Genomic DNA, 56916 nt, shown 5'->3' with positions numbered 1-56916 from the left:
GTCCGCTGGCCGACGCCGAGATCATCACGCGGTGCGGCCCAAGCGACAAGACATGGCGTGAGCACATGCCACCTTCCGGGGACAAGGCCGGACCGATCAACAGCAAGTGGAGCGTTCCGCTCAAGACCGGCATGGGTGACGGGTTCCAGGCCGTCATCCTCTCCCCCGATCGCACGATCGCCGTAACGTGCCAGCTGAAGGGCAAGTCCCCCAGCGGAGGCGACGACAGCTACCGGCGGACGACGCTGGCGAGCCAGCCTTCGCTGCCCCCGGCCCCGGAGGCCGACACCAAGAGCCGCAAGATCTCGATGACCTGGAGCAGGGTGCCCGAGTCGGTGGTCCGGGTGGTCGGCAGGCCGGTGACCGGCAGCCCGAGGGAGGCCCTCGTCACCCCCGGCTTCGCCACCTGGGGCATCGAGAAGCAACCCGGCGGGCTACCGGTGTCAGGCAAGGTCACGGGTTACGACGCCGCCGGCAAGATCGTCTTCGAGGACACCGGGGGCGCCGTTCCGGTGGGCTAACCGAAGATCTCGCGGTAGACCTTGGCCAGTTTGTCCGGGGCGTGATGCAGGTGGCGCTCGTCGTCGGCGATGTCGGCGACGATCAGCTCCGCGCCGAGCGATTCCGCCGTACGGGCCAAGGATCCGGGGTCGGGCACGTGCTCCTCGTCGGCCAGCACCACGTCGATCCGGAGGTCCGGAGCATGGGCGGCCAGTACCTCGAGATGCGTCTCTGGGGAGAAGCCGTCGGTCTCGCCCTTCTGCTCGCCGAGGTTGAGGGTGAGCAGCCGGCGGGCGCTCGTGTCCTGGAGACCGCGCGACAGAGCCGGGACGAGCAAGTTCGGGATGACCGAGGTGAACCAGGAACCGGGGCCGACGACGACCCAGTCGGCCTCGGCGATGGCAACCAGGGCTTCTGGGCAAGCGGGCGGGTCGGCCGGGTCCAGCGCCACGTCGACGACATGGCCCGGGGTGGTGGCGACCTCGGCCTGGCCACGGATCTCGGTGATCGCCTCGGGGTGGGCGGGGTCCAGTCCGATCACCCGGGCGGTGATGTCCAGCGGTACGGCGGACATCGGCAGCACCCGGCCCTGGGCGCCGAGCAGTCTCGCCACCCAGTCCAGGCCGTCGACCGCCTCGCCGAGGAGCTCCCACAACGCGACGATCAGCAGGTTGCCGACCGCGTGGTCGTGCAGCTCGCCGTCGCTACGGAATCGATGCTGCAGGACGTCGGCCCACGTGCGGCCCCACTCGTCGTCGCGGCACAGCGCGGCCAGCGCCATCCGCAGGTCACCGGGTGGCAGTACGCCGAGCTCCTTGCGCAGCCGGCCCGACGAACCGCCGTTGTCGGCGACCGTGACAACGGCGGTGAGCTGGTCGGTGACCTGACGCAGTGCGGACAGCGAGGCGGCGAGCCCGTGCCCGCCACCCAATGCGACTACCCGTGGAGCTCGCGTCACTCCCGCCCCAGATCCCGGTGCACTACCAACGTCGGTGAGCCCTTCTCGCGCAGCCGTTTGCCGATCTCCTCGGCCATCGCGACGCTCCGGTGCTTGCCGCCGGTGCAGCCGATCGCGACCGTGACGAATCGCTTGCCCTCGTTCAGATAACCGGTCCGCAGCGTGTCCAGCACGTCCACATAGTTCTGCAGGAACTGCTGGGCCAGCGGATGACCGAGCACGAAGTCTGACACAGGCTTGTCCTGGCCCGTCATCGGGCGCAGGTCGGGCTGCCAGTACGGGTTCGGGATGAACCGCATGTCGGCCACCACGTCGGCGTCGACCGGGATCCCGTACTTGAAGCCGAACGACACCACGGTGGCCCGCAGCTCGGCGTTGTCCTCGTCGCCGAAGGCGTTCACGATCTTCGCGGCGAGCTGGTGGATGTTCAGGTTCGAGGTGTCGATCACCATGTCGGCGCCGGCCCGGATGTCGCCGAGCAGCTCGCGCTCGCGCTGGATCCCGGTCAGCAGCCGGCCCTCACCCTGCAGCGGGTGCGGCCGCCGGACGCTCTCCTGCCGGCGCACGATCACGTCGTCGGAGGCCTCCAGGAACAGCGTCACCGGCCGGTAGCCCTTGGTCCGCAGGTCCTGGATCGCCGAGCCCAGCTCGTCGAAGAACATCCCGGTCCGCACATCCACCACGATCGCCAGCCGCGGCGAGGCGCCGGTGCCGACGATCTGCTCGACGATCGTGGTCAGGAACATCGGTGGCAGGTTGTCGACCACGAACCAGCCGAGGTCCTCCAGCACGTCCGCGACCGAGCTCCGTCCCGCGCCGGACATTCCGGACACGATGATGAGATTGCCGCTCGACTCGTCCATCAGTTCTCAGTTCTCCCCGTTCGGGTCCCCGTGGCGCAGGCCGGTGAGCTCCGGCCCGTCGTCGTCCAGTATCTCGCCCGTCGCGGTGTTGACCGACGGTGCCCGGGAAGTGTCGGCCTTCGTTGCCGCGGAGTTCACTGCCAGTACCACCGACTCGGCCGTCCGGCGCCCGAAACCGGGCAGTTCGGCGACCTCGTCGACGGTGGCCTGGCGCAACTTCTTCAGCGACCCGAAATGCTTGAGCAACGTCTTGCGCCGTACTTCGCCCAGCCCGGTGACCTCGTCGAGCACGCTCTCGACCATCGACTTGGACCGGCGATTGCGGTGATGGGTGATCGCGAACCGGTGCGCCTCGTCGCGCAGCCGCTGCAACAGGTACAGGCCTTCGGACGTACGGGAGAAGATGACCGGGTCCTCGTCGTCGGGCAGCCAGACCTCCTCGAGCCGCTTGGCCAGGCCGCAGACCGGGATGTCGCCGAGGCCGAGCTCGTCCATCGCCTGCCGGGCGGCCGCGACCTGCGGCGGGCCGCCGTCGACGACCACCAGGCTCGGCGTGTAGGCGAACTTCTTCGCCCTTCCGGTGTCCGGGTCGATCAGGTACGCCGTCGGGTCCTCCCCCTCGGGGATCCCGGCCCGGTCCTCCAGCATCCGCTTGAACCGCCGCGTCAGCACCTCGGCGATCGAGGCGACGTCGTTCTGGCCGTCGACGCCCTTGATCACGAACCGGCGGTACTCGCTCTTGCGCGGCAGCCCGTCCTCGAAGACCACCATCGAGGCGACCACCTCGGTGCCCTGCAGGTTGGAGACGTCGTAGCACTCCATCCGCAGCGGGACCTCGGGCAGGTCGAGCGCGGCCTGGATCTCCTCCAGCGCGAGGTTGCGGGTGGTCAGATCGCTGGCCCGCTTGGTCTTGTGCATCGCGAGCGTCTGCTGCGCGTTGCGCTCGACGGTCGCCATCAGGTCCTTCTTGTCACCGCGTTGTGGCACCCGGATCGCCACCCGCGAGCCACGGAACTCCGACAGCCACTCGACCAGGGCCTCCTCCCCCGCGGGCTCCGTCGGCACCAGGATCTCGCGCGGGATCGCGTCGGCGTTGTCACCGGCGTACAGCTGCTGGATGAACCGCTCGACCAGGTCGGCGGTCGTCGCGTCGCCGTCGGCCTTGTCCGCGATCCAGCCGCGCTGACCGCGGATCCGGCCGCCACGGACATAGAAGATCTGCACCGCGACCTCCAGCGGGTCCTCCGACAGCGCGATCACGTCCGTGTCCGTGCCGTCGCCGAGGACGACCGCGTTCTTGGCCAGCGCCTTGTCGAGAGCGCTCAGGTCGTCGCGGATCTTGGCGGCGCGCTCGTACTCCAGCTCGGCCGCCGCCGCCTTCATCTCCTTCTCCAGCCGGCGCACGTACGTCGCGGTCTGACCGGAGAGGAACGCGGAGAAGTCCTCGACGATCTTGCGGTGCTCCTCCTGGCTGACCTGGCCGGTGCAGGGTGCCGCGCACTTGCCGATGTAGCCGAGCAGGCAGGGCCGCCCCATCTGGCGGTGCCGGTTGAAGACGCCCTTGCTGCAAGAGCGCATCGGGAACACCCGGAGCAGCAGGTCGACGGTCTCGCGGATCGCCCAGGCGTGGCTGTACGGACCGAAGTACCGGACGCCTTTCTTCTTCGGGCCGCGGCCGACCATCACCCGCGGGTACTCCTCGTTGAGGGTGATGGCGAGCCACGGGTACGACTTGTCGTCGCGGTACTTCACGTTGAAGCGCGGGTCGTACTCCTTGATCCAGGAGTACTCCAGCTGCAGCGATTCGACCTCGTTGGCCACCACGGTCCAGTCGACCTTCGCCGCGGACGTCACCATCGACTGGGTCCGCGGGTGCAGGTTGACCAGGTCCTGGAAGTACGACGACAGCCGGGAGCGCAGGTTCTTCGCCTTGCCGACGTAGATCACCCGCCCGCCGGCGTCGCTGAAGCGGTACACACCAGGCGAGTCGGGAATCGACCCCGGGGCGGGACGGTAGGAGGAGGGATCAGCCACCGACCCAGCCTAGTTCGCTGCGCCGACAGATCACGCCGCACCTTGCGATCGGGCGACGGTCGTGTTGCGGGTTGTCTCATAGCGGTCGTTTGATCCGCGGTTGGGATGGGCGCGGTCCGTAGCTTGTCACTCAGGGTTGACGTGCAGGATCCGTGCGTGAGGCAACCGGGCCCGCGCTGACTCGAGGGAGTTCCGCCCATGTCCCCAGTGACAACACCGCGCTGGTCTTCGCGTCGAACCCGGCCTTGGCCTCGGTTCAGGGCCACTGCTGGTACGACGGCAGCCGTCGCGCTCGCCATGGCCGGCCTGCTCGCCACCGCGCCCAGCAGCCAGGCCGGCGTGATCCCCCTGGACGACCCCTCGCCCACTCCACCGCCCCGGTCGACCGCAGCGGACCAGCCGGCGTCGGCGACTGCGGCGGGCCGCTCGACCTCAGCCGTCCGCGGGGCTGACAGCACGACCGCCGTTCCGGGCAGCTACATCGTCGTGCTGTCCGGGGCGCGCTCGGCCGCGGAGACCCGGGTGACCACGCAGAACCTCGCGACGTCGTACGACGCGAAGGTCCGCCGGCAGTTCAGCGCCTCGATCAAGGGCTTCTCGGCGAGCATGTCGCCGGAGCAGGCGCAGAAGATGGCCCGCGACTCGCGGGTCGCGTTCGTCCAGCAGAACCAGCGGTTCAGCGCGAACCAGGACAACCCGCCGTGGGGTCTGGACCGCAGCGACCAGCGCGACCTGCCGCTGGACCAGAAGTACGAGCCCTCGGCAACGGCCGACAACGTCAGCGTGTACGTGATCGACACCGGCATCTACGCCGCCCACCAGGACTTCGGCGGCCGCGCCGCGGTCGGCACCGACACCGTCGGCGACGGGCAGAAGGGCGTCGACTGCATGGGCCACGGCAGTCACGTGTCCGGCACCATCGCCGGTACGAACTTCGGGCTGGCCAAGGGCGCGAAGGTCTACGGCGTCCGCGTGCTCGACTGCAACGGCTCCGGCACCACCGAGACCGTCGTGGCCGGGATCGAGTGGGTGACGGCGAACGCGAAGAAGCCCGCGGTCGCGAACATGAGCCTCGGCGGCAACGCCGACGCCGCCCTGGACGCGGCCCTCAAGGCGTCGATCGACTCCGGCGTCACCTATGCCGTTGCTGCTGGCAACGACTCCTCGGACGCCTGCAACAACTCGCCGGCCGACGCGCCGGCGGCGATCACGGTCGGCGCCACCGACGACAAGGACGCGAAGGCGAACTTCTCCAACTGGGGCAAGTGCGTCGACCTCTTCGCCCCCGGCGTCGACATCGAGTCGGTCGGCATCACCTCACCCGACGCCACCGCCAAGATGAGCGGCACGTCGATGGCGACCCCCCACGTCACCGGCGCCATCGCCCTCTACCTGAGCGCGCACCCCGACGCCAAGCCCGCCGACGTCGCCACCGCTCTCCTCAGCGCCACCACCCCCAACAAACTCCCCGACCCCGGCACCGGCTCCCCCAACAAACTCCTGTACGCCGGTCCCCCCGACCCAGCCACCCACCAACCAGCCGCCGTCAACACCTTCCCGCGACCGTGAACACCATCCGGCGGGCTTGAACACCATCCGGCGTGTTTGGACATCGCACAGCATGTCCTAGGTCACCGTCAGGTGTCCGAGCCCGCATCTGGCGGGTTTGGCCAGCTTCCGGCGGGCTTGAACACCATCCGGCGGGCCCGGACACCGCACAGCATGTCCCAGGTCACCGTCAGGTGTCCGAGCCCGCATCTGGCGGGTTTGGCCAGCTTCCGGTGGGCTTGAACACCATCCGGCGGGTTTGGACATCGCACAGCATGTCCTAGGTCACCGTCAGGTGTCCGAGCCCGCATCTGGCGGGTTTGGCCAGCTTCCGGTGGGCTTGAACACCTTCTGGGGGGTTTGGACATTGCACGGCATGTCCTAGGTCGCCATTGGGTGTTCAAGCTCAGCGGGTGTGGGTCTCTTTCGCCGGGATGGTCAGGCGGGGCCGAGGATGTTGCCGCCTTGGACGGTGACCTGGACCGCCGCGAGCGGTGCCGGGGCCGGGCCGCCCTGGACGCTGCCGTCTTCGGCGGAGTACTTGCTGCCGTGGCAGGGGCAGTTGATGGTGTTGTTCTCGACGGTGCGGACCAGACAGCCGGCGTGCGTGCAGACCGCGGTGAACGCCTTGAACTCACCGGCCTTCGGCTGGGTCACCACGATCTTGTCGAACACCTTGCCTCCCCCCACCGGCACATCGCTGGTCGGGCCGAGGACCGATCCCCCGCCGCCGCTGGACGGCGTACCGGAGGAAGGAGCCGAGGTCGGTGCGCTGGTCGGCGCTGACGTGGTGCCGCCGCCGGACGGCGTACCCGCGTCGTCGCTGCCACCGCACGCGGCGAGCAACGGCACGCTGACACCGGCGAGACCGGCCACCGCAGCGCCGCGGAGCACCGCCCGCCGGTCACGCAACGTGTCGATCGCCCGGGCGAGTTCTGCCGTTCTGTCGTCGCTCATGAATCTGGACCTCCAAGAGCCTGCTGGCAAAGTAGTTGAACGCTTGCTTACTTGCTGTTGTAGCCGACCGCACCAAATCCGGGTGACGGCCGTCGTCGATACCTTCGCTACACGGATCAGTCGCCAAGATGGTTCAACCACCCACCCGGCCTTTACCGATAACGCACAGAACCCCCGCCCGGGCAGCCCGGATGCGGGGGTTCTGAACGTACTAGTCAGGCCCCAGCGCGTCAGCCGACGCGCTGGGCTGCCAGCACCTTCTCAGGCGCGCTTGCGGGCCGCCACCTTCTTGGCCGGCGCGGCCTTCTTCGTTGCCGTGCTCTTCACCGGAGCCGTCTTCGCCGCAGCGGTCCTCGCCGTCGACTTCACCGCAGTCTTCTTCGCCACGGACTTCTTGGCCGTGGCCGTCTTCTTCACCGCCGTGCTCTTCGGGGCCGGGGCGGGCGCCGCCTTCTTAGCGCTCGGCTTGGCCGCGCGACCGTGCAGGATCTCGGCCAGGAACTCCCCGGTGTACGACGCCGGGTTGGCCGCGACCTCTTCCGGCGTACCCTCCGCCACCAGCGTGCCGCCGCGGCGACCGCCGTCCGGGCCGAGGTCGACGATCCAGTCAGCCGTCTTGATGACGTCGAGGTTGTGCTCGATGACGAGCACCGAGTTGCCCTTGTCCACCAAGCTGCCCAGCACGCCGAGCAGCTTGCGGATGTCCTCGAAGTGCAGACCCGTCGTCGGCTCGTCCAGTACGTAGACGGTCCGCCCGGTCGAACGCTTCTGCAGCTCCGACGCCAGCTTGACCCGTTGCGCCTCACCACCGGACAGCGTCGGCGCCGGCTGACCGAGCCGGACGTACCCGAGACCGACCTCGTTCAGCGTGGTCAGGTGCCGGGCGATCGCCGGGATCGCGGCGAAGAAGTCCGCGGCCTCCTCGATCGGCATGTCCAGGATGTCCGCGACCGTCTTGCCCTTGTAGTGCACCTCGAGCGTCTCCCGGTTGTACCGGGCGCCGTGACAGACCTCGCACGGCACGTAGACGTCCGGCAGGAAGTTCATCTCGATCTTCAGCGTGCCGTCACCCGAGCAGGCCTCGCAGCGGCCGCCCTTGACGTTGAACGAGAACCGGCCCTGCTGGTACCCGCGGACCTTCGCCTCCGGCGTCTCCGCGAACAGCTTGCGGACGTGGTCCCAGACGCCCGTGTACGTCGCCGGGTTGGACCGCGGCGTCCGCCCGATCGGCGACTGGTCGACGTGGATCACCTTGTCGACCAGCTCGAGCCCGGAGATCTTGGTGTGCCGGCCCGGGATCGTCTTGGCGCCGTAGATCTGCCGCGCCAGCGACGTGTAGAGGATGTCGTTGACCAGCGTGGACTTGCCCGAGCCGGACACCCCGGTGACCGCTACGAAGACCCCGAGCGGGATCGCCACGTCGATGTCCTTGAGGTTGTGCTCACGCGCGCCGAACACCTTCAGCTCGCGCCCCTCGGTCAGCGGCCGCCGGACAGCCGGGATCGGGATCTCCCGGCGCCCGGAGATGTACGCGCCGGTGATCGAGTCCGGGTGGTTGCGCAGGTCCTCGACCGTGCCGGACACGACGACCTGGCCACCGTGCTCACCGGCGCCCGGGCCGATGTCGACCACCCAGTCGGCGTGGTCGATGGTGTCCTCGTCGTGCTCGACGACGATCAGCGTGTTGCCCAGGTTCTTCAGCCGGACCAGGGTCTCGATCAGCCGCCGGTTGTCGCGCTGGTGCAGACCGATCGACGGCTCGTCGAGCACGTACAGCACGCCGACCAGGCCGGAGCCGATCTGGGTCGCGAGCCGGATCCGCTGCGCCTCGCCACCGGACAGCGAGCCGGCCGGCCGGTTCAGCGCCAGGTAGTCCAGGCCGACGTCGAGCAGGAACTGCAGCCGCTCGCCGATCTCCTTCACCACCCGCTCGGCGATCTGCATCTCCCGCGGCGACAGCACCATGCCGGCCAGGAAGTCGTGCACCTCGTCGATCGACATCGCGCCGATCTCGGCGATGTTCTTGCCACCCATCGTCACCGCGAGCGAGATCGGCTTCAGCCGGGCGCCGTTGCAGGCCAGGCAGGGCACCTCGCGCATGTAGCCCTCGAACCGGTCCCGGCTGGTGTCGCTGGACGCCTCCGCGTGCCGGCGCTCGACGTACGGGATCACGCCCTCGAAGGTCGTGTTGTACGACCGCTCGCGGCCGTAGCGGTTCTTGTACGAGACGTGGACCTGGGTCTCGTGGCCGGTCAGCAGCGACTTCTTCGCCTTGGCGGGCAGCTCGGCGAACGGGGTGCTGGTCTTGATGCCGAGGTCCTTGGCCAGGGCGCTCAGCAGGCGCTCGAAGTACTGCGTGACGTTGGCGCCGGCCCAGGGCTGGATTGCGCCCTCGTCGAGTGACTTCGACGGGTCCGGGACGAGCAGCTCGGGATCGACCTCCATCCGGGTGCCGAGTCCGGAGCAGACCGGGCAGGCGCCGTACGGGGAGTTGAAGGAGAAGGAGCGGGGCTCCAGTTCGTCGATCGCGAGGGGGTGATCGTTGGGGCAGGCGAGCTTCTCGGAGAACCGGCGCTCCCGGCCCGGGTCCTTCTCCGGCAGGTCGACGAAGTCGAGCGTGACGATGCCGCCGGACAGCCCGAGCGCGGTCTCCACCGAGTCGGTCAGCCGCTGCTTCGCGCTGCCCTTGACCGCGAGCCGGTCGACCACGACGTCGATCGTGTGCTTCTTCTGCTTGTCCAGCTTCGGCGGCTCGGTCAGCTGGATCGTCTCGCCGTCGACCCGGGCCCGGGAGAAGCCCTGGCCGGTGAGCTGGCGGAAGAGGTCGAGGTACTCCCCCTTGCGGCCGCGGATCACCGGTGCGAGCACCTGGAACCGGGTGCCCTCGTCCAGCTCCAGCACCCGGTCGACGATCTGCTGCGGGGTCTGCTTGGCGATCGGCTCGCCGCACTCGGGGCAGTGCGGGCGGCCGGCCCGGGCGAACAGCAGCCGGAGGTAGTCGTACACCTCGGTGATCGTGCCGACGGTCGAGCGCGGGTTCTTCGAGGTCGACTTCTGGTCGATCGAGACGGCCGGCGACAGGCCCTCGATGAAGTCGACGTCGGGTTTGTCCATCTGGCCGAGGAACTGCCGGGCATAGGCGGACAGCGACTCGACGTAGCGCCGCTGGCCCTCGGCGAAGATCGTGTCGAAGGCCAGGCTGGACTTGCCGGACCCGGACAGCCCGGTGAAGACGATCATGGCGTCGCGCGGCAGGTCGAGCGAGACGTCCTTCAGGTTGTGCTCACGCGCTCCACGCACGATCAGACGGTCAGACACAAGCTCTACTCTCAGCCGTTCTCGAGGGATTTCCAGGGGCGTCCGTGATGCTAACCGGGCCCACCGACAAAAACTTCCGCGCCGGTTCCGCAGGCGCTTTCGAAAGCATATTCGATAGAGTCCCCACATGGTCGCACCGGAGCCAACGAGCCGCCTGATCGCCGAGTTACCGTCCGCGAGCCGGCGCCTGCTCGACACCGTTACCCAACTACCGGACGACGCAGTACTGCGGCCGTCGTTGCTGCCCGGCTGGACCATCGGGCACGTACTGAGCCATGTGGCCCGCAACGCCGACGCGCTCGTGAACTTGTGCGACTGGGCCCGTACCGGCGTCCGTAAACCAATGTACGTGTCGGTGGAAGCGCGCGAGTCGGACATCGCTGACGGGGCCGCCCGGCCGGTGCGGGAGCAGGCCCAGGACATCGCCGACACGCAGGCGCGGCTGCTGGAGCGCTTCGAGGATCTCCCGGCGGCGGCATGGACGGCAGAGGTGACGTGGCCGAGTGGAGCGGTCCGTGCTGCGACGCAGGTAGTGACGGCACGGCTGTGCGAGCTGGAGGTGCATCACGTCGACCTGGGGCTGGGGTACACGTTCGAAGACGTACCGGTCGGGTCCCGCGACGTGCTGCTCACTTACACGACCAGCAGGTGGCCTAGTGAGTTCGCTGTGGCGTTGCGGAGTACGGACTCACCCTGGGTGTCGCCTGAGCCCCCGGCCGGTGCAAGGATCCTCACTGGTGGCAGCGCCGCTCTGCTGAGCTGGGTGCTCGGCCGGAGCGACGGTAGTGAGCTGGGTGGCGACGTGCCGCAGGCACCGCCCTGGGGATGAACCGAGGAGAGCGCATGACGGAGTATCACGGCAACGTCCACGTCGGTGGGCCGGCGCAGACGCACGAGCTGGCCAAGCTGATGATCACCAAGGTCGCCGTGGGTCCGGGCAACAACAACGCCTACCTGCTGCGCAGCCGGCTCACCGACGAGCAGGTGCTGATCGACGCCGCCGACGAGGCCGAGACCCTGCTCAAGGTGATCGGCGAGGGCGGCATCAGCCGTGTCATCACCACCCACCAGCACGGCGACCACTGGCAGGCGCTGGCCGAGGTGGTGGCCCGTACGAACGCCACCACCGTCGCCGGCCGAGACGACGCCGAAGGCATCCCGGTCCCCACCGACGAGCCCGTCACCGACGGCGACCGCATCCACTTCGGCGAACTCACCCTCGAGGTGATCACGCTGGTCGGCCACACCCCCGGCTCGATCGCCCTCCTCTACGACGACCCCACCGGTCCCCCGCACCTCTTCACCGGCGACTCCCTCTTCCCCGGCGGCGTAGGCAACACCAGAGGCGTCAAAGCCAACTTCGACTCCCTCCTCCACGACGTCGAGACCAAACTCTTCGCCCGCCTCCCCGACGAAACCTGGGTCTACCCCGGCCACGGCGCCGACACCACCCTCGGCACCGAACGCCCCCACCTCGGCGAATGGCGCGCTCGCGGCTGGTGATTCCTCGCTAGCCGCGGTGACGGGCGAGAAACTCGCGGGTCGGATTGGTCGGCAGGTAGAAGGCCCAGGCGCCGTTCGAGAGCTCGCCGGCTGCGAAGAAGATCGATGGATTCTGGCCGGCGAGCTTGTAGACGGACAGGTTGTGTAGTTGTCCCGGGTACGACGGGTGCTCGACGGTGATGTTGCCGACTGTTACCGAGACCCAGTCGGCGCTCCATGGGTTGGCGCCTGCCAGGTCGACTGGGGCGCCTTCTTGGACGATTGCCTCGAATGTCCAGCCGTCGGTGAGGTCCATGGGGCTGAGTCTGCCTCAGAGGGTGACGTCGGGGATCTCGAAGGTCTGGATGGTGTTCGCTTCGAAGTAGGACCAGAAGCGGGTGCCGTGCATGGTGGTGTCCTGGTGGAACTGGTACCGCTCTGAGCCACCCGTGATGGTGGACCAGCGTGGGATGGCGGCGCCGTCGGTGGAGGGCTTGGTGAACTTGGCCAGGTCGAAGTCGAGGTACTGGGCGGTGCCGTAGTTGGTGGCGACGATGACGAGTTTGCGGGCGGAGGGGTCGTACGCCGCGATGGTGTTGCCGTTGCCGCCGTCGATGATGCGCATGCCGGGGCGGATGTGGCGGGCGTACTGGGCCAGGACGTAGTACTTCGGGTTGGCCTCGCCCGTGACTCCCCCACCGAGGTCATCGATCAGGCCCCAGCCCCCGCCGTCCACCACTTGCCAGTACACCCAAGCGGACGGGTGCAGCCAGCGGAAGTCGAGGTTGAGGTTGCTGGCCAGGCTCATCCCGGTGGCGTCGCTCTCGCCGTACTCCGAGTTCCACACCTTGCGGCCGGCGGCCTTCGCAGCGGAGTACAGGAGGTCCCGGCGGCCACCGCCCTGCTGGTAGCCGTGCACGTTGATGCGGCCGACGTTGCCGCGGGTAGTGCTGTCGAAGCTGTTCCAAGTGGACAGGGCCGAGTCATAGCCCCAGGAGTCGGACGCTGCGATCGGCATCCAGCCCAGGTCGCGGGAGTTCAGCTCTGCGCGCAGGTAGTTGATCACTGGGCGCTGGGTGGCCGGTTCGAAGTGGCAGCCCTCCTGGGAGCCGTCAGCCTTCCACCAGTTGCCGTCCGGCTCGTTGAAGGGCTCTACCGAGGTGAAGTCGACACCCCAGTGGTCGTGGGCGTAGCGGGCGACAGTGGCGAGGTACACGGCGTGCTGCTGGTGGTTCCAGCTCTGCAGGTTGTCGCCGCCGTTGGCCGCACCGGAGGGGTTGTGGTTCTGGCACATCCACCACATCGGTGAGTTGGAGAACAGCTCGATCCGGTTGACGCCACGGTCGCGCGCCTTCCACATCAGGTTGCGCTGGGCGCTGTCGACGTACCAGTTCCAGCTCGCCGACGACGGGTCCGCGCTGAACCAGTCGAGCCAGTAACCGTCGATCTGCCGGGGGTCGCCGATGTTGGGCGAGCGGACCATCGACTCGCCGTTGATCGGCTTGGTCGAGCAGGCGCCGGCGTTGTAGCGGGCGATGTTCAGCCCGAGCCCCGGCAACTGGGTCCCTTGGTAGTTCACGGTGTTCCGGGTGAAGAACACGTCGGCCAGGTCGTCGCGGTTGCCGTGCGCCTTGCCCCACCAGCACAGCGACGTCCCCCAGCCCTCCCACGCTCCCCAGTCGACGCGCGGATCGATACTGCTCGCGGCCGCGGCGGCCGGCGTTGTCTGACCGAGCACCGCCGCCCCCAACGGAGCGGCAACGATCGAGCCCAGCAAGGTACGACGACGCATGGCAGCCTCCAGGGGGCGGTCCGGGTAGCTAACTGCCCGCGACACTACTCCCACTGAAAGTAGTTGCCCATCTCCGCAACGGCCCTCGATCGCCCTGCGACCTAGGCTCTGCATTCATGAACGGATTCGCGCCCTACGACCCCGACTCGACCCGCCGAGCGGCAGCGAGCGCGATCTCGGTCCGGCCGGCCGTCGCCGCGGATCTCGCCGTCTGCGCCGAACTGATCGTCAGCCGGACCGGCGGGCCGGTGGAGAAGCGCCGGCTGATGTTGCTCGACGATCTCGAGCGAGAGGACCGGTACGTCGCGGTCGCCTGCGCGGGCTCTGAGGTGGTCGCCTACGGCGGCGTCTTCCACCACAACCTCACGCCTGAGCATCCGGCGGCGCCGACCGGCTACTACCTGGTCGGCCTGATCGTCGCGCCGGCCTGGCGGCGGTACGGGATCGGAGAGCTGCTCACACTCGACCGGATGCGATGGACGGCCGGGCGCGCCAGGGAGATCTACTACTTCGCGAATATCGGCAACGGCGCAACCCTCGACCTCCACGAGAGGTTGGGGTTCGTCGAGGTGACCCGTGACTTCACCTTTCCCAAGGCGCCGATGGCGCCCGGGGCCGGCGTACTGCTGAAGGCCTCGCTCAGTCGCTGAGCTCGGCCGGCTCGGCGACGACGTCGACCAGGGCGCCGTTGCGGACCGCGGTGATCTCGGTACGCCGGCCGATCGCGTCGGCGAAGAGTTGCCGCTGGAGGGACTGGGCGTCCCGCAGCGGAGTGCCGTCGACGGCGAGCACCAGATCGCCTTGCCTCAACCCCGCGTCGGCAGCTGGGCTGCCGGAGATGACCTCGACCACTCGCAACGCGTTCCGCTGACCGAAGCGCTCGGCCAACTGCGGGCGCAGCGGGGCCGGGGTGGTGACCAGCCCGAGGTACGCCCGGCGAACCCGGCCGTCGTGCAGCAGCGAGTAGATGATCCGCCGGGTCGTCGGATTCATCGGCACGGCCAGCCCGAGACCGATGCCCGCGACCGCCGTGTTGATCCCGATCACCCGGCCGTTGCCGTCGGCAAGCGCTCCCCCGGAGTTGCCCGGGTTGAGTGCCGCGTCGGTCTGGATCACGTCCTCGATGATCCGGCTCGCCGTCCCCGACCGGACCGGCAGCGATCGCCCGAGTGCACTCACCACTCCAGCCGTCACGCTGCCCGCCAGCCCGAGTGGATTGCCCACAGCCACCACGAGATTGCCGACCTTCACCTTGTCGGCGTCCCCGTACTCCGGCGGATCGGGGATCTCGCGATCAGCGCGCAACACCGCCAGGTCCGACAACCGATCCACCCCGATCACTTGCGCCTGCGCCGCCGTACCATCGGCGAACTCCGCCGTCGCGCTACTCCCGTCGCCAACCACATGCGCGTTGGTCAGCAGATGCCCGTCCCCCGTCAACACCACCGCCGATCCCGACGACTCCCCACGCCGGCCCTTCACCCGCAAACTGGCCACCCGCGGAATCAGCAACTCCGCCACTCCCGACACCACCCGCGAGTACGCGTCCAGCACGTCGTCATCCATCACCTCGCCACCTCCTGATTACATCATTACCCCGCAATCAAGCCGGCGGCGTCACCCACCCGATAGGGCAGGTAGGAATCGACGTAGATCCCGGTTCGCCCGGCCAGCACAGAGCTCGGGATCACGTAGATGCTGCCGTCGCCCAGAACGATGAAGAACAGGTCGAGAGAGTCGGGATCGTAAGGCATCTTCGAGGCTGATTTGTCGAGCGTGTACGGCCGCCGCCCGATCCCGACGCTCCACCGCCCCTTGCCGTTCGGCCGTACAGAGGTCTTGATCTGAACCCGCTGCACACCCGCCGCCGTGGTCACCAGGAGGTCATACACCTGCGGCTCCACCGGCAACGCAACCGCACACCCTCGCATCGCGAACCACGCCATCGCGATACCGGGCGCCGCGGCACTGAGCAGCTCGGGCCGCACCGGCAGATCGAACACCTCACCCGCCATCGACGCCCGATGCGGCGTCTTCAGGTGGCTGCAGTCCAGCTCGAGCCGCACGGCGTGACCTTTGATCCGCACCCGGTCCTGACCGCTGTCGGAGATCCCGAGGCTGACGAAGACCTCGCTCCAGCAGGTCGATCCCAGCAACGCTTGCCGAAGCTGACCGTCGGTCCACCGGCGTTGTCCGGTGAAGTGTCCGGTCTCCAGCTCGAGTCTGACGGCATGCCGCTTGATCGTGCGGATCACGCCTGCCGAAGTGTCCTTCAGTCCGAGGGCACGGGCGACCGCGCGCCAGGAAGTGTTGTCCTCAACCGCCTTCCGCAGTTGGGCATCGCCCCAGCCGCGCTTGTCCCCGATGGTGTTCATGGGGAGACAGTAAAGAGGGGCACCGACAGAATCGGTGCCCCACTTTTCGGTCGGGCTGACAGGATTTGAACCTGCGACCCTCTGGCCCCCAGCCAGATGCGCTACCAAACTGCGCTACAGCCCGAATTCGCCTGCCCAACAGGAGCAAGCGGGTAAACCTTACCCCATTCGGAGACCAGGTTTGACCAGGGGTCCTAGCGTTTCGGCTTCTTCACGCGGGGGCGGATCTGGACGTGGACGGGGCTGCCGACGAAGCCGAAGTCTTCGCGGAGGCGGCGTTCGATGAAGCGCTGGTACGACGGCTCGAAAGCGCCCGACGTGAAGACCGCGAAGGTCGGCGGCATCGTGGTCGCCTGGGTGCCGAAGAGGATCTTCGGCTGCTTGCCACTGCGGACCGGGTGCGGATGCGCGGCGACGAGACGACCGAGGAACGCGTTGAGCTGACCGGTCGGAACGCGGGTCTGCCAACCCTCGAGAGCCGCCTCGATGGCCGGGACGAGCTTCTCCATGTGGCGCCCGGTCATCGCGCTGATGTTCACCCGGGGAGCCCAGCGGAACTGCACCAGGTCGCGGTCGATCTCGCGCTCCAGGTAGTACCGGCGGTCCTCGTCGACCAGGTCCCACTTGTTGTAGGCGATCACGAGCGCCTTGCCGGCTTCCTCGACGGTGTTCATGATCCGCAGGTCCTGCTCGGTCATCGGCTCGGACGCGTCGATCACCACGACGACGACCTCGGCCCGCTCGATCGCGCTGTTGGTGCGCAGGCTGGCGTAGTACTCGTGCCCCTGCACGTTCTTCACCTTGCGGCGGATACCGGCGGTGTCGATGAAGCGCCACTGCTTGCCGCCGAGGACGATCTCCTCGTCGACCGGGTCGACCGTCGTACCGGAGACCTCGCTGACGACGACGCGGTCCTCCTTGGCGACCTTGTTCAGCAGCGACGACTTGCCCACGTTCGGCTTGCCGACGATCGCGACCCGCCGCGGCCCGCCCAGTTGAGCGTCCCGCTCGGCAGGTGCCTCCGGCAACGCGGCCAGTACGGCGTCCAGCATGTCGCCGGTACCACGTCCGTGCATCGCCGAGATCGGGAACGGCTCCCCGATGCCCAGGCTCCACAGGTTCATCGCCTCGGCCTCGACGCGCGCGTCGTCGACCTTGTTGGCGGCCAGTACGACGGGCTTGCCGGCCTTCCGCAGGACGCGAACCACTGCCTCGTCGGAGTCGGTGATCCCGACCGTAGCGTCGACCACGAATAGCACCGCGTCGGCAGCGTTGATCGCGACCTCGGCTTGCGCCGCCACCAAAGCAGCCATGCCGACCGCGTCCGGGTCCCAGCCGCCGGTGTCGACCAGCGTGAAGCCACGGCCGGCCCAGTTGGCGTCGTAGGAGACCCGGTCGCGAGTGACGCCCGGGGTGTCCTCGACCACGGCCTCGCGGCGGCCGATGATCCGGTTCACCAGCGTCGACTTGCCCACGTTCGGCCGGCCGACGATCGCCACCACCGGCAGCGGGCCGGTGTCTTCGCGGTCGTGGGTCGGCTCCGCGTCGAACTCGTAGCCGGTGGGCAGGTCACTCATCAGGATCCTTCTGGTCTGGCGCGCCCGGGAGCGGGTGGCCGGTGGCTTCGACGGCCGCCTGCACATGGGCCCGCAACACGTCGCCGATCTGGTCGGCAACCGCGCGTACGTCGACCTGCCTCCTGGGAAAGGATACGCGGTCAACCGTGAAGCTCTCGCCATATACCACGTCGACCCGGCTGCCGCGGGGCGGGAAGTGCTCGATATTGCCCCCTGGCTGCCGCGTCCCGAGCAGTGCCACGGGGAGGATCGGCGCTCCGGTGACCATCGCGAGGTAGGCCACTCCCCCGCGGATCCGGCGGAAATCGCCCGGGCCGCGGTTCCCCTCGGGATACACGCTCAGCGCCCGGCCTTCGCGCAGGATCTGGATCGCCCGGCGGATCGCCAGTACGTCGTACTGCGAGCGATCGATCGAGATCTGGCCGGCACGGTGCAGCAGGAAGCCCTGCACGCCCTGGAACGCCTCGACCTTTCCGAGCTGGTGCAGCATCCGCGGCGCGACCGCGCCGAGCAACGGACCGTCGAGCAGGCTGAGGTGGTTCGGCGCGATCAGTACCGGGCCGACGGCGGGGAAGTGCTCCTCATGGTGGATCGTCAGGTCGTAGCGCCGCCGCATGTAGGGCCGGACGATGTGACGCAGGACACTGCCCAGCCGATGCGGGATGGCCGGCAGATCGTCGGTCCGGGGCAGGTCTCGGTGCCCGGTCAGCTCGTCAGCAGTCATGAGTCCCGGTCGCGTGACGCGGCCTCAGCCTCCTTCGCCAGTCGGCAGATGACGTCGATGACCTCTTCCAACGTCAGACGGGTCGAATCGATTTCCACCGCGCCGTCGGAGGCCACCTGGAACTGCGAGACGGTCGAGTCGTCGGCGTCCCGGCGGACGATCTGGTCCCGCAACTGGTCGGCGGTGACCGCACCCTCGGCCAGCTCCGCCTTACGCCGAGCCATCCGGGCCTCTTGGTCGGCGGTGAGCAGCAGCTTCAACTCGGCGTGCGGCCACACCACAGTGGCGATGTCACGCCCCTCGACCACCGCTCCACCGGTCGGCTGGGATGCCTCGATCAGTTCCCGCTGACGCCGGATCAACTCGGCCCGTACGTCGAGGTTGGTCGCGATCTTGCTGACACTGGAGCTGATCCGGGGATCCCGGATCGCCTCGGTGACATCGACTCCGTCCGCCGCGAACTGCGCCCGCTGTGGATCGGTACTGATCGACAGCTGTACCGCGCGGGCCCGCTCCGCCACCGCCGCCAGGTCGTCCAGGTCGAGCCCGTGCTCCAGCGCCGACCAGGTCACCGCCCGGTACATCGCCCCCGTGTCCAGGTACTGCAGACCGAGCCTGGTCGCGACTCCGCGGGCCGTGCTCGACTTACCGGACCCGCTCGGGCCGTCAACAGCGATGATCATGGGCCGAAGATTACCGGTGCACGGACCAGCCACGCTCGGTCAGTACCTCCACCAGCTGATCGACCGACGCCGGCTTGACCGACAGCTCGACCTCACCGACCGGGCGGCCGGGGCTGTGGTCGATCCGCAGGTCCTCGACGTTGGCGCCGGACTCGGCCGCATCCGCGAACAACCGGGCCAGCTGGCCGGGACGGTCGGGGATGGTGACGAGCACCGGGACCAGGTCGATGTGCGGGGTGCCGTGCTTGCCCGGCACCCGGATCGCGCCGGAGACGCCGCGGTTCAGTACGGCGGTCACCTCGTCGGTCGCCTCTTCCTTGCCGAGGGCAATCAACAGCCGGTCGAGCTCGTCGCGGATCCCTTCCAGCAAGCCGCTCAGGGCAGGCGAGTTGGCCGAGACGATCTGGGTCCACAGGCCCGGATCGCCGGCCGCGATCCGGGTGACGTCGCGGACGCCTTGGCCGGACAGCTCGAGATGCGCGGCGGGCGCGTCGACCAGGGTGCCTGCGGCCAGCGACGACATCAGCTGGGGCAGGTGCGAGACGCGGGCCACGGCGAGGTCGTGGTCCGCGACGGACAGCTCGACCGTGCGGGCACCGGCGGCCTCGGCGAGGCGGCGTACCAGCTCTACCGCGGCGGGCTCGCTGGTCTCGTGCGGGGTGATGGCCCAGGTCGCGCCCTCGAAGAGGTCCGCCCGGCCGGCCAGTGGGCCGCTGCGCTCGGAGCCGGCCATCGGGTGGCTGCCGACGTACCGGGAAAGCTCCTCGGGCGACGCGACCAGAGCACGAGCATCGTGCAGTGGCTTCGACTTCACGCTGGCGGCGTCGGTGACGATCGCGTCGGTCTGCTGGAGCTGCTCCACGATGACCTCGCCGACGTGGTCCGGCGGTACGGCGACGACGACCAGTTGCGGCTCGATCTGGACCAGGCGCGAACCGGCCCCGATCCGCTCGGCCATCAGGGCGTTGTCCGGGTCGGCGTCGACGAGCTCCACGACGACACCGAGCCGGCCCAGCGCGAGGCCGATCGACGTACCGATCAGGCCGGTGCCCACGATGCGGACCGGGCCGCGCAGCTCGGTCACTGGGCGCCGGTCAGGTCGGGGCGCAGACTGACGGCACCGTGCAGGTAGACGTGCTGGATCTTCTCCCGCGACCGCGGCGAGTCGGCATGCACCATCATCCGGACCACCCGCGGCAACGCGTGCGGGACGTCGATCTCCTGCATGCACATCAGCGGTACGTCGGTCAGCCCGATCTGCCGGCCGGCCACCGCCGGGAACTCCGAGTGCAGGTCTGGCGTGACGGTGAACAGGATGCTGATCAGGTCCGCCGACTCGAGGTCGTTGGCCTCCAGCACGGCCCTGACCAGCTCGGCGGACCGGGCGAGCAGATGCTCCCGCTCGTCCACCTCGAGCTGGGTGGCACCGCGGATCGCCCGTACCGCCACAGCGTCTGCCTCCTCGATCGAATGCTTGTTCAGTCTCAACCCTAGGACAGATGGTCCAACTGGTGCGCAACCGTCTCGGATACTGCCCTCGTCAGCGCCTCGGCTGCCTCGACGGTCTGCTCCAGCAGGAGCGCGATCGTCATCGGGCCGACGCCACCGGGGACCGGAGTGATCAGGCCGGCCACCTCAGCGGCTTCCTCGAAGTGGACGTCGCCGACGTTGCCTTCGTTGTATCCGGCATCGATCACGACGGCTCCTGGCTTCAGCCAGTCGCCGCGGACGAAGTTGGCCCGGCCCACGGCCGCGACCACGATGTCCGCCGTCCTGACGATGTCGGCCAGGTCGCGCGTCTTGGAGTGCGTGTAGGTGACGGTCGCGTTCGATGCCAGCAGCAACATCCCGGCCGGCTTGCCGAGGATCGGACTGCGACCGATGACGACGGCGTGCGCGCCTTCCAGCGGTACGTCGTACGCCTGCAGCAGACGCAGGATGCCACCGGGCGTACAGGAGACGAAGCCCGGTTCGCCGAACGCCATCGCCGCGAAACCGTGCATCGTCACGCCGTCGACGTCCTTGCCCGGCGCGATCGCCTCGAACGCGGCCCGCTCGTCGATCTGCGCCGGCACCGGGTGCTGCAGCAGGATCCCGTGCACGGCCGGGTCAGCCGACAGCTTCTCGATCTCGGCGACCAGCTCCTCGGTGGTCGTAGCCGCAGGCAACACCACGCTCCGCGACCCGATCCCGGCCTTCTTGCTCCGGTTCTGCTTCATCCGCACGTACGTCGCCGACGCCGGATCATCGCCCACCAACACGGTGGCCAGACACGGCTGCACCCCGGTCTCCTCGACCAGCTTCTTCGCCCGCTCCCCCGCCCTCGCCACCATCTCGGCGGCCAGCTCGGTCCCAACCATCAACTTCGCGCTCAAGACTCACTCCTCCAGGCATCGACAGCTCAACTCGGATGCCCAGGCGCGCGGCTCAGCGATCAGACCGTTCCCCGGTGGTACCCCACCTCAGCGCCAGTCGCGGTCCACCGCAGAGTTTACTGCGCGAGTTGCTAGAGCAGGCCGGCGTGGTCGAGGGCGAGGTAGGCGGCGTCGGTGCCGGTCATCGTGCCGGAGGTGCGCAGATCAGTGCGGAACTCGGCCGGGGTGAGTTCCACCGGGACGCAGTCCTCGAACTCGTCGAGGGACTGCTTGCCGTTCGGGCGGCAGCCGTGGGCGATAGCGACGTACTTGCGGAAGGTCGACGACGAACCGGCCCAGAGCCAGCCCTTCACCTCGATGGACTCGCAGGTGTAGCCGGTCTCTTCCTCGAGTTCACGCCGGCCCGCGTCGGCCGGATCCTCGCCGGGGTCGATCAGGCCACCGGGCAGGTTGGTGACGATCTTGTCGGGGCCCGCGCGGAACATCCGTACCGTGACGATCCGGCCGTCCGGGGTCAGCGGCAACACGGTCACACCGGCCCTGATGTCCGCTCCGGACTCGGGGCCGGAGACGTCCCAGACCGCTTCGCGTCCATCGGGCAGCCGATAGCGGCGGACATTCACCGTGAGGAAGCCCTTGTAGCCGGGCGTCTCCCCCACCAGCACCCACGGCTGGGGATCGCCCGGACGTACGTCGTCCGCCCCCGGCGTGGAGCCAGGGGCGGACGGCAGGTTGTCCGTCACAGCGGGCGGTCGGTGTCCGGGTTCTCCGGCGGCGCGATCGGAGTGTCGTCCTCGGCGGGGGGCGCCACGGGGGCGTCGTCCGTCGGGGTGGCCGCGTCGCTCTCGTAGGAGCCGCCGTTGACGGTCTCCTCCGGCTCGTGCGTGACCGGTTCGGCCGGTGAGGTGTCCGGGCGCGACTCGGACAGGATCCGGGCCAGCGTGTCGTCCGAGATCCGCTTGAACTTGCGGACCTGGGTGCGGGTCCGGTCGAGGATGGCGACCTCGATCTGATCCGGCTCGAGCTGCCTCACCTCGGTACCGTCGTGGCCGAGCGCATCCACCGCGAGACGCAGCGCCCCCGCCAGCGAGATGCCCTCGGAGTAGTGCTCACCGACGTACTCCGCGACCTGCTCGGCCGGGCCGCCCATCACGGCGTACCCGCGGACGTCCGCGATCGAGCCGTCGTAGGTGAGCCGGTAGATCTGGTCCTCGGCCGTGCTGGCGCCGATCTCGGCGACCAGGATCTCCACCTCGAGCGGCTTCTCGCCACCGGAGGAGAAGATCGCGCCGAGCGTCTGCGCGTACGCGTTCGCCAGCGCCCGGCCGGTCACGTCGCGGCGGTCGTACGAGTAGCCCCGCATGTCGGCCAGCCGGACGCCGGCGATCCGCAGGTTCTCGAACTCGTTGTACCGCCCGACGGCCGCGAAGGCCATCCGGTCGTAGATCTCGGCCACCTTGTGCAGCGCCGGGGACCGGTTCTCGGCGACGAACAGGATGCCGTCGGCGTACTGCAGCGCGATCGCGCTGCGCCCCTTGGCGATGCCCTTGCGGGCGAAGTCGGCCCGGTCCCGCATCAACTGTTCGGGCGAGACGTAGAACGGCGTACTCATCTGGGGTGTCGTCCTCTATCAGTCGATGGTGGTCAGGTCAGCGGCGCGGACGGGCCGTCGGGACGCTCGTGCCGGGCGGCGATGACGGTGTCCACGATCGCGCCGACCTCCTCGGCCGGGAGCCGCCGGTAACCGTCCGCGGTCACCACGCCGACCACCGGGAAGATCCGCCGCAACATGTCCGGACCACCGGTCGCGGAGTCGTCGTCGGCCGCGTCGACCAGGGACTGGACCAGCACGGTCGCCACCTCGGACTCGGTCAGGTCCGGACGGTAGAGCTTCTTCAGCGCGCCCCGGGCGAACAGTGAGCCGGAACCGACGCTGTGGTAGCCGCCGAGCTCCTCGTACCGCCCACCGGTCGGGTCGTAGGAGTAGATCCGGCCGGCCTTCTGGTCGTGGTCGTAGCCCGCGAACAGCGGCACCACGGCCAGGCCCTGCATCGCCATCGGCAGGTTGCCGCGGATCAGCGCGGTCAGCCGGTTGGCCTTGCCGTCCAGGCTGAGCGTGGTGCCCTCGAGCTTCTCGTAGTGCTCGAGCTCGACCTGGAACAGCCGCACCATCTCGATCCCGAGCCCGGCCGTGCCGGCGAAGGCGACGCACGAGTACTCGTCGGCCGGGAAGACCTTCTCGATGTCGCGCTGGGCGATCACGTTGCCCATCGTCGCCCGCCGGTCACCGGCCATCACGACGCCACCGGGGAAGATGGCGGCGACGATGGTCGTGCCGTGCGGTACGTCCTTGCCGAAATCACCCGCCCCCAGGTCGCGCCGTCCGGGCAACAGGTCGGGCGCGTGCCCGGCCAGGAAGTCCATGAAGGACGAGCCACCTGGGGTCAGGAAGGCTTCCGGCAACCGGCCGGAGGCATCGAATGTCATCTAGCGGTTCACTCCCCACCCTTTTGCACGAAGCCGCGGACGAACTCTTCCGCGTTCTCCTCCAGCACCTCGTCGATCTCGTCGAGGATCGAATCCACGTCGTCGTCGAGCCGTTCCTTGCGCTCGGCCACGTCCTCACTGGACTTGGTCTCGGCGACCTCTTCCTCGGTCGACGAGCGCTTCGGCTGCTTGTGCTGCTGTCCGCCGTCTTTCGCCATGGCACACACCTCCTAGAACCGCTGTGGAGGACCGCCCAACCGGTCCTCTATAGCGACCCTACCCGGCAGCGCCCCCAGTAATGGTGCGAACCAGGTCACTCGCGGTGTCGCACTGGTCCAGCAAGGCTCCGACATGCGCTTTCGTGCCCCGCAGCGGGTCCAGCGTCGGGATCCGTTGAAGCGATTCACGGCCGGGCAGGTCGAAGATCACCGAGTCCCAGGACGCGGCGGCGACCTGACCGGCGTACTGCTGCATGCAGCGGCCGCGGAAGTAGGCGCGGGTGTCCGTCGGCGGGTGGGATACCGCCATCCGGATCTCCTCGTCGCTGACCAGCCGTTGCATCCGGCCACTCTTGACGAGTTTGTAGTACAGGCCCTTGTCCGGCCGCAGATCGGCGTACTGCAGGTCGACCAGGTGCAGCTTGGGGTCGTCCCACTCCAGCCCGTCGCGGTCGCGGTAGGACTGCAGCAGCTTGTACTTCGCGACCCAGTCGAGCTGGTCGGACAGCTTCATCGGGTCGGTCGCCAGCTGGTCGAGCACGCTCTCCCAGCGTTGCAGCACGTCCTTGGTCTGCCGGTCCGCGTCGTCGCCGTACTTGTCCTCGACGTACTTGCGGGCCTGCTCCAGATACTCCACCTGGAGCTGGACGGCGGTGATCTTGCGGCCGTCCTTGAGCGTCATCAGGTGCGTGCAGCTGGGGTCGTGGCTGATCTCGTGCAGCGCGTTGACCGGCCGGTCGACGGACAGGTCGTCGGTCAGCCAGCCGTCCTCGATCATCGCCAGCACCAGCGAGGTGGTGCCGACCTTCAGGTAGGTCGAGATCTCGGCCAGGTTCGCGTCGCCGATGATCACGTGCAGCCGGCGGTACCGGTCGGGGTTGGCGTGCGGCTCGTCGCGGGTGTTGATGATCGGCCGCTTGAGCGTCGTCTCCAGGCCGACCTCGACCTCGAAGTAGTCGGCCCGCTGGCTGATCTGGAAGCCGTTGGTGTTGCCGTCCTGGCCGATCCCGACCCGGCCGGCCCCGGTGACCACCTGGCGGCTGACGAAGAACGGCGTCAGGTGCCGCACGATCGACGCGAACGGCGTGGACCGGCGCATCAGGTAGTTCTCGTGCGATCCGTACGACGCGCCCTTGTTGTCGGTGTTGTTCTTGTAGAGGTTCAGCTGTGGCGCGCCGGGGATCTGCCGGGCCTGCCGGGCGCCCTCCATGATCACCAGCTCGCCGGCCTTGTCCCAGACCACCACGTCACGCGGGTTGGTGCACTCGGGCGCCGAGTACTCCGGGTGGGCATGGTCGACGTACAGCCTGGCGCCGTTGGTGAGGATGACGTTGGCCAGGCCGGTCTCCTCGTCGGTGAGCTGGCTGGAGTCGGCCACCTCCCGGCTCAGGTCGAAGCCGCGCGCGTCCCGCAGCGGGTGCTCCTCGTCGAAGTCCCACCGCGTCTTGCGCGCCAAGGGCTGCGTCTGGGCGTAGCCGTTCACCACCTGGCTCGAGGTCAGCATCGGGTTGGCCCCGGGCTGGCCAGGAACCGAGATGCCGAACTCGGTCTCGGTCCCCATGATCCGCCGAACACTCATGCGATCGAGCCTACGCGGTTGGGCGGACTAATTGCGTTGAAGTGTCCACAGGGTTATCTGTGAGACTTCGGAAATGGACGAACTGGTGGCTCTGCTGGACAGCGACGGCCGGGTGTGCGGGTCGGCGCCACGCTCCGTGATGCGGCGCGAGAACCTGCGCCACGGGGCCACCGGCGTACTGGTCCGGAACAGCGCCGGTGAGATCTACGTGCACCGCCGGACGCCGACCAAGGACGTCTACCCGCATCGGTACGACTTCGCGGCCGGGGGTGTCGTCGCGGCGGGCGAGGATCCGTACGACGCCGTCGTACGGGAACTGGACGAGGAGCTGGGCATCACCGGGGTCGAGCTGACCAGGCTGCCCGAGGGCGACTACGCGGACGACCACACCAGCTACCGCGCCTACCTGTACACCTGCGTCTGGGACGGCCCGGTGAAGCACCAGCCGGAGGAGGTCGAGTGGGGCGCGTGGATGTCACCGGCTGACCTGGTGGCCAAGTTCGACGAGTGGTCGTTCATGCCGGACACCGTCGCCCTGCTCGGCCCACTGGTCCGGACCTACGCGCTGACGATCGATGACAACGGCTGGGACAGCCGGGCGTGGCTTGACGGCGAGTGGCTCAACCGTGAGCCGCGTCGCGAGGCGGTCCGCCTGCGCCTGCTGGCCGAGACCACCCTGATGCCCTGGCTGGCCCCGCAACTCCCAGTACCGGTCCCAGTGCCCGAGCAGACGCAGTACGGCGTACGCCACCGCGTCCTGCTAGGTAGGCCACTCGAAGAAGGCAGTACTGCGCTCGGCCGCGAACTAGGCGAATTCCTCAGCGCTCTCCACTCCGTAGACCCGGCCGAGGCCGCAGCCCGAGGTGCCGTCGACGCAGCGACGGCCGCTGCAGCCAAGACGGTCTTCCTGGACGAGTGCCGCGCACAGGTCGTCCCGCTGCTCCCCGACCACGCCCGACAGACCGCACTCGAACTCCTGGCCCGCGTGGCGACCACCCGCACTGCACTGGTCCACGGGGATCTCGGCGACGAGCACATCCTCGTCCAGGACGGCCGGATCGGCGGCGTGATCGACTGGACCGACGCAGAGATCGGCGACCCGGCCCTGGACCTGTCCTGGCTCCTCAACGACGCCCCGGACGGCATAGCGACCGGCCTGGCCGAGACCTACGACGTAACCCCGGTACTACGCCAGCGCGCCCTCGACTGGCATCGCCTAGCCCCCTGGTACGGCGTCCACCGGGGCCTCCTGCTCGACCTGCCGGACGACGTGGAGAGCGGACTCGCGGAGATCCTGACCCGGTTGTGATGCAACCATCGGCGGACCGAGCGGTCACTCCCCGGTGTGAAGAACATCCTGACCGACGAGACGGAGCCCGTCATGGCGACCGGATCCGCAGGGAGCCCACCGGACCGTGAGTTGTGGGACCGGTTGCGGCAAGGCGACCGACACGCCCTCGGCGAGCTGTTCGATCGCTATGCGGACGATGTGCACGCTTTCGCGTTCCGGCGTACCGCCTCGTGGAACACCGCGGAGGACGTCGTCCAGACCACGTTCCTCAACACCTGGCGCCGCTTCCAGCGCAACCCACCAGGCCCGCTGACCGCTCCGAGCGCCCGTGGCTGGCTGCTGGTCGTCGCAGGTAACGAGTGCCGCACCCTGGCCCGCACAGCCGCCCGCTTCCGCAACCTGCTCGACCGCCTGCCCGACCCCGCGCAAGGGTCCGACCACGCCGCCGACGTAGCTCGCAGACTCGACGACGAGCGCCAGATGTCCCGCATCCGCCAGGCGGTCGCCAAACTCCCCCGCCACGAACGCGAAACCCTGGAACTGGTCGTCTGGGCCGGCCTCACCCAAGCGGAAGCCGCCGACGCCCTAGGCGTCCCCCTAGGCACCGTCAAGGCCCGCCTCCACCGCACCCGCCGTCGTTTCCCCGACCTGCTCGACCGCGACGCGCTCTCCGAGGAGACCTCATGAACACCCGACTGGAGCCGCCGCGCGTACCGCCGCTCAGTCCGGCCCAGCGCAGCCGCCTGCGCAACCGCGTGATGGATACCAACCGCCCACCGTCCAAGGGCATCCGCCGCTGGGCCGTTCCTGCCCTCGCCGTCGCCGCGACATTCGCGGTAGTCGCCGGCACGCTCGTAGCCGTCGACCAGCACAGCGGCTCGAGCAAGCCCGACGTACCGCCGGCCGGCGACCCCGGCATCGTCAACCGCGACCTCGGCCCGGCCACTCCCCAGCAGGTCAAGGCGGCGATCAAGGACTGCATGATCCCGCACAGCCGGCCGCTGCAGACCGTGTGGAGCCGCCGCGTGTTCGGAGAGGGCGGGCCCGCAGACACCCCAGGCACCATCGTGCTGGTGCGCGAGCCTGCGCCGAGACCGACGGGTCACCCGCCGCTGTCGTTCTGCCTGGCGCCGGTTCCCGTGGCCACGGGCCACGAGGAGAGTGAGATCGCCAAGATCCCGACCGCCGCCCAGGGCATCCTGATCATCGACCGCACGACGGCCGTCAGGCCGCCGTCCATCCCGCCCGGCCGGGTCGGCCCGTCCGGGAAGCTGCCCCCGGATGGTCCGCGCAGCAGCAACGCCGGAGCAGAGGTGGGCACATCCTTGATGCGGGTCCGGCCTGGGATCGCCCGCCTCGAGTCCCGGTTCGTCTGGACCGGCGGTGCGGGTCCGTGGACCGAAGGCGCGGTCGCCGACGGGTTCGGGTTCACCCAGAGCGTCGTGGACACCGGCGCAACACCCCGCGCCCAGCAGCGCGAGGAGTTCCGGGCCTTCGACTCCAGCGGAAACCCGGTGCCGTTGCGGTACTAGTGCTGGCGGCCGATGAAGCGGGAGATCGAGCGAGCGAGGTTGATACCCACCAGGCCGCCCCAGCAGATGACGATGGCGAAGGCGCCTTCCTGGGCCGCGGCGATGGCGGTGATCGGGATGCCGGCGGTGACCGAGACGATCGCGAGGGCGAGCCCACCGGGGTCGCCCTCGCGGCTCGGCTTCGGTGCCTGCACCGGCGGCGTGGCGAGATGCTGGGCGGTGTGCGCATCGAGCTTCGAGAGGAACCCCTCTATCACCTCGAGCTCGTACTCCGGCCCCAGCTCCTGCCGTGCCGCCACCGCGGCCCGCAGGTCCTTGCGAATCTCGTCCGTCGCCATACCCGTCAAGGTACGACGCGAGCAGGTCGCTGCCTATCGGGGAAACCCCCTACCCGCCCCTCTGACGATCACCGGCGGCGATGCGGCACCCGCCCGTCACCGGAGGCCCAGAAGTCCGACACGACCTCCACCCGGCCGTTGCCGTCGTCGGCGACCAGCACCGCCCGGTGGTCGCCCTCGAAGTCCATCAGGTCCGCGAAGACCTCAGAGCCGGTACCAACGCGCTGCCCGTCCAACTCCCAGTGCAGCTGCTCATCCGCCAGCGGCCGGCCGAAGCAGTCCGTGGCGAGTGCCCACAGCCGTACCAACGAACCGGCCCGCACAGTCGCCCCCGACGCCGGTGCGAGGATGGAGGCCTCCGGTGGTCGTCTGGGTACGTCGAGCCGCGTCCACTCGCTCACTGCCGTGTCGAAGCCGTCCGAGATAATCACCTGCACTAGCGCCGACCCAGCCTGCAGTGGGGCCACCGGTACGGTCGCCTCGCCCGCATCGAGCGCACCGGCGAGTACCTGCCAGGTCTCCCCCTCGTCGGCCGACCAGCGCAGCAGCCGGAGCACCTTCTCGGCGTACACCTCCTCCTGCCAGGTCAGACGCACCCAGTCACCCTCCACAGCGCCCTGCAGGCCCTCTACTCGCGGCGGAGCACCAGCAGGCTCCCGGATCCACGTCTCCTCCTCGTCCCGCACGATCCGCAACGTAGAGCCTCGCGGCGGCTCCGGTATCACCGCACAGATCACTCCGGAACTCGCTGGATCACCGCAACCTCCACTGCATCCGCCGCAGCCGCCCTGCCCATCCCCACACGCGGCAGTCTCGACCACCTGCACCGGCGCAGTAGCGACGATCCGCCCCACGTCGTCAATCAGATCGAGCCGCGTCCCCGGAAGACTGCTCCCCAACGCCGCGACAGTCGTCTCCAGCGTCAGCACGTGCTCGACCTCGATCTGGCCGTCGACCAGCCGCCCGAACACCATCAACGTCAGCACCGGACTCTGCAGATCGACCACCCACGGTGGCGGCGGGTCCGGGATGTAGTGCGGGATCGGCCCGTCCAGATCCAGCTCCACATTCGGCGGCCGCATGTCACCAGGCCCCGGGATCCAGGTCGGGTTCAGCGCGGAATGCTGCAGCATCCGTTGGTACTGATAGAGCGACGGCCACCGCGGATTGCAGTACGACATGAAGTCGCGCCCGACCGCCGGCGAGATGATGGTCGGCCCGGCCAGGTCGAAGCCGTACTCGCCGATCGACGCCATCTTGCTGGTCTCCGAGTCGTACGGCTCGTACGCCGGATAGTTCAGGTCGACCTTGGGATCGTTGGTCAGTCCGCACGGTGCATGCCTGAAGTCGAGCACGTGGCCGAATTCGTGGCCCATCGCTTCCTGGGACCCGACCGGCCCGGCGCCGAGTCCGGCTCCACCGCCTCCGCAACCGCCGGTACCGTCGCGCGGGATCGCGCTCGGCAGCATCCCGTAGTACAGCCAGCCGGGCTTGTTGCCGTCGGCCATCTTCACCAGGTAGAGCCAGGCCAGCAAGCTGTTCCAGACGTCCGGGCACTTGCCTTTGACGATGCCGCCGGTCAGCGGCACGAACCAGTTCATCTGGCCGGCGACCGAGAGCTCGGGCGTCTTGGAGACCGGGTACCAGTCCAGCGTCCGCCGTACCGTCGACTGCAGGTCGGCCAGCGACGGCGCCGGCAGGTCGACGTGGTTGCCCGCGATGTCGTCGCCCGAATAGTGGACCGGAATCATCCGTACCTTGAGCGTCTGGAGCAGGCTCGCGTTCACCACCTGCGTGTACTCCGCCACCTGGCGGCCGCTGACCGCGGACACCTTCAGCCGGAACGTCCCACGCATCTGAGCAGCCGGGATGACGAAGTTGAGACTGTTCGCCAGCGACCCGCGTTCGGTCGCATAGTCCGGATCGGCAAGCGCTGTCACAGACCCCGGCATCTGCTGGACCAGCGACCCGGCATCCACCCAGACCCCGTACCGCATCTTCTGCACCGTCACGCTCGCCCGCACATTGGGCACATCGTTGAACACGCCGTGCACGAACACCCGCACGTACGCCGTCTTGTCGGCGACCAGCTGAATCGAGTTGTCCGGACGATGATCGTCCGAGTCGGTCAGGTGCTCGGCGGCGTGCCGGTACTGGATCACCTGCGTGACCTCGACGCCGTCGATGAAGAACCCGGTCAGGAACGGCCTGAGCCAGTCGGCCCGCGCCACCTGCTGAACGATCCCGGACATGCTGAACCTGGGCATGCTCGCCCACCCCCTGTAGCCCTCCCCCAGGCCCTTCCCCTTGGAGCCTAAGAAAGCACGACCGGGCGGCCAACGCAACAGCCGCCCCGGTCCGACATCGCGGACCGGGGCGGCTGCGGTTGGAGCTGGTTACAGGTACTGACCCGTGTTGGTGGCCGTGTCGATCGACCGGCCCGGCTCGGTGCCCTGCTTGCCGGAGATGAGCGTCCGGATGTAGACGATCCGCTCGCCCTTCTTGCCGGAGATCCGGGCCCAGTCGTCCGGGTTGGTCGTGTTCGGCAGGTCCTCGTTCTCCTTGAACTCGTCGACGCACGCCTGCAGCAGGTGCTGCACCCGCAGGCCCTTCTGCTTGTCGTCCAGGAAGGCCTTGATCGCCATCTTCTTGGCCCGGTCGACGATGTTCTGGATCATCGCGCCCGAGTTGAAGTCCTTGAAGTACAGGACCTCCTTGTCACCGTTGGCGTAGGTGACCTCGAGGAAGCGGTTCTCGTCGGCCTCGGTGTACATCCGCTCGACCGTGCGCTGGATCATCCCGTTCACGCACGAGGCCCGGTCGCCACCGAATTCACTCAGGTCCTCGGCGTGCAGCGGCAGGGTCGTCGTCAGGTACTTCGAGAAGATGTCGCGCGCCGCCTCGGCGTCCGGCCGCTCGATCTTGATCTTCACGTCCAGCCGGCCCGGCCGCAGGATCGCCGGGTCGATCATGTCCTCACGGTTCGAGGCACCGATCACCAGGACGTTCTCGAGGCCCTCGACACCGTCGATCTCGCTCAGCAACTGCGGGACGATGGTGTTCTCGACATCGGAGGAGACGCCGGAGCCGCGGGTGCGGAACAGCGAGTCCATCTCGTCGAAGAACACGATCACCGGCATGCCCTCGGAGGCCTTCTCCCGGGCCCGCTGGAAGACCAGGCGGATGTGCCGCTCGGTCTCGCCGACGTATTTGTTCAGCAGCTCGGGGCCCTTGATGTTGAGGAAGAACGACCTCTGCTCCGCCACCCCGGTCCGCTCGGCGACCTTCTTGGCCAGCGAGTTCGCCACCGCCTTCGCGATCAGCGTCTTGCCGCAGCCGGGCGGGCCGTAGAGCAGCACACCCTTCGGTGGCTTGAGCTCGTGCTCAAGGAACAGGTCCTTGTGCAGGTACGGCAGCTCGACCGCGTCCCGGATCGCCTCGATCTGGCCGGCCAGACCACCGATCTGGGTGTAGTCGATGTCCGGGACCTCTTCGAGCACCAGCTCCTCGACCTCGGACTTCGGGATCTTCTCGTAGACATAGCCGGAGCGGGGCTCCAGCAGCAGCGAGTCGCCGGTCCGCAGCGCGATGTCGAGCAGCGGCGAGGCGAGCCGGACGACGCGTTCCTCGTCGGCCTGCGCGATCACCAGTGCCCGCTCGCCGTCGGCCAGCAGCTCCTTCAGCATCACCACGTCGCCGACGACCTCGAAGTCGCAGGCCTCGACCACGTTCAGCGCCTCGTTCAGCATCAGTTCCTGGCCGAGCCGGAGCCCGTCCAGGTCGACTGACGGGCTCGCGGCGACGCGGAGCTTGCGGCCCCCGGTGAACACGTCCAGCGTGTCGTCGTCGTTGCGGCCCAGGAAGGTACCGAAACCGGACGGCGGTTGCGCCAGCCGGTCGACCTCCTCCTTCAGGGCGATGATCTTCTCTCGGGCCTCGCGCAGTGTTTCCGCCAACCGCTCGTTCTGGGCGGTCACACTCGACAAGGACGCCTGGGTTTCGGACAGTCTGCTCTCGAGCGACCGGCTGTCCGCCGGGTGCTCCAACAACCTCCGCCGCAACGCTGCGACCTCGGCCTCCAGGTAACGGACCTGGTTACGCAGCTCTGCCGCGGTAGGACTCTCGTCTCCAGCCACGATCATCACCTCACCATGTGGGGCTCGACCCTATGGACCTTACCCAGAAAAGCACGCCGAGCAAGCTGAATCCCATCACGTGTCGGTTGCGGATGAATCGGTTGTGCCCGGCGTGTCGGTGGGTGTATCGGACTTGCGCGGCCCGGAATAGTCGTCGCCGTACGCGCCCGGGGCCGGCCGGCGCTTCTTCCGCGGCGCCTGGACGCCGTGCGCCATCCGTCGAGCCGTGACCAGGAAGGCCGTGTGGCCTTGCATTCGGTGGCCAGGACGGACCGCCAGCCCTTCGACGTGCCAGTCGCGCACGAGCGACTCCCAGGCCCGCGGCTCGGTGAACTCGCCATGGGCCCGCAGCGTCTCCACAACCCGGCTCAGCTGGGTCGTGGTGGCCACGTACGCGCAGAACACCCCACCCGGCACCAGGGCACCCGCAGCGGCGTCGATGCACTCCCAGGGGGCCAGCATGTCGAGCACGATCCGATCGACGTCCTCTTCCTCCAGCGACTCCACCAGGTCGCCGACGTGCAGCGTCCAGGCCGGGTGCTCGGCGCCGAAGAAGCCGGTGACGTTCTTGCGGGCCACCTCGGCGAAGTCCTCGCGGCGCTCGAACGAGATCACCTGCCCATGGATGCCGACCGCCCGCAACAGCGCCGTGGTCAGCGCGCCCGACCCGGCGCCGGCCTCGACCACCTTCGCGCCCGGGAAGATGTCGGCCATGGTCACGATCTGGGCCGTGTCCTTGGGGTAGATCACCGCGGCACCACGCGGCATCGACACCGAGTAGTCCGCCATCAACGGCCGCAGCGCGAGGTACTCGACCCCGCCCTTGGACCGGATCGTCACCGCGTCGGGGCCGTCGATCAGCTCGTCGTGCTCGATCCCGCCCTTGGTGGTGTGGAAGATCTTCCCGCGCTCGAGGAACACCGAGTGCCGGCGCCCTTTGGAGTCGGACAGGGTGATCCACTCACCGGCCTGCAGCGGCCCGTGGTGCACCCCGGAGAAGGAAGCATCAGGAAAATCACGAAGATCAGACATAAGGCGCTCACCCTACTTCGCCACCCCGACAAGCCGAGAATGCCGCCGATGCCCCTCCAGCTGACCCGTCAGCAAGCAGTAGCCCACCACCTCTCCGTCAACCACCTCAGCACCCGCCTGCCAGCCGGCTCGTACGCCGAAGCCGCCCGCTACGGCCTCCAGGACACCGCCCCACGTGACGCCCTGGTTGCGCTCCACGCCCGGGTAGATGCCTGCGAGCCGTCTGCGTGGGAGCACCCCGACCTGACCCAGACCTACAGCCCCAGAGCGGCTGTGTACGTCCTGCCGCGCGCGGACTTCGGCGTCTTCACCGTCGGTCGCCTCCCGCTTGATCCGGAGGCGCTCAAGTATTGGGAGACGGCCGCAGACACCATCTGCCGGGATCTGGCCGGCACAGAGGGCCGCAGCGGGGCTCCGGACCTCAGAGGCGCCTGCGCGACCGGCCGCATAGCGTTGCGCTGGACGACCAGTGCCCTGTACTTCCGTGAGGTCCCTCGCCCCGAGATCGATTTCATGGCCGCCCACCGCGCACTCTGTCGCCTCCACGTCGAGGCGTTCGGCCCGACGACCCCAGCCGCCTTCGCTTGGTGGTCCGGTCTCTCACCCAAGGACGCCCGCGAGGTCTGGGGCCAATTGGAGCTACTGGAGGTCGCCCTGGACGGTCACCGCGCGTGGATCCTGCCGGAGGCCGAGCAGGCCGTCCGCAACCCTCCGGAGCCGACCGGTGCCCGCTTCCTGCCTACCCCCGACCTTCGCCTGCTCGGGCAGGACCGCCACGGCCTCTTCGTCGGGCCAGGTGGCAGCAAGCACCTACCGCTGTACGACACCTTCCACCCGAACGGCCTGCTGGCGGACGGGCGGCTGGTCGGCATGTGGGGTCGCCGGGACGGCCGGATCGACGTCAAGCACGTCGGTCCGCCGGCGGCCGGGGTTCGAGCTCAAGTTGAGGTCGAGGCCCTGTCCATGCCGATTCCGGGCGCTGAGATGACGCTGAGCATCACGGAGTACTGACCAGCGATGCGGTGGACGCACTGGCGGCGCCGGCGTGGTTGCTGGGCACCAGGGTGCTGTGGTTCGCGGTATCCGCGGAGGGGTCTGAGCCAAGGGGGTACTTGGCAAGGCCGGTCGTGTCGCGGGGCTGGGATCGCGAAGTGGTCGGATTTGGTTGCTGGAGGCAATGGCCGGAGTGGCGCGCACGCGTAACCTTGGCGGGCAAGCGCTTACCCCGGCGTGTCGGGGCGGTCGGCAGGGGTTCTGCGTGCGTGGCGGTCCGGCGGCGCGCTCGCCGCGGTGGGACAGGCGGGTTGGCGGGGATCGTGCCGTCCATGGGGTGATCCGGGCGCTACTTGCGGGCAGGCGGAAACTAACTTGCACCTGGCGACGAAAAGTTTCCAGACAGCCGGACCAGGCACCGATTCGACGTCGCCCCCCCCCCACAGGACTGGCCATGCTCATCCCGGGCCGCAAAACGGGCAAGCCGGGCATGGTGGTGAACCTGTCCATCGAGAGGCGCGCAGCTCCGGCGACGAGCTGGTGCGCAGCTCAGCGGTTGCGGAAGGCCTGTTCGACGTCGGTGGTGGCCAGGACGCCGTAGACGGCGCCGTTGGCGTCGAGGACCAGGTACTCCGAAGCGGGGTTCTCGCGGAGCGTCGCGAGGATCTCCTCGCCGGTGTCGTTGACGCCGATGATGTGGCCGGCGCCGATCCGGGTGGCGACCTCGCCGACCGTGGTCCACGGGCGCTGGTTCTGAGCGACCGAGTTGACGGCGGATTCCGAGACGAGCGCGTGCGGCTTGTCGTCGCCGTCGATGACCACGACCGCGCCGGCTTGAGCCCCTGCTGCGAGTCGTACGGCCTCCGAGATCGGCGTACCGGCGTGTACTGCGATCGCTCGGCGGGCCAGCGTGCGGACCTGCAGGGAGGGCAGCTTGCTGCGGAGCCGGGCCTGCATCAGGGACGCGGTGGAGCCCATCCAGAGGAAGAACCCGACCGCCAGCGCGATGATGAAGTCGACAAGCGTGGGCTGCCGGTCGAAAACCCGCTCCAGGATCACCGGCGCCGCCAGGACCGCGATCGCGATCAGGCGACCGGCCCAGGCGGCAGCGATCGTGCCCTTGTGCATGTTGCCGGTCAGTTTCCACACGAAGGCGCGCAGCACCCAGCCGCCGTCGAGCGGCAGCCCGGGCAGCAGGTTGGTGACGCCGACGATCAGGTTGGCGATGGCGAGCTCGAACAAGGCGACATACCCGACGCCCTCATCCACAGCCCGCGAGCCGAGGTAGGCGAGGCCGCCGACCAGCAGCGACGCCAGCGGGCCGACCACGGAGACGGCGAACTCCTCGAAGGGGCTCTTCCGCTCCCCCTCGATGTGCGTGCCGGCCGCGAAGAAGCCGAGGTTGATCTCGGTCACCGAGATGCCGAACCGCAGCGCGACCAGCGCGTGCGCCAGCTCGTGGATCAGGATCGAGGCGGTGAACGCGACCACGAAGGCGAACGACGCGACGTAGCGCCAGCTGCCCAGCTCGGGGAACTGCTGCCCGATCACGCTGGCGAAACCGAGCGCCAGCAGCATCGCCACCGGCAGCCAGGTGAACCGCATGGTCAGCTTGATCCCGCGGACACGACCGATCACCCAGGTACCGGGGGTTGGGCCGGCAGGCTGGGCGGGACTCTGGGGATCACGCGAATCGGACATCGGTGCAACGCTACTGGTCCCCTGTTAACAAGCCTTACACCCCCACGGCAAGCCGAGCCGTGAATCCGCTCTTCACGTCCCCGCTGATCGTCGCCAGCTGGTGCACGGCCGCGTCGTCGCGGAACACGTTGTCGGTCCGCAGCGACGTGTTCGCGAGGTTCTGGGCGCTGCCGTCGTAGCCGGTGGTCGCGTAGACCGTTTTGCAGGCTTCCTCGGGCAGCGCGAGCTGTGAGGTCGCGCTGATCTTCCCCGCGGCCGTCGCCTCGGACAGCGACGAGTAGACCTCGAAGTGGATGTGCGGCCATCTCCCCTGGTACGCCGCTGGGAAGATCGTGGTGAAGGTGACCTCGCCGGCCGCATTCGCAGCCTGTACTCCGCGGCAGTAGTTCTCGTTGGTGATCTCGCCGTCGTAGAGCGAGTAGCGGCCCTGGGCGTCGCAATGCCACAGGTAGACCGCCGCACCGGCCAGAGGCGTGTCCTTCGCCGCATCCAGTACTACGAGTTGCACCGTCAGCGGGACGCCCTCAGCCACCCCGGTCGCGCTGCCGAAACTCTTGGTGAGGTCACTGCGCACGATGCCCGACTCGGTCAGCACGTTCGGCCCATTGGACCCGTCCCCCGGGAACGGCCCCGCCGTCTCCTCCGGGATCTCGTCGACACCGGTCCCCGACGGCGTGCTGCTCGTCGTACCGGCCGCGCTCGGCGACGAGCCGCCGGACGTGCTCGTGTCCGCCGCACAGCCGGCGACCACCGCCAGGCCGGCTCCGGCGAACAGCCTGAGGACGTTGCGTCGGCGGAGCATGCCGAGGTCGAATTCGAGGCCTCTGTCGTGGTCGTGCATGTCGGTCTCCCTTGCTTGGTGCCTCCAGCGTGCCGACCCCGACCGATGGTTCGCCGAAAGTCTGCTGGGAGTTCGCTGGGAGCCCGTTGTCCACAACCAGTGCGGCGACGGCCCCGACTGTCCGTGGTCTCGCCTAGCCTTGGCGGCATGAGCGTCGCACCAGCAGTCGACAAGCACGGCCACCCGAACGGAGCGCTGTCTCCGTCCCGGGCGGCGGACTTCATGAGCTGCCCGCTCAAGTACCGGTTCCGGGTGATCGACCGGCTGCCGGAGAAGCCTTCGCCGGCCGCGGTCCGGGGCACCGTCGTGCACGCCGTCCTGGAGCGGCTCTTCGACCTGCCGAGCGGCCAGCGGACGCTGGAGCACGCCGCCGAGATGCTCGAGCCGCAATGGCAGAAGCTGCTCGAGGCCGAGCCCGAGGTCGCGGAGCTGTTCGCCGAGGACGCCGACGGCGAGGAGCTCGCCAAGTGGCTGGCCGAGGCGCACGGGCTGCTCGGCAAGTACTTCAAGCTCGAAGACCCCAACCTATTGGAGCCGGCCGAGCGCGAGCTGTACGTGGAGACCGAGCTGGAGTCGGGCCTGACCCTACGGGGATACGTCGACCGCCTCGACGTCGCGCCGACCGGTGAGATCCGGGTGGTCGACTACAAGACCGGCCGGTCGCCGTCGGAGTTCTTCGAGGCCAAGGCGCTCTTCCAGATGAAGTTCTACGCGCTGGTGCTGTGGCGGCTGCGCGGCGTCGTACCGGCGATGCTGCAGCTGGTCTACCTCGGCAACGGCGAGATCGTCCGGTACGTTCCCGACGAGGCCGACTTGCGCGCTTGTGAACGCAAGGTCGGCGCGCTCTGGACCGCGATCACCCGGGCGCTGGAGTCCGGCGACTGGCGGCCGAGCCCGGGTCCGCTGTGCGACTGGTGCGACCACAAGGCCATCTGCCCCGCCTGGGGCGGCACTCCGCCGCCGCTTCCGAACCGCTCGGTCGAGGAGGTCGCGCAGGAGTCCGCGGGCGTCGATCTGGTCGGAGTCGACGGATGAAAAGCTGCCGTATCACCGAGCTGAGTTTCTGCTCACACCCGGTCGATGCCATTGACAACCGCCCGGTCGGGATACGGTCCGCACTATGAGTCATCCGCATCCCGACCTCGGCCAGCCGCCCCGCCTCCCCGACACCGCGCTCCGCGTGGTCGCTCTGGGCGGTCTCGGCGAGATCGGCCGCAACATGACCGTGTTCGAGTACCGCGGCCGGTTGCTGATCGTGGACTGCGGCGTGCTGTTCCCCGAGGAGCACCAGCCGGGCGTCGACGTGATCCTGCCCGACTTCGGCTACATCCGGGACCGGCTGGACAAGATCGACGCGATCGTCCTCACGCACGGCCACGAAGACCACATCGGCGGCGTCCCGTACCTGCTCAAGGAGCGCGCCGACATCCCGGTGATCGGCTCCAAGCTGACCCTGGCGTTCATCACCTCCAAGCTCAAGGAACACCGGATCACCCCGAAGACGATCGAGGTCAAGGAGGGCGACCGGCGCAAGGTCGGCACCTTCGAGACCGAGTTCTTCGCCGTCAACCACTCGATCCCGGACGGCCTGGCGGTGGCGATCCGGACCAAGGCCGGCATCGTCCTGCACACCGGCGACTTCAAGATGGACCAGTTCCCGCTGGACCGCCGGCTGACCGACCTGCGCGGCTTCGCCAAGCTGAGCGAAGAGGGCGTCGACCTGTTCATGACGGACTCGACCAACGCCGAGGTGCCCGGCTTCACCACGTCGGAGAAGGACCTCGGCCCGGCGATCGACACCGTCTTCCGGACTGCTCCCGGCCGGATCATCGTCTCCAGCTTCGCCAGCCACGTGCACCGGATCCAGCAGGTGCTCGACGCGGCCAAGCTCGGTGGCCGCAAGGTCGCCTTCGTCGGCCGCTCGATGGTGCGCAACATGGGCATCGCCGGCGACCTGGGCTACCTGAAGGTGCCGAAGGGGCTGATCGTCGACCTGAAGGAGCTGGAGAAGCTCCCCGACCGCAAGGTCACCCTGATCTGCACCGGCTCCCAGGGTGAGCCGATGGCGGCCCTGGCCCGGATGGCGAACCGCGATCACATGATCCGGATCGGCGAGGGCGACACGGTGCTGATGGCCAGCTCGCTGATCCCCGGCAACGAGAACGCGATCTACGGCCTGATCAACGGCCTGATCCGCTGGGGCGCGAACGTCGTGCACAAGGGCAACGCCAAGGTGCACGTCTCCGGTCACGCCAGCGCCGGCGAGCTGGTCTACTGCTACAACCTGATCAAGCCCCGCAACGTGATGCCCGTCCACGGCGAGTACCGGCACCTGAAGGCGAACGCGGCACTCGCGGTCGCCACCGGGGTACCGGCCGATCGGGTGATCATCGCCGAGGACGGCGTGGTCGTCGACCTGGACAAGGGCCGGGCGAAGATCGTCGGCAAGGTCGAGGCCGGGTATGTGTACGTCGACGCGATGACGGTCGGCGGGGTCACCGAGGCGAACCTCAAGGACCGCCGCACGCTGGCCGAGGAGGGCGTCGTCACCGTCGTTCTGCTGGTCGATGCCAACACGGGCCTGCTGGCCGAGCCGCCGGACTTCCTGGCCCGCGGTTTCGTCCACGACGACACCACCTTCAAGGACGTCATCCCGGTCATCGAGGACACCTTGGCCAAGGCCGCCTCGGAGAGCATCGGCGATGCCAACGCCCTCGAAGAGCTCGTCGGCCGCGCGGTAGGCAACTGGACCTGGCGCCACTGGCGCCGCCGCCCGGTCATCATCCCCGTCGTCATCGACGCCTGACAGCAGTCGGTCCCGCCCGCCACCGACCACGGGTGGTGGGCGGGCTGGTACGTCCGTCCGGGCTGGTGGATCGTCGCGGACCCGGCGGGGGTTAGCGTTCTCGCTGTGACGGTGAGAGTTGTCGGGCAGGGCGTTGCCATCCGGACCAGCGGGCTGGGGAAGAGTTACGGGTCCGGGGACACCCGGGTGGAGGCGCTGGCCGACGTCGACCTGGAGTTCGGCAAGGGCAGGTTCACCGCGATCATGGGCCCGTCCGGCTCGGGCAAGTCGACCTTGCTGCACTGCCTGGCCGGGCTCGATCGCCCGACCGCCGGCCAGGTCATGCTCGGCGACGTCGACCTCACCCGGCTCGACGAGAAGCGCCTCACCCATCTGCGGCGCGACCGGATCGGGTTCGTCTTCCAGGCCTTCAACCTGGTCCCGACCCTGACCGCGATGGAGAACATCACCCTCCCCCTCGACCTCGCCAACCGCAAACCGGACCAGGAATGGGTCGACAAGGTCGTCACCGCGATCGGCCTCCAGGACCGCCTTCACCACAAGCCGTCCGAGCTGTCCGGCGGCCAGCAGCAACGCGTCGCCTGCGCCCGCGCCCTCGCCTCCCGCCCCGAGGTCGTGTTCGCCGACGAACCGACCGGCAACCTCGACTCCCGCTCGTCCGCCGACGTGCTCGGCTTCCTGCATCGCTCGGTCCGCGAGTTCGGCCAGACCGTCGTGATGGTCACCCACGACCCGACCGCGGCCTCGTACGCCGATCGCGTGGTCTTCCTCGCCGACGGCCGGCTGCAGGACGAGCTGCTCGACCCGACCGCGGACACCGTGCTCGACAAGATGAAGCAGCTCGACACCCAAGAGGCCGGCTGATGCTCAAGCTCGGCCTCCGGTCGGTGCTCGCGCACCGGCTCCGGTTCGTGCTGTGCACGGTCGCCGTCCTGCTCGGCGTCGCCTTCGTCGGCGGCGCGCTGATCTTCACCGACACGCTCTCGGCCGCGCTGAAGAAGAACTTCGCCGGCAGCCCGTCCGACATCACCGTCACCCCGGTCGAGAACCTCAAGCACAACGCCGGCCTGTCCAACGCCCGCCCGGCCACGCTCACGTCCGACCTCGCCAACCAGATCGCCAACCTCCCCGGCGTCGCCAGCAGCGACCCTCAGGTACTCGTCCCCGGCGCCCAGATCCTCGGTACCGACGGCAAGCCGACCGAAGCGTTCGGCCTACCGACGTACGCCACCGGCTGGCCGCACGACCCCCGGACGGCCAACCTCAAGCTCCTCGCCGGCCAGCCCCCGCAGGGTCAGGAGCAACTCGCCCTCGACCAGTCGACTGCGAAGCGCGAGGGCTACGAGGTCGGCGACCAGGTCAAGGTCGTCACCCCGGGCAAGGCCGTCACCGCGACGATGACCGCGATCACCACCCCGAACCTCACCGGCGCGTCGGCCGGAGCCCCGCTGATCACCTTCGACTCGGTCACCGCCCAGCGGCTGCTGCTCGGCAGCCCCGGCTGGACCTCGATCACCGTCGCGGTCCAACCCGGTCAAGACGTCCAGACAGTTATCCAGGCGATCAGCAAGGTCGCGGGCAAGGACGTCAGCGTCCGGACGGCGGCGCAGGTCTCGGCGGACGGTGAGAGCGCCGTCGACAACACCTTCGGCGGCTTCAGCGCGGTACTGCTGCTGTTCGCCGGGCTCGCCCTGTTCGTCGGCACGTTCCTGATCGTCAACACCTTCTCGATGCTCGTCGCCCAGCGCTCCCGCGAGCTCGCCATGCTCCGCGCGATCGGCGCTTCCCGGGGCCAGGTCACCAGCACGGTCATGATCGAGGCGCTCATCATCGGCGCGATCGGCTCCACCCTCGGCCTGTTGATCGGCGCCGGCGTCGCCGCCGCCCTGCAGGCGTTCTACCAGTCCCTCGACCTCGCGATCCCCGGGTCGAGCCTGCAGATCAGCGCCCCGACCGTGATCGCCTGCTACCTCGTCGGCATCGGCGTCACCCTCTTCGCGGCCCTGCCCGCAGCACGTCGCGCCGGGAAGCTGCCCCCCGTCGCGGCAATGCGTGACGACGTCAGCGTCCCCGAACGCTCACTGCTCCTCCGCCTCATCATCGGCAGCTTCCTGCTCCTGATGACCGCCTTCCTGGTCGCGATCGCCTTCACTCTGCAAGGCCTGCCTGCGGCCATCCTCCTCGGCCTCGGCGCCGGTCTCGCCCTGCTGGGCGTGGTGATGACCAGCCCCCTGATCAGCCGGTACGCCGTCCGCGGGCTGATGGCCCCATTCGGCCGCAAGGCCCCGATCACGCTCGGTCGACGCAATGCGGCACGCAACCCCCGGCGTACGGCGGCGACCGCGTCCGCCCTGATGATCTCGGTCGCTCTCGTGAGCGGGCTGGTCGTCATCGCCGCGTCCGCCAAGGCCTCGGTCAACCGCAATCTGCAGGACGCGATCGGTACCGCCGAACTCCTGGTCAGCGGCGACGAGCCGTTCAGCAGCGAGGTCGGCGACAAGATCGCCAAGGTCCCCGGCGTCGCCGCGGTGCACCGGGTCCGGCAGATGCCCGGCGATATCGACGGCCACCGGGTCACCGTGGCCGGCATCGACGACGGGACCATCGACGGCCCGATCACCACCCGGTTCGTCTCCGGCTCGGCTGACGGCCTCGAGGACGGCGAAGCCGTCATCCCCCGCAACCTCGCCAAGCAGCTCGACCTGGTCGTCGCGAAGAAGTTCGAGCTGACCACGACCAGCGGCAAACAGACACTGCAGGTGGCCGGCATCATCGCGCCGAACCGCCAGCTCAACGCGATCATCCTGGCCCAGCCCGCCTTCGCCAAGGCCGGCGGCGCGAGCACCGACAACACCCTGTACGTCGATGTTGCCGACGGCACCAATTCGGGCCAGGTCAAGCTGGCGGTGGCCGCCGCGCTGACCGACTACCCCGCCGTCGCGGTCCGCGACCAGCAGGCGTTCGCGAAGAGCCAGCAGCAGCCGATCGACATGGTGCTCGCGGTGATCGCGATGCTGCTCACGCTCGCGATCATCATCGCCGTGCTCGGCATCGTGAACACGCTCGCGCTCGGCGTGATCGAGCGCACCCGGGAGATCGGCCTGCTCCGGGCGATCGGGATGGACCGGCCGCAACTGCGCCGGATGCTCCAGGTCGAGGCGATCGCGATCGCTTTGCTCGGCGCGTTGCTGGGGTTGCTGGTCGGGGTCCTGTTCGCGGCGGCGATCCAGCACGTGATGACGGAGGACGGCCTCAGCGTCCTCGACATCCCCGTGTTCCAGCTGCTGATCGCGGTCGTGGTGGCGGGCGTGGTCGGCGTACTGGCTGCAGTGTGGCCGTCACGGCGCGCAGCGAAGCTCGACGTACTGCGGGCGATCGCGGCCGAGTGACGTGTCCGAGCCGCAGCCACGACAGGCAATCGCAGGTAGCCTGCGGGTGTGCCGGGCAGCGTGCAGTCGATCGAGCGGGCCGCGGCCGTGCTGCGACTGCTCGCCGCAGCGCCGAACGGCTTGGGTGTCGCTGACCTCGGCAATGCGCTCGGGTTGGCGAAGACGACAGTGCACGGCATTCTGAAGACGCTGCATCAGGTTGGTTTCGTGGAGCAGGACCGCAGCGGGGCGCACTATCGGCTCAGTGACGCGTTCGGGCGGCTCGGCGAGACATACCTCGATCCGAACGAGCTGCGGAGCCGGGCGATCAACTGGGCCGACTCGCTGGCGTCTCGCAGCGGCGAGGTGGTCCGGGTCGGACGGCTCGTCGAGGGCAAGGTGGTCGTCGTCCACCACGTCTTCCGGCCGGACGACAGCGATCAGGATCTCGACGTCGGTACTACGCTCCCGCCGCACGCGTGCGCTCTCGGCAAGGCGGTGCTCGCCTTCGATGCGTCCGGAGCTGCCCGGCCGCGGAAGCTCGACGCCTATACGACGCGGACCATCACGGATCCCGCCCGTTTGGCGGAGGAGCTGACCGCCGTACGGGCGAAGGGGTGGGCCGGAGAGTTCGAGGAGCACACGGTCGAGCTGGCCGGGATCGCCGCGCCGATCCGAGGGTTGGGCGGGCTCGTCGTCGGCGCGGTCGGCCTCACCGGCCAGATCGAACGCATCTGCGACAGCCGCCTCCGCCACCGCACCGACCTGGTCACCATGGTCCGGGCCACCGCCGAAGCCATCGGCCGAGACCTCCGCGAGGACCGCTGATGGCCTCCCACCACCTCTGCCCTCCGCCGCCCTTCGGAGGTCGCACCGATGGCTGAGCAATATGTTGCTGCGGTCGACCAGGGGACCAACTCCACCCGGTGCATCTTGTTCGATCGGCGGGGGCGGTTGGTGTCGGTGGCGCAGCGGGAGCATCGGCAGATCTTTCCCAAGCCGGGGTGGGTCGAGCACGACGCGGCGGAGATCTGGCGCAACGTCACGCGCGTAGTACCGGCCGCGATCCGCCAGATCGGCGCCGAGCCGTCCCAGATCGTTGCCATCGGCATCACCAACCAGCGCGAGACCAGCCTGCTCTGGGACCGCCGCACCGGCCAGCCGATCGGGCACGCCGTCGTCTGGCAGGACACCCGCACCGACCGGCTCGTCCAGGAACTCGCCGGCGACGAGGGTACGGACCGCTTCGCCGACCTCTGCGGCCTGCCGCTGACCACGTACTTCTCCGCCCCAAGACTCCGCTGGATGCTCGACCACACCCCCGGCCTGCGCGCGCGAGCCGACCGCGGCGAGGTGCTGTTCGGCACGATGGAGAGCTGGCTGATCTGGAACTTCACCGGCGGCCCCGACGGCGGTCTGCACGCGACGGACGTGACGAACGCCAGCCGGACGATGCTGATGAACATCGAGACGCTCGAGTGGGACGACCAACTGCTGGCCGCGTTCGACGTACCGCGCAGCGTCCTGCCCGAGATCCGGCCGTCGTCGGGCGTCTTCGCGACCGCGACCATGGTGCTCCCCGGCGTACGGATCGGTGCGGCCCTCGGCGATCAGCAGGCAGCGCTGTTCGGGCAGACGTGTTTCAGCCCCGGCGAGGCCAAGTGCACCTATGGCACCGGCTCGTTCCTGCTGCTGCACACGGGCAAGGAGATCGTACGGTCGACGCACGGCATGCTCACGACGGTCGCCTACCAGATCGGGTCGGAGCCTGCGGCGTACGCGCTGGAAGGGTCGATGGCGGTCACCGGCTCGCTGGTGCAGTGGTTCCGGGACGGCCTCGGCCTGATCCACACCGCCGCCGAGATCGAGACGCTCGCGCGCACGGTCGAGGACAACGGCGGCGCCTACATCGTGCCCGCGTTCTCAGGACTGTTCGCGCCGCATTGGCGCAGTGAGGCCCGTGGGGTGATCGCCGGGCTCACGTCGTACATCACCAAGGGCCATCTCGCCCGGGCGGTGCTCGAGGCGACCGGGTTCCAGACGCTCGAGGTCGTCGACGCGATGAACGCCGACTCCGGGATCGCGCTCAAGGCGCTCAAGGTCGACGGCGGCATGACGGCGAACAACCTGCTGATGCAGTTCCTCGCCGACCTGCTCGACGTACCGGTGGTGCGGCCGATGGTCACCGAGACGGTGTCGCTCGGCGCCGCGTACGCCGCCGGCCTAGCGGTTGGCTACTGGCCCGACCTCGAAGGCCTGCGGAGCAACTGGCACCGAGCCGGCCAGTGGCTCCCCCACATGGATCCGGACCGGCGCGCCACGGAGTACGCGAACTGGCAGGCAGCGGTCCAGCGCACCTTCGGCTGGATCCGCCCCGACCAGTAGGGCTCAGGGACGCCAGATCCAGTTCCTGCGGTCGTACCGGACCTCGAACCCGGCCCGCATCATGTTGTTGAGTGAGCTGTTCTTCGAGCCCTCATCCGGCTTGCCTGTCTCCGCGCTGAACCACTTCACGCCCTCGGCCACCGCCCGGGCAGCCCGCGCCGCCAGCAGCGCCGACTGCGCACCCTTCCCGCGATGCTCCGGCAAGGTCGCCGCGCCGCAGAACTCCGCCACCTCGCTGGTGATCAGCAGCGCCGCCGCAGCGATCAATTGGTCGCCTTCATAAGCCCCGTACGCCGTCCAGCCCGGCTGGCCCACGACGCCCTTCGACATAGGCACCAGCAACTCCTCCGGCATCCCGAACCCACGAGTCAGCACGGTCGCCCAGAGCTCCGCATCGGCCGGCTCGATCTCGGCCACCCGCAACTCCGTCTCCGGCGCGTTGACCAGCCCCGCGGGCCGAGCGAGCTTCACCCACGTACCGCCGCCCGTGATGCCTTCCTTCGCGCAAATCGCGTCCCAGTCCGCCGGCAACACCGACGGGGCGACATTCAGCACCGCGATCGAGTTGCCGTTGCCGCGGTAGAAGTCGGTGACCGAGGCAACCACTTCGGCCGTGACCGGCTCGGTGAAACCGAAGCCGAGGGCACGGCTCCAGTAGTTGGTCGCATCGTCTCGCACCGCCAGCGCCACCCCACCGCCGATCCGCGCCGACGCCATCCCGAACCGCTCCATCACCTCCGGCGCCGCATGCGTCTCATACCCCCAGATCGCCTCGGCCTCGGCGGTCTCGAGCAGTTGGGTGATCCGGTCCAGCGACATGTGCGAGGTCCTCCGGGTATGAGTGATTCTTCAACCAGGGTAGGCGATCCGGCCAAGCCGGGACGTTTCGACCAGGGTCGAAGAGCGGCAACCGTGATGTGGCTGTCAAGCGTTTGACACGGCCGCTGCCTAGCGTCGCAGGCGTTCGATGACAAGCAGACAAACTCGGGAGGAAACCATGTCCTCGGTACGCAACCTGCTGATCGCCGCAACCCTCGGTACCGCCTCGATCGTCGCCGCTCCGGTGGGCGCACAGGCGTCCGGCACCCAGGTCCAGGCAGGGCTGAAGATCACTCACATCGTTTGCCATCAGCAAGAAGACTTCACCGGCGCCGACGACGCCTACCTGGTGCAGGACGGCAAGGTGCTGTGGGGTCCGGTCCAGATGATCTCGGGCGACAGCAAGGACATCCAGGACGTCCCGGTCACCCAGGACCATGTGCTCACGCTGATGGAGGGTGACTCGCCGGACGACGACGACAACCTCGGCGCGAAGAAGATCACCGGCGCCGGCGACTACCAGTTCACCGACGACGAGGCGAACTACACCGTCACCATCGCGAACCAGTAGGCGGCCGCGCGGCTCCTCGCAGCGAGCGGGGAGCCGCTACGGCTTCCAGGTCCAGGACGGCCGGTCGTACAGGTCCTTGAAACCGGCCCGGCGCATGTTGTCCAGCGACGGGTTCCGCTCACCCTCGGCCGGCTTGCCTGTCTCGGTGGACAGCCACTTGCAGCCGGCCGCGAGCGCATCCTCCACCCGCAACGCGATCAGCGCGGACTGGGCTCCGCGCCCCCGGTACTCCGGCAAGGTCGCCGCGCTCACGCACTCACCGACCTCACCGTGGACATACAGCCCGGCCGTCGCCACCAACTTGCCGCCATCCCACCCGGCGTACGGCTGGAAGGCCGGTACCTGGCACAGCGCGGCCAGCATCCGCCTCAACAATCCGTCCCGGTCCGGCAGGCCGAAGCTGATCATCTGCGTCTCGACCCACGCCCGGACGTCGTCGGAATCGGCTCGATCGACCGGTCCGATCCGCAACGAGGTCCCGGCCTCGGCCACCGGCGAGGCGTCCCGCACCAGCTTCACGACCGTCCCGCCCGCTTCGAGCCCGTACGCCGCCCGGATCTCGTCCCAGTCCGCCGGCAACACGTCCGGCGCCAGGTTGAAATGGGCGATCGGAGTGCCCGCGGCCCGGTAGAACTCGACCACCTCACCGATCAGCTCAGCCGTCACCGGCCGGTCGAACCCGAACCCCTGCGCCCTGGACCAGTACTGCGAAGGGTCGTCCCGCACCGAGATCGCAACCCCGCGGCCGAACCGCTGCCCGGTGATCCCCAGGCCCTCGCGCACCGGCCCCTCGATCCCGGCGATCCCGAACATCAGATCGGCCTCGGCCAGCTCGGCCAGCTCCACGAGATTCATACTGCATACTTTAACCAGCCGGCCCACCTGCTTGCCGCGACAACCGCACGCGGTCAAGCGACCGCCGGCACCTCGTCGGTGATCTGCGCGGCATGCGCCTCCTCGAACCCGGCCGCAGCCAGCCGGTCCAGCGTCCGCTCCAGCACCGCCGTGTCCTCCAGCGTCCGCACCTCGGTGATCTTCCCCCACCGCATCCGGACGAACTGATGCACGACGTTCTCGTACCGCGACCCGTCGACCACGCCGACCTTGACCGTCACCGCGGTCGCCACCCGGGTGTCCCACGGCCAGCCGGCGACCAGCACGTCCCGTACCTCGAAGGTTGTCTCCGGCAACAACCTGAAGCACCGCTCCCACCACCGCCGGAGCGCGTCGCGCGTATGCCGCTCACCACCCAGCGCGTGGTCACCGTAGAACCGGTAGGTGAACTCCGGCGCCATCCCGGCCACCATCGCCTCCCAGTTGCCGGCGCTGATCTCCGCGAACGCCGCCCGCACCTTGCCCGCCACGATCCGGTGGTACATGCCGCTCTCCCCTCGTCGGTGTGGCTCCGAGCCTAGGCCTAGTGAGTTCAATGCAGCAACTGACTAAACTGATGACATGCGGAACACGAGCTTCGCCGAGATGCACTGCTCCCTCGCCCAGTCGCTGGAGGTGATGGGCGACTGGTGGAGTCCACTGATCCTGCGCGACCTGTACCTGGGCCTGGACCGGTTCGACCAGTTCGTCGCCGACCTCGGCATCTCCCGCAACCTGCTCACCGCCCGCCTGGCCACGCTCGTCGAGGCCGGCCTGGTGGCGCGTACGCCGTACCAGGAGAACCCGGTCCGCTACGCCTACTCCCTCACGCAACCCGGCCGCGAACTGATCCCCGTCCTGATCGCCCTCACCGCCTGGGGCGACCGCTGGGCCACCCCACCCGCCGGCCAGCCCATCCGCTTCACCCACACCACCTGCGGCAAGCCCTCGACTCCCACGATCTGCTGCTCCGAGTGCGGCGACCAACTCACCACCGCCAACACCACCGCGTCCCCCGGCCCCGGCGGCCGTTCAGCGCCAGGCACGGCGCTGATCGCCTCCGTCCTGCAGACATGACAGCAGCCCCGAGGGAAACCCTCGGGGCTGCTGCTGAACAGAGGCTCAGGCTGGGGACACGATGTCCGGTGCTCCCAAGCGGACCTTGTCGGCGGATTCGTCGTCGGGCTGGTCCTGGGAGTCGCGCTCGGACTGCACGCGCTGCTTGTAGAAGGAGACCTCGCGCTCGATCGTCTCCTCGCTCCAGCCCAGCACCGGCGCCATCAGGCGGGCAGCCGCCTCGGCCGCTTCCACGCCGCGGTCCCAGGCCTCGATCGAGATCCGGGTCCGGCGCGCCAGGATGTCGTCCAGGTGGCGGGCGCCTTCGTTCGTTGCGCCGTACACGACCTCAGCCTTGAGGTAGTCCTGCGTGCCAGGCAACTGCTCGCCCAGCGACGGGTCCTTCTCGACCAGCGCCAGCACCTCGTCGATCAGTGCGCCGTACCGGTTGAGCAGGTGCTCGATCCGGGCCACGTGCAGCCCCGACCGCTGCGCGATCAGGTGCCGCTGGTTCCACATCGCGTGGTAGCCGTCGGCGCCGACCAGCGGCGTGTTCTTGGTGACCGACTTCGGTACCCGCCCGTCGAGCGCGTTCGCGGCCGCGTCGACGGCGTCCTTGGCCATCACCCGGTACGTCGTGTACTTGCCACCGGCAACCACTACGAGCCCGGGGGCCGCGTGCGCGACGACATGCTCACGCGACAGCTTCGAGGTGCTCTCCGACTCCCCCGCCAGTAGGGGTCGGAGCCCGGCGTACACGCCCTCGACGTCCTCGCGCGTCAACGGCGTCACCAGCACTGCGTTCACGTGGTCGAGCAGGTAGTCGATGTCCTTGCTGGTCGCGGCCGGGTGGGCCTTGTCCAGGTTCCAGTCGGTGTCGGTGGTACCGATCAGCCAGTGCCGGCCCCACGGGATGATGAACAGCACGGACTTCTCGGTCCGCAGGATCATCCCGGTGCTGGACTGGATCCGGTCCTTCGGCACCACCAGGTGGATGCCCTTCGACGCGCGCACGTGGTACTGCCCGCGCTCGCCGACCATCGCCTGGGTGTCGTCGGTCCACACGCCGGTCGCGTTGACGACCTGCTTGGCGCGGACCTCGAACTCCCGCCCGCTCTCCAGGTCCTTCGCCTGTACGCCGGTGACGCGCTCCCCCTGTCGCAGGAAGCCGGTCACCTTGACCCGGTTGGCGACATGTGCGCCGTACGACGCCGCAGTACGGGCCAGCTCCATCGTGTGACGAGCGTCGTCGACCTGCGCGTCGTAGTACTGAAGAGCGCCGACCAGTGCCGACTTCTTCAACGACGGCGCCAGCCGCATCGCTCCACGCCGGGTCAAGTGCTTATGGATCGGCAGGCCCGCGCCGAGACCCGAGCTGAGCGCCATGGCGTCGTACAGGGCCACACCGGAGCCGGCGTAGAACCGCTCCCACCACCGGTGCTGCAGCGGGTAGAGGAACGGCACCGGCTTCACCAGGTGCGGTGCCAGGCGTTGCAGGAGCAGTCCACGCTCCTGCAACGCCTCGTGCACCAGACGGAAGTCCAGCATCTCCAGGTAACGCAAGCCACCGTGCACCAGCTTGCTGGACCGGCTGGAGGTGCCGCTCGCGAAGTCGCGAGCCTCCAGCAGTCCGGTGGTCAGGCCCCGGGTGGCGGCGTCGAGGGCCGACCCGGTGCCGACCACCCCGCCACCGATCACCAGGACGTCGAGTTCCCGGCCGTCGGCCATCGCCTCGATGGCCTCGGTCCTTGCCTGCGGTGACAGTGCCACTGCGCCCACGTCTGTTCCTTCCGTCGTTCCCTCGTACTGCAAAACCCTCGTACTACTTAACGCTGCCCACTACCGCGTTAGTCCACGTCCACCCAGTCGAGGGTGCGCTGGACGGCCTTCTCCCAGCCCTTGTACCCCTCGGCGCGCTGCTCGTCGTTCCACTCCGGGTTCCAGCGCTTGTCCTCGTTCCAGTTCTGCACCAGCTCGTCGGTGTTGTTCCAGAACCCCACCGCCAGGCCGGCCGCGTACGCCGCTCCCAGGGCCGTCGTCTCGGCGACCACCGGCTTGCTCACCGGCACCCCGAGGATGTCGGCCTGCATCTGCATGCAGAGCTCGTTCGCCGTGACTCCGCCGTCGACCTTGAGGACCTCCAGCTTGACGCCCGAGTCCTTCTCCATCGCGTCGGCGACGTCCTTGCTCTGGTAGCAGATCGCTTCCAGTGTTGCTCGCGCCAGGTGGGCGTTGGTGTTGAACCGGGACAGCCCGACGATCGCACCACGCGCATCCGACCGCCAGTAGGGCGCGAACAGGCCGGAGAACGCCGGTACGAAGTACACGCCGCCGTTGTCCGGGACCTGCCGGGCCAGTGTCTCGGTCTCGCTCGCGCCGGAGATGATGCCGAGCTGGTCGCGCAACCACTGCACGGCCGACCCGGTGACCGCGATCGATCCCTCGAGCGCGTAGACCGGGGCCTCGTCACCGAACTTGTAGGCCATCGTGCTGAGCAGGCCGGCCTTCGACCGGACCAGCTCGGTACCGGTGTTCAGCAGCATGAAGTTGCCGGTGCCGTAGGTGTTCTTGGCCTCGCCCGGGTTGAAGCAGACCTGGCCGACGGTGGCCGCCTGCTGGTCACCGAGGTCACCAGTCAGCGGTACTACGCCGCCCAGCGGCCCGTTGGTGAGCGTCTCGCCGTACTTGTTCGGGTCCGACGACGGCCGGATCTCCGGCAGCATCTGGCGGGGGATGTTGAAGAACGAGATCAGCTCGTCGTCCCAGTCGAGCGTCTCCAGGTTCATCAGCATCGTGCGGCTGGCGTTCGTCACATCGGTGACGTGGACGCCGCCCTCGGTACCGCCGGTGAGGTTCCACAGCAGCCAGGTGTCGGTGTTGCCGAACACGGCGTCACCGGCCTCGGCAGCCTCGCGGACCCCGTCGACGTTCTCCAGGATCCACTGCACCTTGCCGGCCGAGAAGTACGTCGCCGGCGGCAGGCCGGCCTTCTGCCGGATCACGTCGCCCTTGCCCTCGCGCTCGAGTGCCGAGGCGATCCGGTCGGTCCGGGTGTCCTGCCAGACGATCGCGTTGTAGTACGGCCGGCCGGTCTTGCGGTTCCAGACCACGGCCGTCTCGCGCTGGTTGGTGATGCCGAGCGCCGCCAGGTCGCTCGCATGCAGCCCCTGGGCGTTCAGCGCGGTCCGGATGACCGAGCTGGTCCGCTCCCAGATCTCCACCGGGTTGTGCTCGACCCAGCCGGCCTGCGGCAGGATCTGCTCGTGCTCCAGCTGGTGCTTGCCCACCTCGTTGCCGGAGTGGTCGAAGATCATGAAGCGGGTGCTCGTGGTGCCCTGGTCGACGGCACCTACGAAGTCAGCCATGGAATTTCCTCTCCTCACGCTCGCGGGTCATGCGGTGGTCTTCTCCTCCGGGATCCGGCCCGGCTCCTCGTCCTCGTCGGCGATCGGCAGGTTGCGCCCGACCAGCAGGTCGTACAGGAACGCGCCGACCAGGGCGCCGATGATCGGTGCCACGATCGGCACCCAGAAATAGACGTCCCCGAACTGGTCTTTCATCGCTCCCCCGTACCCGGTGAAGAACGACGCCAGCCGCGGACCGAAGTCACGGGCCGGATTGATCGCGTACCCGGCGTTGGTGCCCCACGCCATCCCGATGCCGACCACCAGCAGGCCGACGATCAGCGGCGCGAGGTTGGCCGCCGGGGAGGTGTTGCGCAGGTCGGTGATGGCCAGGATGACCATCATCAGGATCGCCGTGCCGATGATCTGGTCCCGGAAGCCGCCCCACATGTGGACGCCGAGATCCATGCTGCCGTTGCCCGGCAGGGTCGAGAAGACGCCCTGGGTCTTGATCGTCAGGCCCGGGTCGACCTTGTGCAGTGCCTCGGTGTAGTTCCAGCGAACCACGAGCGCCGCCAGGAACGCTCCGAGGAACTGTGCCACCGAGTACGGCAGCACCTTCTTCCAGCTGAACCCGCGGAACGCCGCCAGCGCGATCGTCACCGCCGGATTCAGGTGCGCGCCGGTCATCCGGCCCGCCACGTAGATACCCAGTGTCACACCGAGTCCCCAGGCCCACGCGATGGAGTCGTGGTCCCCGATCCCGCCCGCGACCACCTGCGCGACCACGCCGCAGCCGAACAGGATCAGGATGAACGTGCCGGCGAGCTCGGCGGAGCACTCCCCCAGAAGGGTCTTCGCCTTGACCGCCTCGGTCGTAGCCATGCTTGATCTCCCTTCCACCCCGTGACGACCACGGAGAACTGGAATGTAGGAGCGTTAGCGAGGCGGCACAACGCCACTCGTTCGACATTGTCGAACGGGACCACCTTGCCACAGGTCTACGACACTCGGGGGCTACGTACGACCTTCGGCGTACCGCGTGGCGGCGGTTCGCAGACCTTGGGCAGACGCCGGGGAGGGTGCCTGGTTCCTAGCGTCGGGGCATGATCTAAATCCAGGGATTGACCAAACGGTACGGCGGCGCGGCCGTCGTCGACGACCTCTCCTTCGCGGTCGGGCCGGGGCGGGTGACCGGGTTCCTCGGGCCGAACGGAGCCGGCAAGTCCACCACGCTGCGGATCCTCGTCGGGCTGGTGCAGGCGACCAGTGGGTCGGCGACGATCGACGGGGTTCCGTACTCCGGGTTGCCTGATCCGCTGCGTCGGGTCGGCGCCTTGCTCGAGGCGACGCCGGTGCAGCGGGGGCGTACGGCGTACCGGCAGCTGCTGGCGCTCGCACAGACGCACGGGCTCGGTCGCGGCCGCGTGGAGGAGGTGCTCGACCTGGTTGGGCTGACCTCGGCGGCGGGCCGGCAGGCGTCGGAGTACTCGCTGGGGATGCGGCAGCGGCTCGGGATCGCTGCGGCGCTGCTGGGCGAGCCGTCGACGCTGATCCTCGACGAGCCGACGAACGGGCTGGACCCGGCCGGGGTCCATTGGCTGCGCAACCTGCTGCGTGCCCAGGCGGCCGAGGGGCGGACGGTGCTGGTGTCGTCGCACCTGATCAGTGAGATGGCCTTGACCGCCGACCAGCTCGTGGTGGTGGGTCGCGGGCGGTTGCTGGCCGATCTGCCGATGGCCGCGCTCACCTCCGGTCATGCGTCGCTCGAAGCGGCGTACCTCCGGCTGACCGGTGATGCGGTCGAGTTCTCGGGAGGATCGCGATGACCAGTGGGCTGACGTTCCAGCACGTACTCCGGTCCGAGTGGACCAAACTGTCGCCGGCGAACTGGGCGGTGCTGATCGCGCTGCCGGTGGTCTTCAGTGCGTTGTCCGCCTGGATCGGGCACGCCAACCATGCCCAGGCGACTTCGGCCACGCTCAGTGTGGGTGGCGGCTTCCTGCTGTTCGCGGTGGCGATCGGGGTGTTCGGGCTGACCATGATGACCAGTGAGTTCCAGTCGGGGGTGATCCGGGCGACCTTCGCCGCGATCCCTCGCCGGCTGCCGGTGTTGTGGGCCAAGGCGATCGTGCTGGTCGTGGTGGCGACACCTGCCTTGCTCGTCGCGTATTTCGGTGCGTTCCTCACCTTCCAGGCGTTCACCGACAGCGCTTTCCGGCTCTCCCTGGGGGATCCGGGGATCTTGCGGTCGTTGTTCGGAGCGGTCGGCGCGACGGTGGCCGCTGGGTTGATGGCGCTTGCGTTGGGGACGCTGCTGCGGAGTACGGCGGGCGCGCTGTCGGCGTACATCCTCTTGCTGGTCGTCCTGCCGTCGGTGCTGATGTCTGCGCTGCCGGTGTCGTTCCAGGGCGCGTTGCCGTACTTCCCCACCCTCGCGCTGCAGGGCATGTTCCGGAACACGTCGGAGGCCATGGTCCAGGTCGGGAGCGCCCCGGACGTGATGCTCTCCCCCGGCGTCTCCAGCGCGGTGGTCCTCGGGTGGGTCATCCTGTTGCTGGCGTGGGCCGCAGCACTGCTCCGGCGCCGCGACGTGTGACCTGGAGGACCCGATGAGAGACCGCTGGAGCGTCCGCCGTTGAGAGGCCGTTGGAGCATCCGACCACCCCGCCTGGCCGTCCGCCTGCCCCGGCGGGTCATCCATCTGCCCGGGCGGGTCATCCGCCCGCCCCGGCGGGTCATCCGTCCGCCCCGCCGGCTGGTGATCCGTCCGCCGCGGCTGGTCGACGCGTGCCTCACCGCGCTCGTGGCGCTGATCGTGCTCCCGGCGACGGTGGGCGGGTCGACCGCACCAGGAGCGATCGGGTCGGGCCCGGGGATCGCCGGTGCGACCTGGCTGCTGTTCGCCGCAGTACACCTGCCGCTGATCTGGCGACGGCGTGCCCCGGTCCTGGTCTTCTGGTCGATCCTCGCCCTGGTCGGCTTCTGCGTTCTGCTGGACGTCGCTGGGGTCTACCTCGTGTTCGCCCCACTGTTCGCCCTCTACGGCGTCGCCCGGTACGCCCGGCTACTCCAGTTGTGGCCCGCGCTCGCGGCAGTACTGACCGCAGTGGTCGTCGCAACCTTGACCAGCGACGGCCACCTCTCGACCCTGATCGGCATCTGCTCCATCGTCGCCGTCATCTGCCTGCTGGCGATCTCCCTGCGCCTGCGAGAGTCGGCTGAGCAAGAACGCATCCGGCACCGGCAGCAAGAACTGGAGGCACAGACGAGGATCGCCGTCGCGGCCGAGCGGACCCAACTGGCCCGCGAGGTACACGACGTGGTGGCACACAACCTCGCCGTCATGGTCGCGCTCGCCGACGGCGCCGCCGCAACAGCCACGACCGACCCCGGCCAGGCGACCGAACTGATGCGGCAGTCGTCCACGACAGGGCGGGCAGCCTTGACCGACATGCGCCGGCTGGTCGGCGTGCTGCGGGACGGTCAGTCACTCGCGAACGGGCAGCCGCTGGCGAACGGGCAATCGCTCACGCCGCAGCCGGGCATCGCCGACCTCGACGACCTCGTCGCCCAGGTCCGCGACGCCGGCCTGTCCGTCGACCTCAGCATCGGGGACCTCGACCTCAGCGTCCGGGAGCTCAGTGAAGCGCTGTCGCCCGGCCTCAGCCTGGCCGTCTACCGGATCGTCCAGGAAGGCCTCACCAACACCCTCAAACACGCCGGCCCCGCCGCCCACGCAACCGTCCGCCTGAACCGCACCCCCGACGGACTGACCCTCGACATCACCGACGACGGCGCCCACACCCCCACCCCCACGCCGATCCCCGGCGGCCACGGCCTCCTCGGCATCACCGAACGCACCACGGCGTACGGCGGCACCATCCGGGCCGTCCCCCTCCACCCAACCGGCTGGCACCTCCACGCCTACCTCCCGCTCGATCCCTCCCCGCCACCCACTGCACCCGCCACGCCGCCACCCGCACCCTCCACGCAGCTGCGCCGGGAGGCGCGAGCATGATCCGAGTCCTCCTCGCCGACGACCAAGCCCTGCTCCGCCTGGGTTTCCGGGCCTTCCTAAGCCAGGAACCGGATCTAGAAGTAGTAGGCGAAGCCGGCAACGGCCAGGAAGCCGTCGCCATGACCAGAACCCTCACCCCCGACGTGGTCCTGATGGACATCCGGATGCCGGTCCTCGACGGCATCGAGGCAACCCGTCAGATCGTCGCGTCCGGCTCCCCCGCCCGGATCCTGGTCCTGACCACCTTCGACCTCGACGACTACGTCTACGCCGCCCTCCGCGCCGGCGCCTCCGGCTTCCTCATCAAGGACGCCCTCCCCGCCGACCTGATCAACGGC

The 56916-nt window shown here is 68.8% G+C and carries 53 protein-coding genes, 1 tRNA gene and 1 riboswitch (2 of these 55 only partly in view); of the genes, 21 read left to right on the top strand and 33 right to left on the bottom strand.

The features are described from left to right. Positions 1 to 521, top strand: partial view of a hypothetical protein gene (locus ABD768_RS01175; RefSeq protein WP_344836349.1) — the 3' portion only. 301 nt of this gene lie to the left of the window's left edge; only the last 521 of its 822 coding nucleotides appear in the window; its start codon lies off the left edge, out of view; it ends in the stop codon at positions 519 to 521. Here ABD768_RS01175 and ABD768_RS01170 read toward each other — a convergent pair. From ABD768_RS01170 to uvrC, 3 genes are read right to left on the bottom strand one after another with little or no spacing between them, the layout of a single operon-like run. Further along, positions 518 to 1459, bottom strand: a complete 942-nt coding sequence (locus ABD768_RS01170) for a gluconeogenesis factor YvcK family protein (protein ID WP_343972424.1) — start codon at positions 1457 to 1459, stop codon at positions 518 to 520. The genes ABD768_RS01175 and ABD768_RS01170 overlap by 4 nt on opposite strands. Continuing rightward, entirely contained in the window at positions 1456 to 2322 is an 867-nt protein-coding gene (rapZ, locus tag ABD768_RS01165) for an RNase adapter RapZ (protein WP_343972427.1), read from the bottom strand. The genes ABD768_RS01170 and rapZ overlap by 4 nt, the downstream gene beginning before the upstream one ends. Before the next feature lie 6 nt (positions 2323 to 2328). Next, positions 2329 to 4356 carry an excinuclease ABC subunit UvrC gene (gene uvrC, locus ABD768_RS01160; protein WP_343972431.1) on the bottom strand — a complete coding sequence of 676 codons (2028 nt, stop codon included), beginning with the start codon at positions 4354 to 4356 and terminating at the stop codon, positions 2329 to 2331. Positions 4357 to 4554: 198 nt separating this feature from the next. On the opposite strand from uvrC, the gene ABD768_RS01155 reads away from it, so the two are divergent. Beyond that, complete coding sequence (locus tag ABD768_RS01155) at positions 4555 to 5925, top strand: S8 family peptidase (protein WP_344836344.1); 1371 nt, start codon at positions 4555 to 4557, stop codon at positions 5923 to 5925. A 417-nt stretch (positions 5926 to 6342) separates the two neighbouring features. Here ABD768_RS01155 and ABD768_RS01150 read toward each other — a convergent pair whose 3' ends face one another. Next, positions 6343 to 6861, bottom strand: a complete 519-nt coding sequence (locus ABD768_RS01150; RefSeq protein ID WP_343972437.1) for a Rieske (2Fe-2S) protein — start codon at positions 6859 to 6861, stop codon at positions 6343 to 6345. A gap of 261 nt (positions 6862 to 7122) precedes the next feature. After that, entirely contained in the window at positions 7123 to 10179 is a 3057-nt protein-coding gene (uvrA, locus tag ABD768_RS01145; protein WP_343972439.1) for an excinuclease ABC subunit UvrA, read from the bottom strand. A gap of 127 nt (positions 10180 to 10306) precedes the next feature. Here uvrA and ABD768_RS01140 point away from each other — a divergent pair, with 127 nt between their 5' ends. Beyond that, entirely contained in the window at positions 10307 to 11008 is a 702-nt protein-coding gene (locus tag ABD768_RS01140; RefSeq protein WP_343972442.1) for a maleylpyruvate isomerase family mycothiol-dependent enzyme, read from the top strand. A gap of 14 nt (positions 11009 to 11022) precedes the next feature. Next, a complete protein-coding gene (locus ABD768_RS01135) occupies positions 11023 to 11682 on the top strand; it encodes an MBL fold metallo-hydrolase (RefSeq protein WP_343972445.1) in 660 nt (219 codons plus the stop codon). 7 nt (positions 11683 to 11689) lie between these two features. Here the strand turns inward: ABD768_RS01135 and ABD768_RS01130 are convergent, their stop codons facing one another. Both ABD768_RS01130 and ABD768_RS01125 read right to left on the bottom strand, forming a co-directional pair. Further along, positions 11690 to 11977 carry a hypothetical protein gene (locus ABD768_RS01130; protein WP_344836339.1) on the bottom strand — a complete coding sequence of 96 codons (288 nt, stop codon included), beginning with the start codon at positions 11975 to 11977 and terminating at the stop codon, positions 11690 to 11692. 15 nt (positions 11978 to 11992) lie between these two features. After that, a complete protein-coding gene (locus tag ABD768_RS01125) occupies positions 11993 to 13453 on the bottom strand; it encodes a glycoside hydrolase (RefSeq protein WP_344836336.1) in 1461 nt (486 codons plus the stop codon). A gap of 116 nt (positions 13454 to 13569) precedes the next feature. Between ABD768_RS01125 and ABD768_RS01120 the strand changes: the two genes are divergently transcribed. Then, positions 13570 to 14103 (top strand): GNAT family N-acetyltransferase, encoded by a 534-nt coding sequence (locus ABD768_RS01120; RefSeq protein WP_344836332.1) that lies wholly within the window; start codon positions 13570 to 13572, stop codon positions 14101 to 14103. Here ABD768_RS01120 and ABD768_RS01115 read toward each other — a convergent pair. The 14 genes from ABD768_RS01115 to dop all read right to left on the bottom strand — a co-directional run bounded on the left by ABD768_RS01115 (position 14093) and on the right by dop (position 25471). Beyond that, positions 14093 to 15019 (bottom strand): S1C family serine protease, encoded by a 927-nt coding sequence (locus ABD768_RS01115; RefSeq protein ID WP_344836329.1) that lies wholly within the window; start codon positions 15017 to 15019, stop codon positions 14093 to 14095. The two genes, ABD768_RS01120 and ABD768_RS01115, sit on opposite strands and share 11 nt — an antisense overlap. Positions 15020 to 15045: 26 nt before the next feature. Continuing rightward, positions 15046 to 15828 (bottom strand): group I intron-associated PD-(D/E)XK endonuclease, encoded by a 783-nt coding sequence (locus ABD768_RS01110; protein WP_344836326.1) that lies wholly within the window; start codon positions 15826 to 15828, stop codon positions 15046 to 15048. Positions 15829 to 15878: 50 nt separating this feature from the next. Further along, positions 15879 to 15952, bottom strand: a tRNA-Pro gene (locus ABD768_RS01105). A gap of 70 nt (positions 15953 to 16022) precedes the next feature. Then, entirely contained in the window at positions 16023 to 17405 is a 1383-nt protein-coding gene (gene der / locus ABD768_RS01100) for a ribosome biogenesis GTPase Der (RefSeq protein WP_343972463.1), read from the bottom strand. Beyond that, the gene (locus tag ABD768_RS01095; RefSeq protein WP_344836323.1) at positions 17398 to 18129 is read right to left on the bottom strand and encodes a lysophospholipid acyltransferase family protein; all 732 of its coding nucleotides are present in this window, start codon (positions 18127 to 18129) and stop codon (positions 17398 to 17400) included. The genes der and ABD768_RS01095 overlap by 8 nt, the downstream gene beginning before the upstream one ends. Continuing rightward, positions 18126 to 18812 (bottom strand): (d)CMP kinase, encoded by a 687-nt coding sequence (cmk, locus tag ABD768_RS01090; RefSeq protein WP_344836320.1) that lies wholly within the window; start codon positions 18810 to 18812, stop codon positions 18126 to 18128. Before cmk ends, ABD768_RS01095 begins: the two co-directional genes overlap by 4 nt. 10 nt (positions 18813 to 18822) lie before the next feature. Then, positions 18823 to 19896, bottom strand: coding sequence for a prephenate dehydrogenase (locus ABD768_RS01085; RefSeq protein ID WP_343972472.1), 1074 nt, complete (start codon positions 19894 to 19896; stop codon positions 18823 to 18825). Continuing rightward, positions 19893 to 20261: a chorismate mutase gene (gene aroH / locus ABD768_RS01080; protein WP_343972475.1), complete on the bottom strand. Its 369-nt coding sequence runs from the start codon at positions 20259 to 20261 to the stop codon at positions 19893 to 19895. The genes ABD768_RS01085 and aroH overlap by 4 nt, the downstream gene beginning before the upstream one ends. 41 nt (positions 20262 to 20302) lie before the next feature. Continuing rightward, entirely contained in the window at positions 20303 to 21187 is an 885-nt protein-coding gene (locus tag ABD768_RS01075; protein WP_344836316.1) for a bifunctional 5,10-methylenetetrahydrofolate dehydrogenase/5,10-methenyltetrahydrofolate cyclohydrolase, read from the bottom strand. Positions 21188 to 21217: 30 nt separating this feature from the next. After that, positions 21218 to 21298, bottom strand: a riboswitch (ZMP/ZTP riboswitch). Positions 21299 to 21318: 20 nt separating this feature from the next. Next, positions 21319 to 21930, bottom strand: coding sequence for an NUDIX hydrolase (locus tag ABD768_RS01070; protein ID WP_344836313.1), 612 nt, complete (start codon positions 21928 to 21930; stop codon positions 21319 to 21321). Further along, on the bottom strand, positions 21927 to 22799 hold the full coding sequence (gene prcA / locus ABD768_RS01065) for a proteasome subunit alpha (RefSeq protein WP_343972484.1): 873 nt from the start codon (positions 22797 to 22799) through the stop codon (positions 21927 to 21929). The genes ABD768_RS01070 and prcA overlap by 4 nt, the downstream gene beginning before the upstream one ends. A gap of 32 nt (positions 22800 to 22831) precedes the next feature. Then, a complete protein-coding gene (prcB, locus tag ABD768_RS01060) occupies positions 22832 to 23674 on the bottom strand; it encodes a proteasome subunit beta (RefSeq protein WP_343972487.1) in 843 nt (280 codons plus the stop codon). Between the two features lie 8 nt (positions 23675 to 23682). Continuing rightward, on the bottom strand, positions 23683 to 23892 hold the full coding sequence (locus ABD768_RS01055; RefSeq protein WP_328324267.1) for a ubiquitin-like protein Pup: 210 nt from the start codon (positions 23890 to 23892) through the stop codon (positions 23683 to 23685). A 58-nt stretch (positions 23893 to 23950) separates the two neighbouring features. Beyond that, entirely contained in the window at positions 23951 to 25471 is a 1521-nt protein-coding gene (gene dop, locus ABD768_RS01050) for a depupylase/deamidase Dop (protein ID WP_343972490.1), read from the bottom strand. A gap of 73 nt (positions 25472 to 25544) precedes the next feature. Between dop and ABD768_RS01045 the strand changes: the two genes are divergently transcribed. Genes ABD768_RS01045 through ABD768_RS01035 form a run of 3 tightly spaced genes read left to right on the top strand, consistent with a single transcriptional unit; the run spans position 25545 to position 28294 of the window. Further along, positions 25545 to 26780, top strand: a complete 1236-nt coding sequence (locus ABD768_RS01045; protein ID WP_344836307.1) for a phosphotransferase — start codon at positions 25545 to 25547, stop codon at positions 26778 to 26780. 36 nt (positions 26781 to 26816) lie between these two features. Continuing rightward, positions 26817 to 27449, top strand: a complete 633-nt coding sequence (locus ABD768_RS01040) for an RNA polymerase sigma factor (protein ID WP_343972496.1) — start codon at positions 26817 to 26819, stop codon at positions 27447 to 27449. Further along, positions 27446 to 28294, top strand: a complete 849-nt coding sequence (locus tag ABD768_RS01035) for a hypothetical protein (RefSeq protein ID WP_343972498.1) — start codon at positions 27446 to 27448, stop codon at positions 28292 to 28294. The genes ABD768_RS01040 and ABD768_RS01035 overlap by 4 nt, the downstream gene beginning before the upstream one ends. Here ABD768_RS01035 and ABD768_RS01030 read toward each other — a convergent pair. The 4 genes from ABD768_RS01030 to ABD768_RS01015 all read right to left on the bottom strand — a co-directional run bounded on the left by ABD768_RS01030 (position 28291) and on the right by ABD768_RS01015 (position 33800). Further along, entirely contained in the window at positions 28291 to 28632 is a 342-nt protein-coding gene (locus ABD768_RS01030; protein WP_343972501.1) for a hypothetical protein, read from the bottom strand. The genes ABD768_RS01035 and ABD768_RS01030 overlap by 4 nt on opposite strands. Before the next feature lie 68 nt (positions 28633 to 28700). Then, positions 28701 to 30899, bottom strand: a complete 2199-nt coding sequence (locus tag ABD768_RS01025; protein ID WP_344836303.1) for a hypothetical protein — start codon at positions 30897 to 30899, stop codon at positions 28701 to 28703. A 129-nt stretch (positions 30900 to 31028) separates the two neighbouring features. Then, on the bottom strand, positions 31029 to 32774 hold the full coding sequence (gene arc, locus ABD768_RS01020) for a proteasome ATPase (RefSeq protein WP_343972507.1): 1746 nt from the start codon (positions 32772 to 32774) through the stop codon (positions 31029 to 31031). A 69-nt stretch (positions 32775 to 32843) separates the two neighbouring features. Continuing rightward, positions 32844 to 33800 (bottom strand): tRNA (adenine-N1)-methyltransferase, encoded by a 957-nt coding sequence (locus tag ABD768_RS01015; RefSeq protein ID WP_343972510.1) that lies wholly within the window; start codon positions 33798 to 33800, stop codon positions 32844 to 32846. Positions 33801 to 33848: 48 nt separating this feature from the next. Between ABD768_RS01015 and ABD768_RS01010 the strand changes: the two genes are divergently transcribed. Further along, entirely contained in the window at positions 33849 to 34811 is a 963-nt protein-coding gene (locus ABD768_RS01010; protein WP_344836300.1) for a DNA glycosylase AlkZ-like family protein, read from the top strand. Positions 34812 to 35342: 531 nt separating this feature from the next. On the opposite strand, the gene ABD768_RS01005 is transcribed toward ABD768_RS01010, so the two are convergent. Further along, positions 35343 to 36494, bottom strand: a complete 1152-nt coding sequence (locus ABD768_RS01005) for a M50 family metallopeptidase (RefSeq protein WP_343972517.1) — start codon at positions 36492 to 36494, stop codon at positions 35343 to 35345. 34 nt (positions 36495 to 36528) lie between these two features. Further along, positions 36529 to 37335 carry an intradiol ring-cleavage dioxygenase gene (locus ABD768_RS01000; protein ID WP_344836296.1) on the bottom strand — a complete coding sequence of 269 codons (807 nt, stop codon included), beginning with the start codon at positions 37333 to 37335 and terminating at the stop codon, positions 36529 to 36531. A 147-nt stretch (positions 37336 to 37482) separates the two neighbouring features. Here ABD768_RS01000 and ABD768_RS00995 point away from each other — a divergent pair, with 147 nt between their 5' ends. The 6 genes from ABD768_RS00995 (at position 37483) to glpK (ABD768_RS00970) (ending at position 45894) form a co-directional block, all read left to right on the top strand. After that, entirely contained in the window at positions 37483 to 38370 is an 888-nt protein-coding gene (locus tag ABD768_RS00995; RefSeq protein ID WP_343972523.1) for a RecB family exonuclease, read from the top strand. Positions 38371 to 38455: 85 nt separating this feature from the next. Beyond that, positions 38456 to 40141, top strand: coding sequence for a ribonuclease J (locus ABD768_RS00990; RefSeq protein ID WP_343972526.1), 1686 nt, complete (start codon positions 38456 to 38458; stop codon positions 40139 to 40141). Between the two features lie 105 nt (positions 40142 to 40246). Next, the gene (locus ABD768_RS00985; RefSeq protein WP_344836292.1) at positions 40247 to 41005 is read left to right on the top strand and encodes an ABC transporter ATP-binding protein; all 759 of its coding nucleotides are present in this window, start codon (positions 40247 to 40249) and stop codon (positions 41003 to 41005) included. Beyond that, the gene (locus ABD768_RS00980; protein ID WP_344836289.1) at positions 41005 to 43530 is read left to right on the top strand and encodes an ABC transporter permease; all 2526 of its coding nucleotides are present in this window, start codon (positions 41005 to 41007) and stop codon (positions 43528 to 43530) included. Before ABD768_RS00985 ends, ABD768_RS00980 begins: the two co-directional genes overlap by 1 nt. A gap of 48 nt (positions 43531 to 43578) precedes the next feature. Then, a complete protein-coding gene (locus ABD768_RS00975; RefSeq protein WP_344836286.1) occupies positions 43579 to 44337 on the top strand; it encodes an IclR family transcriptional regulator in 759 nt (252 codons plus the stop codon). Between the two features lie 48 nt (positions 44338 to 44385). Beyond that, the gene (gene glpK, locus ABD768_RS00970) at positions 44386 to 45894 is read left to right on the top strand and encodes a glycerol kinase GlpK (protein ID WP_343972538.1); all 1509 of its coding nucleotides are present in this window, start codon (positions 44386 to 44388) and stop codon (positions 45892 to 45894) included. A gap of 3 nt (positions 45895 to 45897) precedes the next feature. Here glpK (ABD768_RS00970) and ABD768_RS00965 read toward each other — a convergent pair whose 3' ends face one another. After that, positions 45898 to 46713 (bottom strand): GNAT family N-acetyltransferase, encoded by an 816-nt coding sequence (locus ABD768_RS00965; protein ID WP_344836282.1) that lies wholly within the window; start codon positions 46711 to 46713, stop codon positions 45898 to 45900. 178 nt (positions 46714 to 46891) lie between these two features. On the opposite strand from ABD768_RS00965, the gene ABD768_RS00960 reads away from it, so the two are divergent. Further along, positions 46892 to 47284, top strand: a complete 393-nt coding sequence (locus tag ABD768_RS00960) for a hypothetical protein (protein WP_343972544.1) — start codon at positions 46892 to 46894, stop codon at positions 47282 to 47284. 36 nt (positions 47285 to 47320) lie between these two features. Here the strand turns inward: ABD768_RS00960 and ABD768_RS00955 are convergent, their stop codons facing one another. After that, on the bottom strand, positions 47321 to 48139 hold the full coding sequence (locus tag ABD768_RS00955) for a GNAT family N-acetyltransferase (protein WP_344836279.1): 819 nt from the start codon (positions 48137 to 48139) through the stop codon (positions 47321 to 47323). A 53-nt stretch (positions 48140 to 48192) separates the two neighbouring features. Next, positions 48193 to 48663: a nuclear transport factor 2 family protein gene (locus ABD768_RS00950; RefSeq protein WP_343972550.1), complete on the bottom strand. Its 471-nt coding sequence runs from the start codon at positions 48661 to 48663 to the stop codon at positions 48193 to 48195. 76 nt (positions 48664 to 48739) lie between these two features. Between ABD768_RS00950 and ABD768_RS00945 the strand changes: the two genes are divergently transcribed. Next, positions 48740 to 49234 carry a winged helix-turn-helix transcriptional regulator gene (locus ABD768_RS00945; protein ID WP_344836276.1) on the top strand — a complete coding sequence of 165 codons (495 nt, stop codon included), beginning with the start codon at positions 48740 to 48742 and terminating at the stop codon, positions 49232 to 49234. A 45-nt stretch (positions 49235 to 49279) separates the two neighbouring features. Here ABD768_RS00945 and ABD768_RS00940 read toward each other — a convergent pair whose 3' ends face one another. The 3 genes from ABD768_RS00940 to ABD768_RS00930 form a co-directional block, all read right to left on the bottom strand. Then, positions 49280 to 50992, bottom strand: coding sequence for a glycerol-3-phosphate dehydrogenase/oxidase (locus tag ABD768_RS00940; RefSeq protein WP_344836273.1), 1713 nt, complete (start codon positions 50990 to 50992; stop codon positions 49280 to 49282). 68 nt (positions 50993 to 51060) lie between these two features. After that, on the bottom strand, positions 51061 to 52578 hold the full coding sequence (glpK, locus tag ABD768_RS00935) for a glycerol kinase GlpK (protein WP_343972559.1): 1518 nt from the start codon (positions 52576 to 52578) through the stop codon (positions 51061 to 51063). 27 nt (positions 52579 to 52605) lie between these two features. Next, positions 52606 to 53442 carry an MIP/aquaporin family protein gene (locus ABD768_RS00930; RefSeq protein WP_343972562.1) on the bottom strand — a complete coding sequence of 279 codons (837 nt, stop codon included), beginning with the start codon at positions 53440 to 53442 and terminating at the stop codon, positions 52606 to 52608. A 239-nt stretch (positions 53443 to 53681) separates the two neighbouring features. Here ABD768_RS00930 and ABD768_RS00925 point away from each other — a divergent pair, with 239 nt between their 5' ends. The 4 genes in view from ABD768_RS00925 to ABD768_RS00910 are tightly spaced (at most 39 nt apart) and all read left to right on the top strand, a layout consistent with a single transcriptional unit that may run on beyond the window. Then, positions 53682 to 54386 carry an ABC transporter ATP-binding protein gene (locus ABD768_RS00925; RefSeq protein ID WP_344836268.1) on the top strand — a complete coding sequence of 235 codons (705 nt, stop codon included), beginning with the start codon at positions 53682 to 53684 and terminating at the stop codon, positions 54384 to 54386. Beyond that, on the top strand, positions 54383 to 55156 hold the full coding sequence (locus ABD768_RS00920) for a hypothetical protein (RefSeq protein WP_344836266.1): 774 nt from the start codon (positions 54383 to 54385) through the stop codon (positions 55154 to 55156). Before ABD768_RS00925 ends, ABD768_RS00920 begins: the two co-directional genes overlap by 4 nt. 39 nt (positions 55157 to 55195) lie before the next feature. Further along, positions 55196 to 56578 (top strand): sensor histidine kinase, encoded by a 1383-nt coding sequence (locus ABD768_RS00915; RefSeq protein WP_344836264.1) that lies wholly within the window; start codon positions 55196 to 55198, stop codon positions 56576 to 56578. Next, positions 56575 to 56916, top strand: the 5' portion of a protein-coding gene (locus tag ABD768_RS00910; protein WP_344836262.1) for a response regulator. It continues 318 nt past the right edge of the window; the window shows 342 of its 660 coding nt (coding positions 1-342); its start codon is at positions 56575 to 56577; the stop codon falls past the right edge of the window. The genes ABD768_RS00915 and ABD768_RS00910 overlap by 4 nt, the downstream gene beginning before the upstream one ends.

The sequence above is a fragment of the Kribbella ginsengisoli genome (assembly GCF_039537185.1).
GTDB lineage: Bacteria > Actinomycetota > Actinomycetes > Propionibacteriales > Kribbellaceae > Kribbella > Kribbella koreensis.
The sequence above is the reverse complement of the archived record's forward strand: the minus strand, read 5'-3'. Positions and strand labels throughout refer to the sequence as shown.

Coding starts and splice junctions, on each gene's coding strand:
- prcA (WP_343972484.1), bottom strand. CDS start 22,799: ATGAGTACGCCGTTCTACGTCTCGCCCGAACAGTTGATGCGGGACCGG.
- glpK (WP_343972538.1), top strand. CDS start 44,386: ATGGCTGAGCAATATGTTGCTGCGGTCGACCAGGGGACCAACTCCACC.
- ABD768_RS00965 (WP_344836282.1), bottom strand. CDS start 46,713: ATGTCGCTGGACCGGATCACCCAACTGCTCGAGACCGCCGAGGCCGAG.
- cmk (WP_344836320.1), bottom strand. CDS start 18,812: ATGATCATCGCTGTTGACGGCCCGAGCGGGTCCGGTAAGTCGAGCACG.
- ABD768_RS00980 (WP_344836289.1), top strand. CDS start 41,005: ATGCTCAAGCTCGGCCTCCGGTCGGTGCTCGCGCACCGGCTCCGGTTC.
- ABD768_RS00990 (WP_343972526.1), top strand. CDS start 38,456: ATGAGTCATCCGCATCCCGACCTCGGCCAGCCGCCCCGCCTCCCCGAC.
- ABD768_RS01120 (WP_344836332.1), top strand. CDS start 13,570: ATGAACGGATTCGCGCCCTACGACCCCGACTCGACCCGCCGAGCGGCA.
- ABD768_RS01135 (WP_343972445.1), top strand. CDS start 11,023: ATGACGGAGTATCACGGCAACGTCCACGTCGGTGGGCCGGCGCAGACG.
- ABD768_RS00920 (WP_344836266.1), top strand. CDS start 54,383: ATGACCAGTGGGCTGACGTTCCAGCACGTACTCCGGTCCGAGTGGACC.
- ABD768_RS01110 (WP_344836326.1), bottom strand. CDS start 15,828: ATGAACACCATCGGGGACAAGCGCGGCTGGGGCGATGCCCAACTGCGG.
- ABD768_RS00945 (WP_344836276.1), top strand. CDS start 48,740: ATGCGGAACACGAGCTTCGCCGAGATGCACTGCTCCCTCGCCCAGTCG.
- dop (WP_343972490.1), bottom strand. CDS start 25,471: ATGAGTGTTCGGCGGATCATGGGGACCGAGACCGAGTTCGGCATCTCG.
- ABD768_RS01055 (WP_328324267.1), bottom strand. CDS start 23,892: ATGGCGAAAGACGGCGGACAGCAGCACAAGCAGCCGAAGCGCTCGTCG.
- arc (WP_343972507.1), bottom strand. CDS start 32,774: ATGATCGTGGCTGGAGACGAGAGTCCTACCGCGGCAGAGCTGCGTAAC.
- rapZ (WP_343972427.1), bottom strand. CDS start 2,322: ATGGACGAGTCGAGCGGCAATCTCATCATCGTGTCCGGAATGTCCGGC.
- prcB (WP_343972487.1), bottom strand. CDS start 23,674: ATGACATTCGATGCCTCCGGCCGGTTGCCGGAAGCCTTCCTGACCCCA.
- ABD768_RS01140 (WP_343972442.1), top strand. CDS start 10,307: ATGGTCGCACCGGAGCCAACGAGCCGCCTGATCGCCGAGTTACCGTCC.
- ABD768_RS01005 (WP_343972517.1), bottom strand. CDS start 36,494: ATGTCCGATTCGCGTGATCCCCAGAGTCCCGCCCAGCCTGCCGGCCCA.
- ABD768_RS01000 (WP_344836296.1), bottom strand. CDS start 37,335: ATGCACGACCACGACAGAGGCCTCGAATTCGACCTCGGCATGCTCCGC.
- der (WP_343972463.1), bottom strand. CDS start 17,405: ATGAGTGACCTGCCCACCGGCTACGAGTTCGACGCGGAGCCGACCCAC.
- ABD768_RS00960 (WP_343972544.1), top strand. CDS start 46,892: ATGTCCTCGGTACGCAACCTGCTGATCGCCGCAACCCTCGGTACCGCC.
- ABD768_RS01015 (WP_343972510.1), bottom strand. CDS start 33,800: ATGTCTGATCTTCGTGATTTTCCTGATGCTTCCTTCTCCGGGGTGCAC.
- ABD768_RS01045 (WP_344836307.1), top strand. CDS start 25,545: ATGGACGAACTGGTGGCTCTGCTGGACAGCGACGGCCGGGTGTGCGGG.
- ABD768_RS00995 (WP_343972523.1), top strand. CDS start 37,483: ATGAGCGTCGCACCAGCAGTCGACAAGCACGGCCACCCGAACGGAGCG.
- ABD768_RS01035 (WP_343972498.1), top strand. CDS start 27,446: ATGAACACCCGACTGGAGCCGCCGCGCGTACCGCCGCTCAGTCCGGCC.
- ABD768_RS01155 (WP_344836344.1), top strand. CDS start 4,555: ATGTCCCCAGTGACAACACCGCGCTGGTCTTCGCGTCGAACCCGGCCT.
- ABD768_RS01030 (WP_343972501.1), bottom strand. CDS start 28,632: ATGGCGACGGACGAGATTCGCAAGGACCTGCGGGCCGCGGTGGCGGCA.
- ABD768_RS00950 (WP_343972550.1), bottom strand. CDS start 48,663: ATGTACCACCGGATCGTGGCGGGCAAGGTGCGGGCGGCGTTCGCGGAG.
- ABD768_RS00930 (WP_343972562.1), bottom strand. CDS start 53,442: ATGGCTACGACCGAGGCGGTCAAGGCGAAGACCCTTCTGGGGGAGTGC.
- ABD768_RS01115 (WP_344836329.1), bottom strand. CDS start 15,019: ATGGATGACGACGTGCTGGACGCGTACTCGCGGGTGGTGTCGGGAGTG.
- glpK (WP_343972559.1), bottom strand. CDS start 52,578: ATGGCTGACTTCGTAGGTGCCGTCGACCAGGGCACCACGAGCACCCGC.
- ABD768_RS01025 (WP_344836303.1), bottom strand. CDS start 30,899: ATGCCCAGGTTCAGCATGTCCGGGATCGTTCAGCAGGTGGCGCGGGCC.
- ABD768_RS01095 (WP_344836323.1), bottom strand. CDS start 18,129: ATGACTGCTGACGAGCTGACCGGGCACCGAGACCTGCCCCGGACCGAC.
- ABD768_RS00955 (WP_344836279.1), bottom strand. CDS start 48,139: ATGAATCTCGTGGAGCTGGCCGAGCTGGCCGAGGCCGATCTGATGTTC.
- ABD768_RS01130 (WP_344836339.1), bottom strand. CDS start 11,977: ATGGACCTCACCGACGGCTGGACATTCGAGGCAATCGTCCAAGAAGGC.
- ABD768_RS01150 (WP_343972437.1), bottom strand. CDS start 6,861: ATGAGCGACGACAGAACGGCAGAACTCGCCCGGGCGATCGACACGTTG.
- ABD768_RS01125 (WP_344836336.1), bottom strand. CDS start 13,453: ATGCGTCGTCGTACCTTGCTGGGCTCGATCGTTGCCGCTCCGTTGGGG.
- ABD768_RS01010 (WP_344836300.1), top strand. CDS start 33,849: ATGCCCCTCCAGCTGACCCGTCAGCAAGCAGTAGCCCACCACCTCTCC.